This window comes from Pseudomonas sp. 05L36 (assembly GCF_056398125.1).
Map to the genome: position 1 here is coordinate 1 of NZ_JBFTOU010000023.1, position 56,202 is coordinate 56,202.

The 56,202-nt window shown below is 61.6% G+C and carries 55 protein-coding genes and 3 pseudogenes (1 of these 58 only partly in view); 25 read left to right on the plus strand and 33 right to left on the minus strand.

Features of this window, described 5'->3' with window-relative positions; genetic code table 11:
- Positions 1-613 (minus strand): annotated as a pseudogene (locus AC1DKH_RS22185) (copper oxidase); the annotation flags it as partial.
- A gap of 454 nt (positions 614-1,067) precedes the next feature.
- On the opposite strand from AC1DKH_RS22185, the gene AC1DKH_RS22190 reads away from it, so the two are divergent.
- Entirely contained in the window at positions 1,068-1,790 is a 723-nt protein-coding gene (locus AC1DKH_RS22190) for a GNAT family N-acetyltransferase (protein WP_477799319.1), read from the plus strand.
- Positions 1,791-2,019: 229 nt separating this feature from the next.
- Here AC1DKH_RS22190 and AC1DKH_RS22195 read toward each other — a convergent pair whose 3' ends face one another.
- Together AC1DKH_RS22195 and AC1DKH_RS22200 are read right to left on the minus strand one after the other, a co-directional pair.
- Entirely contained in the window at positions 2,020-3,150 is a 1,131-nt protein-coding gene (locus AC1DKH_RS22195; protein ID WP_477799320.1) for a DmpA family aminopeptidase, read from the minus strand.
- A gap of 181 nt (positions 3,151-3,331) precedes the next feature.
- Complete coding sequence (locus AC1DKH_RS22200; protein WP_477799321.1) at positions 3,332-4,435, minus strand: extracellular solute-binding protein; 1,104 nt, start codon at positions 4,433-4,435, stop codon at positions 3,332-3,334.
- A 110-nt stretch (positions 4,436-4,545) separates the two neighbouring features.
- Here AC1DKH_RS22200 and AC1DKH_RS22205 point away from each other — a divergent pair, with 110 nt between their 5' ends.
- Positions 4,546-5,319: a helix-turn-helix transcriptional regulator gene (locus tag AC1DKH_RS22205; protein WP_477799322.1), complete on the plus strand. Its 774-nt coding sequence runs from the start codon at positions 4,546-4,548 to the stop codon at positions 5,317-5,319.
- Between the two features lie 84 nt (positions 5,320-5,403).
- On the opposite strand, the gene AC1DKH_RS22210 is transcribed toward AC1DKH_RS22205, so the two are convergent.
- Complete coding sequence (locus tag AC1DKH_RS22210; protein WP_477799323.1) at positions 5,404-6,345, minus strand: class I SAM-dependent methyltransferase; 942 nt, start codon at positions 6,343-6,345, stop codon at positions 5,404-5,406.
- Between the two features lie 258 nt (positions 6,346-6,603).
- On the opposite strand from AC1DKH_RS22210, the gene AC1DKH_RS22215 reads away from it, so the two are divergent.
- The 5 genes from AC1DKH_RS22215 to AC1DKH_RS22235 all read left to right on the plus strand — a co-directional run bounded on the left by AC1DKH_RS22215 (position 6,604) and on the right by AC1DKH_RS22235 (position 9,741).
- Entirely contained in the window at positions 6,604-7,221 is a 618-nt protein-coding gene (locus AC1DKH_RS22215) for a cytochrome b/b6 domain-containing protein (protein WP_477799324.1), read from the plus strand.
- Positions 7,218-8,003, plus strand: coding sequence for a molybdopterin-dependent oxidoreductase (locus tag AC1DKH_RS22220; RefSeq protein ID WP_477764933.1), 786 nt, complete (start codon positions 7,218-7,220; stop codon positions 8,001-8,003). The genes AC1DKH_RS22215 and AC1DKH_RS22220 overlap by 4 nt, the downstream gene beginning before the upstream one ends.
- 52 nt (positions 8,004-8,055) lie before the next feature.
- Positions 8,056-8,325, plus strand: a complete 270-nt coding sequence (locus tag AC1DKH_RS22225) for a pentapeptide MXKDX repeat protein (protein ID WP_477753145.1) — start codon at positions 8,056-8,058, stop codon at positions 8,323-8,325.
- A gap of 282 nt (positions 8,326-8,607) precedes the next feature.
- Positions 8,608-9,015 carry a response regulator gene (locus AC1DKH_RS22230; RefSeq protein WP_477753144.1) on the plus strand — a complete coding sequence of 136 codons (408 nt, stop codon included), beginning with the start codon at positions 8,608-8,610 and terminating at the stop codon, positions 9,013-9,015.
- Between the two features lie 60 nt (positions 9,016-9,075).
- Complete coding sequence (locus tag AC1DKH_RS22235; protein ID WP_477799325.1) at positions 9,076-9,741, plus strand: HAD-IA family hydrolase; 666 nt, start codon at positions 9,076-9,078, stop codon at positions 9,739-9,741.
- 34 nt (positions 9,742-9,775) lie between these two features.
- Here AC1DKH_RS22235 and AC1DKH_RS22240 read toward each other — a convergent pair whose 3' ends face one another.
- Positions 9,776-10,435 carry a methyltransferase family protein gene (locus AC1DKH_RS22240; protein WP_477799326.1) on the minus strand — a complete coding sequence of 220 codons (660 nt, stop codon included), beginning with the start codon at positions 10,433-10,435 and terminating at the stop codon, positions 9,776-9,778.
- Positions 10,436-10,653: 218 nt separating this feature from the next.
- Between AC1DKH_RS22240 and AC1DKH_RS22245 the strand changes: the two genes are divergently transcribed.
- Positions 10,654-11,586 (plus strand): pyridoxal-phosphate dependent enzyme, encoded by a 933-nt coding sequence (locus AC1DKH_RS22245; RefSeq protein ID WP_477753141.1) that lies wholly within the window; start codon positions 10,654-10,656, stop codon positions 11,584-11,586.
- Positions 11,587-11,639: 53 nt separating this feature from the next.
- On the opposite strand, the gene AC1DKH_RS22250 is transcribed toward AC1DKH_RS22245, so the two are convergent.
- The gene (locus AC1DKH_RS22250) at positions 11,640-11,960 is read right to left on the minus strand and encodes a DUF2388 domain-containing protein (RefSeq protein WP_477753140.1); all 321 of its coding nucleotides are present in this window, start codon (positions 11,958-11,960) and stop codon (positions 11,640-11,642) included.
- A gap of 118 nt (positions 11,961-12,078) precedes the next feature.
- Here AC1DKH_RS22250 and AC1DKH_RS22255 point away from each other — a divergent pair, with 118 nt between their 5' ends.
- Complete coding sequence (locus tag AC1DKH_RS22255; RefSeq protein ID WP_477799327.1) at positions 12,079-13,188, plus strand: NAD(P)/FAD-dependent oxidoreductase; 1,110 nt, start codon at positions 12,079-12,081, stop codon at positions 13,186-13,188.
- A 72-nt stretch (positions 13,189-13,260) separates the two neighbouring features.
- Positions 13,261-13,857: a DinB family protein gene (locus AC1DKH_RS22260; protein ID WP_477753138.1), complete on the plus strand. Its 597-nt coding sequence runs from the start codon at positions 13,261-13,263 to the stop codon at positions 13,855-13,857.
- Here AC1DKH_RS22260 and AC1DKH_RS22265 read toward each other — a convergent pair.
- From AC1DKH_RS22265 to AC1DKH_RS22280, 4 genes are all read right to left on the minus strand, one after another.
- Positions 13,778-14,698, minus strand: a complete 921-nt coding sequence (locus tag AC1DKH_RS22265; RefSeq protein ID WP_477799328.1) for a LysR substrate-binding domain-containing protein — start codon at positions 14,696-14,698, stop codon at positions 13,778-13,780. The two genes, AC1DKH_RS22260 and AC1DKH_RS22265, sit on opposite strands and share 80 nt — an antisense overlap.
- Before the next feature lie 187 nt (positions 14,699-14,885).
- Complete coding sequence (locus AC1DKH_RS22270) at positions 14,886-16,280, minus strand: sensor histidine kinase (protein WP_477799329.1); 1,395 nt, start codon at positions 16,278-16,280, stop codon at positions 14,886-14,888.
- Positions 16,258-16,941, minus strand: a complete 684-nt coding sequence (locus AC1DKH_RS22275) for a response regulator transcription factor (RefSeq protein ID WP_477753135.1) — start codon at positions 16,939-16,941, stop codon at positions 16,258-16,260. The genes AC1DKH_RS22270 and AC1DKH_RS22275 overlap by 23 nt, the downstream gene beginning before the upstream one ends.
- Positions 16,942-17,088: 147 nt before the next feature.
- On the minus strand, positions 17,089-17,694 hold the full coding sequence (locus AC1DKH_RS22280) for a glutathione S-transferase (RefSeq protein WP_477799330.1): 606 nt from the start codon (positions 17,692-17,694) through the stop codon (positions 17,089-17,091).
- 370 nt (positions 17,695-18,064) lie between these two features.
- Here AC1DKH_RS22280 and AC1DKH_RS22285 point away from each other — a divergent pair, with 370 nt between their 5' ends.
- The 3 genes from AC1DKH_RS22285 to AC1DKH_RS22295 all read left to right on the plus strand — a co-directional run bounded on the left by AC1DKH_RS22285 (position 18,065) and on the right by AC1DKH_RS22295 (position 20,648).
- Positions 18,065-18,469 carry a TraR/DksA family transcriptional regulator gene (locus AC1DKH_RS22285; protein ID WP_007935965.1) on the plus strand — a complete coding sequence of 135 codons (405 nt, stop codon included), beginning with the start codon at positions 18,065-18,067 and terminating at the stop codon, positions 18,467-18,469.
- 622 nt (positions 18,470-19,091) lie between these two features.
- On the plus strand, positions 19,092-20,315 hold the full coding sequence (locus AC1DKH_RS22290) for a methyl-accepting chemotaxis protein (RefSeq protein WP_477799396.1): 1,224 nt from the start codon (positions 19,092-19,094) through the stop codon (positions 20,313-20,315).
- 129 nt (positions 20,316-20,444) lie between these two features.
- Positions 20,445-20,648: a hypothetical protein gene (locus tag AC1DKH_RS22295; RefSeq protein WP_477753132.1), complete on the plus strand. Its 204-nt coding sequence runs from the start codon at positions 20,445-20,447 to the stop codon at positions 20,646-20,648.
- Between the two features lie 88 nt (positions 20,649-20,736).
- Here AC1DKH_RS22295 and AC1DKH_RS22300 read toward each other — a convergent pair whose 3' ends face one another.
- Both AC1DKH_RS22300 and AC1DKH_RS22305 read right to left on the minus strand, forming a co-directional pair.
- A complete protein-coding gene (locus tag AC1DKH_RS22300; protein ID WP_477753131.1) occupies positions 20,737-20,967 on the minus strand; it encodes a hypothetical protein in 231 nt (76 codons plus the stop codon).
- A 160-nt stretch (positions 20,968-21,127) separates the two neighbouring features.
- Positions 21,128-21,376: a hypothetical protein gene (locus AC1DKH_RS22305; protein WP_477753130.1), complete on the minus strand. Its 249-nt coding sequence runs from the start codon at positions 21,374-21,376 to the stop codon at positions 21,128-21,130.
- Positions 21,377-21,789: 413 nt separating this feature from the next.
- On the opposite strand from AC1DKH_RS22305, the gene AC1DKH_RS22310 reads away from it, so the two are divergent.
- The 4 genes from AC1DKH_RS22310 (at position 21,790) to AC1DKH_RS22325 (ending at position 24,150) form a co-directional block, all read left to right on the plus strand.
- Positions 21,790-22,260 (plus strand): hypothetical protein, encoded by a 471-nt coding sequence (locus tag AC1DKH_RS22310; RefSeq protein WP_007986246.1) that lies wholly within the window; start codon positions 21,790-21,792, stop codon positions 22,258-22,260.
- Positions 22,260-22,463 (plus strand): hypothetical protein, encoded by a 204-nt coding sequence (locus AC1DKH_RS22315; protein WP_477753129.1) that lies wholly within the window; start codon positions 22,260-22,262, stop codon positions 22,461-22,463. The genes AC1DKH_RS22310 and AC1DKH_RS22315 overlap by 1 nt, the downstream gene beginning before the upstream one ends.
- 118 nt (positions 22,464-22,581) lie before the next feature.
- Positions 22,582-23,595, plus strand: coding sequence for an ABC transporter substrate-binding protein (locus AC1DKH_RS22320; RefSeq protein WP_477760729.1), 1,014 nt, complete (start codon positions 22,582-22,584; stop codon positions 23,593-23,595).
- 117 nt (positions 23,596-23,712) lie between these two features.
- Complete coding sequence (locus AC1DKH_RS22325) at positions 23,713-24,150, plus strand: DUF3995 domain-containing protein (protein ID WP_477799331.1); 438 nt, start codon at positions 23,713-23,715, stop codon at positions 24,148-24,150.
- Between the two features lie 157 nt (positions 24,151-24,307).
- Here the strand turns inward: AC1DKH_RS22325 and AC1DKH_RS22330 are convergent, their stop codons facing one another.
- From AC1DKH_RS22330 to AC1DKH_RS22360, 7 genes are all read right to left on the minus strand, one after another.
- Entirely contained in the window at positions 24,308-24,670 is a 363-nt protein-coding gene (locus AC1DKH_RS22330; RefSeq protein ID WP_007973772.1) for a Na+/H+ antiporter subunit G, read from the minus strand.
- Positions 24,667-24,945, minus strand: a complete 279-nt coding sequence (locus tag AC1DKH_RS22335; RefSeq protein ID WP_414925130.1) for a K+/H+ antiporter subunit F — start codon at positions 24,943-24,945, stop codon at positions 24,667-24,669. The genes AC1DKH_RS22330 and AC1DKH_RS22335 overlap by 4 nt, the downstream gene beginning before the upstream one ends.
- Complete coding sequence (locus tag AC1DKH_RS22340; RefSeq protein ID WP_477753127.1) at positions 24,942-25,430, minus strand: Na+/H+ antiporter subunit E; 489 nt, start codon at positions 25,428-25,430, stop codon at positions 24,942-24,944. Before AC1DKH_RS22340 ends, AC1DKH_RS22335 begins: the two co-directional genes overlap by 4 nt.
- The gene (locus tag AC1DKH_RS22345) at positions 25,427-27,112 is read right to left on the minus strand and encodes a monovalent cation/H+ antiporter subunit D (RefSeq protein WP_477799332.1); all 1,686 of its coding nucleotides are present in this window, start codon (positions 27,110-27,112) and stop codon (positions 25,427-25,429) included. Before AC1DKH_RS22345 ends, AC1DKH_RS22340 begins: the two co-directional genes overlap by 4 nt.
- Positions 27,109-27,453: a Na+/H+ antiporter subunit C gene (locus tag AC1DKH_RS22350; protein WP_007973781.1), complete on the minus strand. Its 345-nt coding sequence runs from the start codon at positions 27,451-27,453 to the stop codon at positions 27,109-27,111. Before AC1DKH_RS22350 ends, AC1DKH_RS22345 begins: the two co-directional genes overlap by 4 nt.
- A complete protein-coding gene (locus AC1DKH_RS22355; RefSeq protein WP_477799333.1) occupies positions 27,453-30,371 on the minus strand; it encodes a monovalent cation/H+ antiporter subunit A in 2,919 nt (972 codons plus the stop codon). Before AC1DKH_RS22355 ends, AC1DKH_RS22350 begins: the two co-directional genes overlap by 1 nt.
- Positions 30,372-30,573: 202 nt before the next feature.
- Positions 30,574-31,596, minus strand: coding sequence for a DMT family transporter (locus AC1DKH_RS22360; protein ID WP_477756460.1), 1,023 nt, complete (start codon positions 31,594-31,596; stop codon positions 30,574-30,576).
- Here AC1DKH_RS22360 and AC1DKH_RS22365 point away from each other — a divergent pair.
- Positions 31,591-32,154: a helix-turn-helix domain-containing protein gene (locus AC1DKH_RS22365; protein ID WP_477756461.1), complete on the plus strand. Its 564-nt coding sequence runs from the start codon at positions 31,591-31,593 to the stop codon at positions 32,152-32,154. The two genes, AC1DKH_RS22360 and AC1DKH_RS22365, sit on opposite strands and share 6 nt — an antisense overlap.
- A gap of 14 nt (positions 32,155-32,168) precedes the next feature.
- Positions 32,169-33,620 (plus strand): FAD/NAD(P)-binding protein, encoded by a 1,452-nt coding sequence (locus AC1DKH_RS22370; protein WP_477799334.1) that lies wholly within the window; start codon positions 32,169-32,171, stop codon positions 33,618-33,620.
- Between the two features lie 619 nt (positions 33,621-34,239).
- Here AC1DKH_RS22370 and AC1DKH_RS22375 read toward each other — a convergent pair.
- Positions 34,240-35,193, minus strand: a complete 954-nt coding sequence (locus AC1DKH_RS22375) for an Ig-like domain-containing protein (protein ID WP_477799335.1) — start codon at positions 35,191-35,193, stop codon at positions 34,240-34,242.
- A 1-nt stretch (position 35,194) separates the two neighbouring features.
- Positions 35,195-35,752, minus strand: a pseudogene (locus AC1DKH_RS22380) (hypothetical protein); the annotation flags it as partial.
- 279 nt (positions 35,753-36,031) lie between these two features.
- Here AC1DKH_RS22380 and AC1DKH_RS22385 point away from each other — a divergent pair.
- The 5 genes and pseudogenes from AC1DKH_RS22385 to AC1DKH_RS22405 all read left to right on the plus strand — a co-directional run bounded on the left by AC1DKH_RS22385 (position 36,032) and on the right by AC1DKH_RS22405 (position 42,073).
- Entirely contained in the window at positions 36,032-37,477 is a 1,446-nt protein-coding gene (locus AC1DKH_RS22385; protein WP_477756087.1) for a sensor histidine kinase, read from the plus strand.
- Positions 37,478-37,719: 242 nt separating this feature from the next.
- A pseudogene (locus AC1DKH_RS22390) lies at positions 37,720-37,917 on the plus strand (hypothetical protein); the annotation flags it as partial.
- A gap of 45 nt (positions 37,918-37,962) precedes the next feature.
- Entirely contained in the window at positions 37,963-39,075 is a 1,113-nt protein-coding gene (locus AC1DKH_RS22395) for an SCO family protein (RefSeq protein ID WP_477756086.1), read from the plus strand.
- 102 nt (positions 39,076-39,177) lie between these two features.
- Positions 39,178-40,671, plus strand: a complete 1,494-nt coding sequence (locus AC1DKH_RS22400) for a sensor histidine kinase (RefSeq protein WP_477756933.1) — start codon at positions 39,178-39,180, stop codon at positions 40,669-40,671.
- On the plus strand, positions 40,640-42,073 hold the full coding sequence (locus tag AC1DKH_RS22405) for a sigma-54-dependent transcriptional regulator (RefSeq protein ID WP_477764909.1): 1,434 nt from the start codon (positions 40,640-40,642) through the stop codon (positions 42,071-42,073). The genes AC1DKH_RS22400 and AC1DKH_RS22405 overlap by 32 nt, the downstream gene beginning before the upstream one ends.
- Positions 42,074-42,082: 9 nt before the next feature.
- On the opposite strand, the gene AC1DKH_RS22410 is transcribed toward AC1DKH_RS22405, so the two are convergent.
- Complete coding sequence (locus AC1DKH_RS22410) at positions 42,083-42,463, minus strand: hypothetical protein (RefSeq protein WP_477756687.1); 381 nt, start codon at positions 42,461-42,463, stop codon at positions 42,083-42,085.
- A 172-nt stretch (positions 42,464-42,635) separates the two neighbouring features.
- Here AC1DKH_RS22410 and AC1DKH_RS22415 point away from each other — a divergent pair, with 172 nt between their 5' ends.
- Positions 42,636-43,442 carry a class I SAM-dependent methyltransferase gene (locus AC1DKH_RS22415; RefSeq protein WP_477756686.1) on the plus strand — a complete coding sequence of 269 codons (807 nt, stop codon included), beginning with the start codon at positions 42,636-42,638 and terminating at the stop codon, positions 43,440-43,442.
- 875 nt (positions 43,443-44,317) lie between these two features.
- Here AC1DKH_RS22415 and AC1DKH_RS22420 read toward each other — a convergent pair.
- The 11 genes from AC1DKH_RS22420 to AC1DKH_RS22470 all read right to left on the minus strand — a co-directional run.
- Positions 44,318-45,112 (minus strand): carbohydrate deacetylase, encoded by a 795-nt coding sequence (locus AC1DKH_RS22420; protein WP_477754186.1) that lies wholly within the window; start codon positions 45,110-45,112, stop codon positions 44,318-44,320.
- On the minus strand, positions 45,084-46,295 hold the full coding sequence (locus AC1DKH_RS22425) for a GNAT family N-acetyltransferase (protein WP_477799336.1): 1,212 nt from the start codon (positions 46,293-46,295) through the stop codon (positions 45,084-45,086). The genes AC1DKH_RS22420 and AC1DKH_RS22425 overlap by 29 nt, the downstream gene beginning before the upstream one ends.
- A 4-nt stretch (positions 46,296-46,299) precedes the next feature.
- Positions 46,300-46,986: an N-acetyltransferase gene (locus AC1DKH_RS22430; RefSeq protein ID WP_477799337.1), complete on the minus strand. Its 687-nt coding sequence runs from the start codon at positions 46,984-46,986 to the stop codon at positions 46,300-46,302.
- An 84-nt stretch (positions 46,987-47,070) separates the two neighbouring features.
- A complete protein-coding gene (locus tag AC1DKH_RS22435) occupies positions 47,071-48,990 on the minus strand; it encodes a hypothetical protein (RefSeq protein ID WP_477799338.1) in 1,920 nt (639 codons plus the stop codon).
- Positions 48,987-50,291 (minus strand): lipopolysaccharide biosynthesis protein, encoded by a 1,305-nt coding sequence (locus AC1DKH_RS22440; RefSeq protein WP_477764900.1) that lies wholly within the window; start codon positions 50,289-50,291, stop codon positions 48,987-48,989. The genes AC1DKH_RS22435 and AC1DKH_RS22440 overlap by 4 nt, the downstream gene beginning before the upstream one ends.
- Positions 50,288-51,286 carry a polysaccharide deacetylase family protein gene (locus AC1DKH_RS22445; protein WP_477799339.1) on the minus strand — a complete coding sequence of 333 codons (999 nt, stop codon included), beginning with the start codon at positions 51,284-51,286 and terminating at the stop codon, positions 50,288-50,290. Before AC1DKH_RS22445 ends, AC1DKH_RS22440 begins: the two co-directional genes overlap by 4 nt.
- 12 nt (positions 51,287-51,298) lie before the next feature.
- On the minus strand, positions 51,299-52,435 hold the full coding sequence (locus tag AC1DKH_RS22450; RefSeq protein ID WP_477799340.1) for a glycosyltransferase: 1,137 nt from the start codon (positions 52,433-52,435) through the stop codon (positions 51,299-51,301).
- Complete coding sequence (locus AC1DKH_RS22455) at positions 52,428-53,396, minus strand: glycosyltransferase (protein WP_477799341.1); 969 nt, start codon at positions 53,394-53,396, stop codon at positions 52,428-52,430. Before AC1DKH_RS22455 ends, AC1DKH_RS22450 begins: the two co-directional genes overlap by 8 nt.
- Entirely contained in the window at positions 53,393-54,760 is a 1,368-nt protein-coding gene (locus AC1DKH_RS22460) for an O-antigen ligase family protein (RefSeq protein ID WP_477799342.1), read from the minus strand. Before AC1DKH_RS22460 ends, AC1DKH_RS22455 begins: the two co-directional genes overlap by 4 nt.
- Positions 54,757-55,851 (minus strand): glycosyltransferase family 4 protein, encoded by a 1,095-nt coding sequence (locus tag AC1DKH_RS22465; RefSeq protein WP_477799343.1) that lies wholly within the window; start codon positions 55,849-55,851, stop codon positions 54,757-54,759. Before AC1DKH_RS22465 ends, AC1DKH_RS22460 begins: the two co-directional genes overlap by 4 nt.
- A protein-coding gene (locus tag AC1DKH_RS22470) for a GumC family protein (RefSeq protein ID WP_477799344.1) crosses the window boundary here: on the minus strand, positions 55,848-56,202 show its 3' portion. The gene runs 1,238 nt beyond the window's last position; only the last 355 of its 1,593 coding nucleotides appear in the window; the start codon falls outside the window, past its right edge; the stop codon is at positions 55,848-55,850. Before AC1DKH_RS22470 ends, AC1DKH_RS22465 begins: the two co-directional genes overlap by 4 nt.

Sequence of the window (56,202 nt, forward strand, 5' to 3'; positions counted from 1 at the left end):
TGAGGAAGGCTTCGATCTGCGCTTTCCACGGGTTGCGGTCCAGCGAGTTGGAATACTGCGACGGATACGGGTACAGCCCCGGCTGGCGCATGAAGGCTTCCAGCGCCGCGGCCGAAGGGCCACTGCGGGCGATGCTGTTCGGGTCCTGCACGGGAGCCGGGCCGACGGTCGGAGGCGGGAAGGTCAGGGGCGGTGCCGGCAGTGTCGGGTCGAGTTTCTCCGTGCCGAATTCTTCGAACAGCAGCAGCTGCTGAGAGTACGGCGCGGCCCCGAACAATGGGCTGGGCTTGCCATTGGTGGGGATCTTGAAGGATGTTTGCTGGGCCGGCTGCAGCACGTTGTCGGTCGTTGGCGTGGTGCGGGTGCCGTACATGCCATTGGGTAGGGCGATGGCGCCCTGATTGGTGGGCGGCATGGTCAGTATCGAATCCAGCGCGGCCTTGGGATCGGCCGGCGGGTTGGTATACGCCGATGGATCCGTTGGAGGTGGATAGCTGACATCGTCAAGCGGTACGGCGTTTGCGTTGCCGAGGCTGATGTTGATCAGCATCACAGCGGCGATGCTCGGTTTCCTGAAAAGGCCGAGCGACTTGAGGTTAGGCGTGTTTTTCATTTTGTTGCCCTCGGGGCGCGCCGGTGTGGCTGACGTTGGCAAAACGCTCGATGCAAGAGGTGCGCCAAGCGCGGGGAGATCCGGGGGAGACAAATAGCTGATTGATATCAAACGCTTGATGAATCGGACTTTGGTCGTAGTGGCGCAGTGGGTGGGAATCCTCAAAGTTGGGGGGCTCACCCACCCATTCCCCCCCACTCACACCACAGGCCGGTGTGATGGTGGACGCTTTCGCGAACAGGCTCGTTCCCACAGAAAAACCAGTTGTGGGCAAAACCGCTGTCCCTCTGTGGGGACGAGCCGGCTCGCGAAGTGCACAGTTCATCGAGCACAAAGTGTGCCTGACTCACTGCTGTCAGCCTCGAAAACGCAACGCCTCCCGTAGTAACGCAAACGCTGGCGAGGTCAGGCGCGCTATGATAGGCGGCCCTTGCCCCCGGAGCCCGTCACCGCAATGCCCCTGATCAGCCACTTCAAGACCCCGTGCCCCGAGCACATCAATAGCCAGATCCTGCAGATGGTGGTCGACAACCTGACCGACATCAGCATGGTCGCGATCCCGCCCAGCAACCTGCTGTACAACCTTTATCAATACGCGATCGGCTATGAGGTGCACCTGTATCTGGAGGCGCTGAACGGTGAAAAAGGCATTGCCGTGGAGCTGATTGTCGCCACTGATGAAGACGACCCGCAAAAGGTGATTGGCTTTGTGCTGTACCTGCCGGTGCAGGACGACCCCGAGGCGTGTGGCGTGGCGTACATGGCGGTGCAGGCCGAGTATCGGCGCCAGGGCGTGGCCCGGCGGATGCTGCGGGAAATGGTCGGCCGCTATCCCCATGCCGAACTGACCTGCGCGGTGGCCAAGGTGCCGTATTTCGAGGCGATGGGCTTTGAGGTGCTGGGCGTGCGTGCGACCCAGGTGTTGATGAACACCCGCGACCACGCCACCGATGGCTTGATGGCCTTGCTGGATGTGGCGTCGATCTACAGCTCGCTGGAAGTGCGGCAGATTCATACCTACCTGCTGCAAAAGCACGGCAAGCGGGCCATGACCGACGCGGAAAAACAGCGCGACCGGCATCTGGACCAGTTGACGCGCAAGGCCAATGAATTTGTGCGGGGGCGCTTGGGTGACAATGCCGTACTGGCCGCCGGCCCTCGGTTGCGCCTGGTCTGACCGCATTCTGTTTAACACCACAAATCCCCTGCAGGAGGAATGTGTGGTTTTCAGAGGTAAAAAAAGAGCCTCAAAGCTCTTGATGGGGAGGAAGTGGAGCCGTGAGGCTCAAGATGCGCGTAAAACAAGCGGTGAGCTTGGTAGTGGTTCAGTTCACTCACCACCTACGCAGCGGCTTGAGCAAGCAAGCGGCTGCGTAAGTTCATCCTAGAAAGACCGAGTGTTTCACTCAAGTACCGCTAGTCGCATCCCCCGGCCAGCCGGCGCGACGCAACGCCTTGAGCAACGTTTCGGCATCCAGCCCCGGTACCGCATGCCCGTTGCCTTCGGCGGTGTCGGCGGCGAGCAAGGCATTGATGATGGCTTCTTCCACGGCTTCGGTGGCCGCCAGGAACAGCTCGCTGATGTGATCGTTGTTGACCATGCTCAGGTTGTCGGTGGTCGGTGCTTTCTTGCTCTCATAGGCGGCCGGCGGCACGTGTTCATTGCCGGTGGCGAAGGCGATGAAGATGTCGCCGCTGTGGTCTTCATTGCCGCCGCCGGTGCGGGCCAGGCCGAGGCTGGCGCGCTGGGCCAGGCGGGTGCACTGGTGCGGCAGCAACGGCGCATCGGTGGCCAGGCAGACCACGATCGAGCCCATCCCCGGGTGGGGCAACGAGGCCTTGAGGAACGGCGAATCGACCTGTTCCATGTAGCGCCCGACCGGATACCCATCAACGCGCAGTTCATTGCGAATGCCATGGTTGGCCTGGACAATCGCGCCGACCGTCCAGCCACCCTGGGCGCTGTTCAAGCGTCGCGACGCGGTGCCGATGCCGCCCTTGAATTCGTGGCAGGTCATGCCGCTGCCACCGCCGACATTACCTTCGGTCACCGGCCCGCCCGCCGCCGAACACACGGCCTGGGCCACGTGTTCCGGCTTCACGTGAAAGCCGTTGATGTCGTTGAGCAGGCCGTCGAAGGTTTCCAGTACCACCGGCATGTTCCAGTAGAGGCGCCCGTCATCCGGTTGCTGCTCACGGTCGAGCACGATCAGCGCATCGCGCACCACGCCCAGGCTGTGGGTGTTGGTGAAGGCGATGGGACTGGTCAGCAAGCCGGCCTCGCGAATCCACTCCAGCCCCGTGGCATCGCCGTTGCCGTTGAGCACATGCACACCGGCAAAGCACGGTTGCTGACTGGTGGAGCCGGCACGCGGTTCGATGACGGTGACACCGGTGAGGATGTCGCGGCCGGTGGCGGTGCGTCCTCGTACATTGCTGTGGCCGACGCGCACACCGGGGACGTCGGTGATGGCGTTGAGCGGGCCGGGCTGCAGTTGGCCGATAGGAATGTTCAAGTCGCGGGCGCGTGGTTTCATGGTTTTCTCATCTTCAATTCGTGGCAGAAAAATGCGGTCAACACCTGTAGGAGCTGCCGAAGGCTGCGATCTTTTGATCTTTTGATCTTTTGATCTTTTGTTTTTGTCGATCCGCAATTTTTCAAGATCAAAAAATCGTCCGAACGCGGCCCGAGCCTTCGGCAGCTCCTACAGGGGGGGGTTATTGGCCGTTTTTGACCTTGCTCCAGATCCGCGTGCGCACCCGTTCGGTAGCCTGCGGCAGGGGCTGGAGGGTGAACAGGGTGGCCATGGCTTCGGCTGGCGGATAGACGGCCGGGTTGCTACGGGTGGCTTCGGCCACCAACGTGGTCGCGCTACGGTTGCCGTTGGGGTAGTTGAGGTGGTCGCTGACCGGGGCGATGACTTCAGGGCGCATCAGGTAGTCGATGAAGGCCATCCCTTGTTCCGGGTGCGGGGCGTCCTTGAGCAGTACCAGCGTGTCGAACCACACCGGCGCGCCTTCCTTGGGCAGGCTGTAGGCGATCTTCACGCCGTTGCCGGCCTGCTCGGCGGTGTTCTTGGCTTCGAGCATCGCACCGGACCAGCCGACCGCCACGCAGATGTTGCCGTTGGACAGGTCGCTGATGAACTTCGACGAATTGAAATAGGCGATGTGCGGGCGCAATTTCAGCAGCAGCGTTTCGGCCTTCTTGTAGTCCTCGGGGTTGGTGCTGTTGGGCGGCAGGCCAAGGTAGTGCAGGGCCACCGGCAGCATCTCCGACGGCGAGTCGAGCATGGCCACGCCGCATTCGCCGAGTTTGGCCAGGTTCTCTTCCTTGAATACCAGGTCCCAGGAATCCACCGGCACCTTGTCGCCCAGCGCGGCGCGTACTTTGTCGATGTTGTAGCCGATGCCGTTGGTGCCCCACAGGTAAGGCACGGCGTACTGGTTGCCTGGATCGTTGTTGGCCAGTTTCGCCAGCAGATCGGTGTCCATGTTCTTGAAGTCCGGCATCTGCGCACGGGGCAGGGGGGCGAGGGCGCCGGCCTTGATCAGCGTGGGCAAACTGAAGTTGCTGGCCACCACCACGTCGTAGCCGCTGCGGCTGGTGAGCAACTTGCCCTCGAGCACTTCGGCACTGTCGAAGGTGTCGTAGACCGGTGCAATCCCGGTGTCACGCTTGAAGTCCTGCAGGGTGGTGGGGCCGATGTAGTCGTACCAGTTGTACACGTGCACGGTCGGAGCTTCGACAGCAAAGGCCGACAGCGACACCGTCAGGCAGGCGCCAAACCCCAGATTGAAATACAAGCGGTGACGACTCATGATGCGGCACTCCTGGCCTGTTGCGGCCGGTGGTAATCAGGAGTTTGCAGCGTATCGACCGGGGTGGCCTTCACCCATTCCCATCATGGGTTACTCGAAAGGGGTAGTGCGTGGACGCGTTGTTGAAAGAGTTGCCGGTGCACCAGGGGCTGGCGCGGGTTTTCACGGCGGTTGGGCGGGACGGCTTCTGGCGTGCGCTGGTCGATACCTTGCGCTTGCTGGTGCCGCTGGACAACGCGCTGGTAGCGCTGATGCGCCCGGGCCACGTGCCGCGCCTGCTGATTGACTTCGATGCCCAGGGCAGCCCCGACGAGCATGAAGAACTGGCGGACTACAGCGCTGGCATGTACCTGCTCGATCCGTTCTATCAAGCGGCCTGCGCGGGCATCGCCGACGGCTTGCACAGCCTCGACTCGGTGGCCCCCGACCAGTTCCAGCACAGCGAGTACTACCTGAGTTACTTCAGCACCGTGGTCGGTGGGGACGAGTTGCAGTTCATGGTCAACGTCGACGGCGCTGTGCTCGGCTTGTCCCTCGGGCGTTCGACGCGCTTCAGCCTCGAGGAGCAGGGCCGCCTGATTTGCGTGCGTGACTGGGTGCTGGCGGCGATGCGCCGACACCTGGATTTGCTGCCGCCGCAAGGGCCGGTCGCCGAACCACCGGCCGGTGATCTGGCGACCTTGCTCGATCGCTTCGACGCACGCCTGACAGTGCGTGAGATCGAAACCGCACGCCTGATTCTCCAGGGCTTTTCCAGCAAGGCCATCGCCCAGCAAATGGGCATCTCCCCGGAGACGGTGAAAGTGCACCGGCGCAACCTCTATCACAAGCTCAACGTGAACGGGCATGGCGAGTTGTTTGCGCTGGTGTTGCGGCCGCGTTGAGATCCAAGTCTAAAGATCGCAGGCTTCGCCAGCTCCTACAGGGGTATGCACAGGTCCGTAGGAGCTGCCGCAGGCTGCGATCTTTCAGCTCCGCAGCTTGAACACCAACGCCTTCAACCCACATTCAACATCCGCATCCGGAAACTCCGGCGGATTCTCCAGACGCTGCTCGAACCGCAGGCCCGGTGCCTCACGAGTCACGCCATCGATCAGGAAGTCCGCACCAAACGCCGGGTCGTTCATGCAGGCCAACACCGTACCTTCAGGGCTGAGCAATTCCGGCAACCGGCGCAGCACGCGCTGGTAATCCTTGGTCAGCAAAAAGCTGCCTTTCTGGAACGACGGCGGGTCGATGATCACCAGGTCGTACGGCCCCTTGCCAATCACCTTGCCCCAGGATTTGAACAGGTCGTGACCGAGGAAGCTGACCTTGCTCATGTCGTGGCCGTTGAGCCGGTGGTTGTCGCGGCCACGGTTCAAGGCGGGGCTCGACATGTCGAGGTTGACCACGTGGCTCGCGCCGCCTTCGATGGCCGCCACCGAGAAACCGCAGGTGTAGGCGAACAGGTTCAGCACCCGTTTGCCCTCGGCATTGGCGCGGACCCAATCGCGGCCGTAGCGCATGTCGAGGAACAGCCCGGTGTTCTGTTTGCGGCCCAGGTCGACCCGGTACTTCAGCCTGCCCTCAGTGATCGTCAGTTCGTCGATCTCTTCCCCGAGCAGCCACTCGGTGGTGCTTTGCAGCAGGTAGCGATGTTGCAACAGCAGCGTGTGGGCACCGGATTTTGCCCACTGTTCAGACTGGGTGATCGTCATCAGCACCTGCTTCAAGTCTTCCAGTTGCGCCGCTTCCGGCTCCTTGAACAGCGCCACCAGCACCACGCCCTGCAACCAGTCCACAGTCACTTGCTCCAGCCCCGGCCAGCAGCGGCCACGGCCGTGGAACAGGCGGCGGGTTTCGGCGGGGACGGCCGCGAGGGCGGTCAGCAGGTGCTGGTTGAGGGTGGCGAGGGCTTCAGCGTTCATTGGTCTGGGTCGGCAAATTTCGGGGGCGGCATTTAACCATAATTGCGCAACCGGCGGAGCACACAAAACCCTGTAGGAGCGAGCTTGCTCGCGATGGTGTGTCAGTCGACACAGCGGCGCCTGATACACCTTCGCGAGCAAGCTCGCTCCTACAAGTATCCGGTGGCAGTTATCACGTTTAATTTAACTTTACGTGAGGATTTGGCGATCTTCCGGCTCCCATAATCGGCTCCAACGAACAACAACCGGGAGCCGGACATGTCGCAGAGCACTGCTTCACCCAAGTCCAGTCATCCACGCTGGCTACGCCTGACCCATTGGCTCAACGCCCTGGCGGTGCTGGTGATGGTGACCAGCGGCTGGCGCATCTACAACGCCTCGCCGATCTATGAATTCAGTTTTCCCAAGTCGATCACCCTCGGCGGCTGGCTCGGTGGCGCGCTGCAATGGCATTTCGCGGCGATGTGGTTCCTGGCGATCAACGGTTTGATCTACCTGGCCTTCAACCTGTTCAGCGGGCGCCTGAAGCGACGTTTCTTCCCGATGTCGCCCAAAGGTGTGCTGCATGACCTGTGGGCCGCCTTGCGCGGAAAACTCGGGCATGCCGACCTCAGTCATTACAACCAGGTGCAACGGGTCGCTTACCTGTTCGTGATGGTCGACATCACGCTGCTGGTGCTCTCCGGGCTGGTGTTGTGGAAGTCGGTGCAGTTCCCGCTGTTGCGTGAATTGCTGTTCGGTTATGAAGGCGCGCGCCGTGTGCACTTTTTCGCCATGGCGCTGTTAGTGGCCTTCGTGGCAGTGCATCTGCTGATGGTCGCGCTGGTTCCGAAAACGCTGTTGGCCATGATCGTCGGCCGCAAGGAGCAGGTATGAAAAAGCGCATTCAGGTCCCCGGGCTGGACGAGGCTTCGATCCTCACCGACGCCCGCAAGATCCTCGCCCCGCAGATCGAAGATCGCTCGCGCCGTTCGTTCCTGCTGCGTGGCCTGACCCTCGGCGGCGTGGCCATGCTGTCCGGCTGCAACATCACCGACAACGAAAGCGTCGAAACCGCGCTGTCGTCCATGTCGCGCTTCAATGACCGGGTGCAAGGCTGGCTGTTCAACCCCAACGCCATGGCGCCGACCTATCCAGAGTCGATGATCACCCGGCCGTTTCCCTTCAATGCCTTTTACGGCATCGACGAGGCGCCGACGGTGGAGGAGGAGGGCTATCGCCTGGAAGTCACCGGCCTGGTCGCCGACAAACGCAGCTGGCGCCTCGAAGAGCTGCGCGCCATGGCCCAGACCGAGCAGATCACCCGGCACATTTGCGTCGAAGGCTGGAGCGCCATCGGGCGTTGGGGCGGCGTGCGCTTCAGTGACTTCCTCAAGCGCATCGGCGCCGACACCGATGCCAAATACGTCGGTTTCAAATGCGCCGACGACTACTACACCAGCATCGACATGGCCACCGCGCTGCATGCGCAGACTCAGTTGACGCTGACTTACGACGGCGCCGTGCTGCCCCGCGAGTACGGCTTCCCGATGAAGCTGCGCATGCCCACCAAGCTTGGCTACAAGAACCCCAAACACATCCAGGCGATTTTCGTCACTAACACCTATCCGGGTGGCTACTGGGAAGACCAGGGTTACAACTGGTTCGGTGGCAGCTGACGGGGGCCGGCCATTTCACACGTCCACAACCCACGTTCCAAGGAGCTTCATCATGAAAAAGTTGACCACCGTTGTTCTGTCCATGTGCCTGGCCGTTGGCGCTGCCTCTGTGTTCGCAGCTGACACGATGAGCAACGACAGCATGAGCAAGGATTCGATGTCCAAGGACGCCATGTCCAAGGATGCGATGAAAAAAGACGCGATGAAGAAAACCGATTCGATGTCCAAGGACGCAATGTCCAAAGACAGCATGAAGAAAGACGAGATGAAAAAAGACGCGATGTCCAAGGATGCGATGAAGAAAAGCGAAATGTCGCAGTAAGTCCAGCCACCGCAGACCCTGTGGGAGCGAGCTTGCTCGCGATGAGGGCATGACAGTCGACATCGATGTTGACTGATCCGCCGCCATCGCGAGCAAGCTCGCTCCCACAGGTTTTTCCGCAGGGCCTCGGGGTAGCGTGCTGCACAAGATTGATCAGCCCACTTGATACCAGCCACTTGGCTGTATCAAAAATGAATTTTCCGCCGAGTCCGCTGCTCATACCCTATAGGTAGCGGATTTGAGCCCGCGATTTCATTGAGGCAATCAGGGAGCGGCACGGTCATGAGTCGAGTACCGACGGCGGGTGGAGATCTTCCTGGCGGGTTGATTCTGGTGGTTGAGGACGATCCGCTGATCCTGGAGTTTCTCTGTGAGATTCTTCAGGAGGAAGGTTTTGTCGTCGAGCCGCAAACCAGTGCGGACGCGGCAGTGATGTATCTGGAGCAGCATGCGCCGCAGGTGGGCATGCTGCTGACGGACATCACCATGCCCGGCACGCTCAATGGCGCGGACCTGGCTAACCAGTTCGGCGATCGCTGGCCGGACAAGCCGATCATGATCATGTCCGGTTTCGAAACCCCGGCCAGCTCCGGGGTGCGACATGCCGTTTCGTTCATCAAGAAACCCTGGGCCATCGGTTCGTTGCTCGATTGTGTCGACGGCGCTTTCAAGTCAAAGAGACTCAACTGACTCACTCGCAGGTGTTACATTCCCGGGCAAATCCGTCCGGCACCTGCGAGGTTCTTTTCCTTGTCTGATCACACTGTTTTCAACTCGACTTACCGTGCCTTTCTGTTCGACATGGATGGCACCGTGCTGACGTCCATTGCCGCCGCCGAGCGAGTCTGGACAACCTGGGCGGTGCGCCATGGCGTCGATGTCGACACCTTCCTGCCCTCCATTCACGGCGCCCGCGCCGTCGACACCATCAGGCGCCTGGGCTTGCCCGGGGTGGATGCCGAGGCCGAAGCCGCGTGGATTACCGAAGCGGAAATCGACGATGTCGACGGGGTATTCGAAGTGGCTGGCGCGTCGGGCTTTCTCAAATCACTGCCGACTCATCAGTGGGCCATCGTCACTTCCGCCCCACGGGAATTGGCGTTGCGGCGAATGGCGGCGGCGGGGATTCCTGAACCCGCCGTCATGATCACTGCCGAGGATGTGACTGCCGGCAAACCGGACCCCGCGGGTTACCGCCTCGCGGCCCGGCGCCTGGGTGTCGAGCCTGCACAATGTCTGATTTTCGAAGACGCTACGGTGGGCATTCTGGCGGCCGAGGCGGCGGGGGCGGATTTGATGATCGTGACGGCGACTCATGAACAGCCGATCAAGACGTTGCATGCGACGTTGGCGGGTTATGAATCGGTCCGGGTTCAGGTGGATGCCGATGGTTCGGTTCGATTGAAGTCTGTGTAAACAACAGCAATCCCACAGGGGAACAGTGTTCCAGTCAGTAAAACCCGGGGATCAGCCGCCAGGAGCGGGCGCAATAGGCCTCGTATTCGCTGCCGAACTGTGCCCGGAGCAAGGCTTCTTCCGAGTGAATGCGCGCGATCAGCGGGATCAGCGTCAGCGCCACCAATATCAGCCCGACACCAGAACGAAAGGCCAATGCCCAACCCATGCCGATGACCATCATCCCCAGGTAACTGGGGTTGCGCAGGTTGCGGTAAATCCCATCGGTGACCAGCCGATGCCCCGGCTGAATGGCCACCAGCCCGCTGAAGCGCTTGCCCAGCACAAACACCGGCCATAACCGCAGCGCGCCGCCGCCGACGAATAAGAGTGTGCCGAGCCAGCGCACGCCTTCACCGCCAAAAGTCCAGAAATCGATGCGGTCGGTATAAGCCGGCAGAAAGCCGCTCAGTAAGCCGATCACGCCGAAGGCCGGAATGACCCAGCGGTTGGCCCGGTCTTCGCGTTCCCCCGAGCTCAGGTTGACCTCGGTGAACAGAGAAGCGACAGCCATGATCAGAGTGGCCAGGGCAACGACGACCAGTGAACCGTGGCTGAAATAGGCTGCGAAACCACCCAGTCCCCAGATCGCCAGGGCGAGGTAGGCGAGGGTGCTGACGACGGCGAAAAACGCCAGTTTGGCCGAGATTTTCATGGTGCCTCCGCGAACAGGCTTACGTAGGAGCTGCCGTAGGCTGCGATCTTTTGATCGCTCTTTGGCCTCAGAGTTTCCATGGGTAAAAGATCGCAACCGGCGCCGGACCGCTGAGACGGTCGCCCCGAGGCCGGGTGAACTAAGCTTGGGAGAGAGGACCGTTCACCACCGGCTGGCCGAAGTGCTCCGCGAGCCGGTGGCGTGTAACAGGAGCCCATATGCTTCACATCAGAACGCCTTTGATCCTGCACCCTGGCCTGTCGACCCCGTCCCGCCGTATCTGGCTGAAACTGGAAAACCTGCAACCCAGCGGCTCGTTCAAAATACGCGGCATTGGCTTGCTGTGCAGCCGGGCGGCGCAGCAGGGCAAGCGCAAGGTGGTCTGTCCCTCCGGCGGTAACGCGGGACTGGCCACGGCCATGGCCGCTGCATGCCTGGGGCTCAAGGCATGCATCGTGGTGCCGCACACCACCCCGCAAAGCACCAGGGCGCGGATCAGCATGACCGGCGCCGAGGTGATCGTCCACGGCAAGGTCTGGGACGAAGCCAATCAACGGGCACGGGAACTCGCCCAGGACCCACGCAGTGAATTCGTGCCGGCCTTCGACCACCCGGTGTTGTGGGAAGGGCACAGCACTATGGTCGATGAAATCCTTGACGACTGCCCGCCAGTGGATGTGCTGGTGGCATCGGTGGGCGGCGGTGGCTTGCTGGCGGGCCTGCTCACTGGTCTGATTCGTCATCGGCACACCGATTGCCGCATCGTTGCCTGCGAAACCGAAGGCGCGGCATCGTTCGCCGCGGCGGTGGCGGCCGGGTACCCGGTCAAATTGCCGAAAATCGACACTGTCGCCACCTCCCTGGGCGCCGCGCAAGTGGCCGCCTGGCCGGTCAAACACATCGGCGATTTTCCCCATGAATGCGTGGTGCTCAGTGATGATGAGGCGATCATGGGCGTAGTGCGTTACGCCAATGATTTGCGTCAGCTGGTCGAGCCGGCGTGCGGGGTTTCATTGGCGATTGCCTACCTCGATCACCCGGCGATTGCCGACGCCCATGACGTGGTGATCGTGGTGTGCGGCGGGGTGAGTATCAACGCACAACTCGTGGCCGGGTGGGCAAGCTTGTCCACTGGCACGCACGCGAGGTAGGGCTGGAAACGCTATCCCGGCGTCACAAGCCCCACCGCTGGCGATGACGATCTTCAGTGATCGGCGGCAACGCCTTCCTGGACGAGAATGGCGCGGGCTAGGTCTTCGTCGCTTGCGTTGTTGAGGGCGGGATTGTCCTGACGGATCTTTTTCAACACCGCCTCCAGATAGGCACCACGAATCGCACCGCCACTGGCGACGAAGCTGGAAGCGTCATCCCGGGCGGGAATCATGAGTTTGTGGTCTTTGAACGTTGAGTACAGCGAAGCGGAAACCCCGGCGGAAGTGGCGACGTCACCCGCATCCACTTTGGCCAGAGCCGAGCCGAAGGGTAAACAAAGTACCAGGGAAGAAATGATAAACATCCGGCGCATGACGGTGTCCTCCGACAGCATGAAGCATAAGGGAATTACCACATAGTTTAGGATGCGTGGCGGTCGCCGAGAGTTCCCTGGCATTAGCGAGGAACGGGCTGAGAGGGAGGCAAGGTCGTTGAACGTCGATATTCAAAGCGTGGTGATCGGGGCAGGCGTGGTCGGGCTGGCGGTGGCCAGGGCGCTGGCCATGAGCGGGCGGGAAGTGCTGGTGGTGGAGGCCGGCGGGGGGATCGGCACGGGCATCAGTTCGCGTAACTCAGAAGTGATTCACGCCGGCATCTATTATCCGGACGGCAGCCTCAAGGCGCGGTTGTGCGTGGAGGGCAAGCAGCGTCTCTACGCCTATTGCGATGAGCACGGTGTCGATTGCCGGCGCGTGGGCAAGCTGATCGTGGCCACCGATGAACAGCAGTACGCGGCTTTGCAGCGTCTGTTGCAGCAGGGGCGTCTCAATGGTGTCGATGACCTGCAATGGCTGGATGGGGCACAGGCCCGGGCGTTTGAGCCGGCGTTGTCCTGTGTCGCGGCGCTGTGGTCGCCGTCTACTGGCATCGTCGACTCCCACGCCCTGATGCTGGCGCTTCAGGGCGATGCCGAGCGGTTCGCAGCGACGCTGGCCTTGCGCACACCGCTGCTGTCGGCCCGTTGCACGGAGCAGGGCTTCGAGTTGCGCATGGGCGGCATTCAACCCATGACCCTGTACTGCCGCGAATTGATCAATTGCGCGGGGCTGTCCGCTCCCGGGGTGGCGCGCGCTATTGTCGGTCTGCCTGGGCAATTCATTCCCCGGGCGCATTTGTGCAAGGGCAGTTATTTCAGTTTCAGCGGCCGGGCGCCGTTTCGCCACCTGGTGTATCCGGCCCCGGAGAACGCGGGACTGGGTGTGCACATGACGCTCGACCTGGGTGGGCAGGCGCGCTTCGGGCCGGATATCGAATGGGTCGAGCACATCGATTACCGCGTCGAACTCCGCCGGGCCGAAGGGTTCTATCAGGCGATCCGCCGTTATTGGCCGGGTTTGCCGGACAACAGCCTGCAACCGGCCTACAGCGGCATTCGCCCGAAAATCAGCGGGCCGACTGAACCGGCTGCCGACTTTCTCATCAGCGGTCGGGCCGAGCATGGGGTGGAGGGGCTGGTCAATCTGTTCGGTATCGAATCACCGGGGCTGACCAGTTGCCTGGCGCTCGCCGAACACGTAGTAAAACGCCTGGACGACCGATGATCAGGGCTGGCACTGCCTTGCGGGCATTGGGTCTATGCTAGGGAGTGCGCTTACTGCCATCGGAGAACTCTGATGATCACCGTACGCACTGCCTGTCTGCTGGCCGATTACAAACGCTGGGCCAATCAGCGCCTCTTTGACAGCCTCGCAGCGCTCCCTCCGGGCGAAGTCAAAAAAGAACGGGTGTCGGTGTTCAAAAACATGATCGGCACCCTCAATCACGTGTACGTGGTGGATTGCATCTGGCAGGCGCACCTCGAAGGCCGGGGGCATGGCTTCAAGACTTCACACGACCTGCTGCATGCCGATCTGTCCGAACTGCGCCTGGCGCAAAAAGACATCGATCGCTGGTACTGCGACTGGAGCGCCCGGCAAACCGATGCCTCCCTGGACAAGCCCCTGGAATTCACCTTTGTCTCGGGCGAAAGCGGCACCATGAGCGCCGGCGCGATGCTGATGCACGTGGTCAACCACGCCAGCTATCACCGTGGCTGGGTGGTGCAGATGTACTTCGAGATTCCGGCCATGCCACCGGTGACCGACATGCCGGTGTATTTGCGCGAGTCCGAGCCGATAGTCCTGCAGTCGATCAATGCCCCGATAGTGGCGCCGCCATGTGCTGTGCAATTTTCGAGCGCAACCAGCGTTCTGCCGGATCGTTATCGTTGACCCCGTTCCAGACCATCGACAGTTCGGACAGCTTGATATCAAACGGCGCGTCGTCTGCCCGGAGCTGGCTGCTGCCTTCGATCAAGGCACTGGCCGCGTAATCCGGCACGGTGGCGAGCATGTCAGTACCCGCCAGCAAGGCCCGCAACCCCGCGAACTGTGGCACCGCCAGCACCACCCGGCGCGAACGGCCAATCCGTGCCAGGTCGTTGTCGATGGCACCGCTCAAGTCCCCGGAGAACGACACCAGCGCGTGAGGGCGTTCGCAGAACTCGTCCAGGGTCAACGGGCCGGGGCGGTCATCGCCGCGCAGGATCTTCACACTCAAGTCGCGCAATTTCTTGCGCTTGGCATTGGCCGGCAATTCCGTGGTGTAGCTGATGCCGACGGTAATCTCGCCGCTGGCCAGCATTGGCGACATCAGCAGGAAATTCACCCGGCGCACCACCACCACAACGTTCTGCGCTTCCTCACGAATCTGCTTGAGCAGCGGCGGAAACAACCCGAACTCGGCGTCGTCGGACAGACCGATGCGAAACACCTCGCGACTGGTGGACGGCTCGAAATCCTTGGCCCGGCTGACCGCTCCGGAAATGGTGTCCATCGCCGGTTGCAACTCCTTGAGAATCTGCAAGGCCCGCGGGGTCGGCTCCAGGGTTCGTCCGTTGCGCACCAGCAACGGGTCGTCGAACAGATCGCGCAACTTTGCCAGCGACGCGCTGACAGCGGGCTGGCCGAGGAACAGTTTTTCCCCGGCCCGGGTCAGGTTCTTTTCGAACATCAGGGTTTCGAAAATCACCAGCAGGTTCATGTCCACGCGGCGCAGGTCGTTGCGGTTCATGCCGGGGTTCTCGGTGGTTTTTTGAGTCTTCTCAGTAAAGCACCAAACGTCCAGGAAAGACGCGCAACCTGTGGGAGTGAGCCTGCTCGCGATAGCGGTGGGGCAGTCACATGGATGTTGGATGTGCTGCCGCCATCGCGAGCAGGTTCGCTCCTACAGGTCCTGTGTCAGCTCAGGCAGATTTGTATCAGGCCGGGGGAATCAGACTCTGCCGACAATCGAGCACCAGCCGCGCACCACCCAGTTCGCTGCTGCCGACCTCCAGCGTAAACCCGTGCAGGCTGACAATCGCCGCGACGATGGACAGCCCCAGCCCGAAGCCGCTTTTCTGATTGCCCGCCTCGGCACGGTAGAAACGCTGGAACACCGCTTCACGTTCCGCCTCGGGAATGCCCGGGCCGGAATCGAGCACTTCGATTCGCGTGTGCCCGCCATCATTGACCCCCCGCAAGATCACCGCGCCACCGGGCGGGGTGAATTTGATCGAGTTGCTGAGCAGGTTCGCCACCGCTTCGAACAGCAGTGCCCGGTCGCCATGGAGGGGTGGCAATGACGCGGGCAGGTGCAGCTGGAATATCAGGCCGTCGTCTTCCGCCAGGGGCAGATAGAACTCATGCAGCTCTTGCAACAACGCCACCGGGTCCACTTGCACGAAACCGGAGCGGCGCTGGCGGTCTTCCAGTTCGGAAATTCGCAGCAATCCACGGAAACGAGCCATCAGTGTGTCGGCCTCGGCCAGCACCAGGTCCAGTTGCATGGCCTGCGGCGAGCCTTCGCCGGCTTGCTGCTGCATGCGGTAAAGCTGCGCGCGCAGGCGGGTCAGGGGCGTGCGCAGGTCATGGGCGATGTTGTCGCACACGCCCTTGACCTCGTTCATCAGGCGTTCGATGCGTTCGAGCATGGCGTTGACGATGGCGGCGAGCATGTCCAGTTCGTCTCGCCGATTGGACAGTGGCAAGCGCCGGCTCAGGTCGCCAGCGACGATGGCTTCGGCACTGGCCTGAATCCCGCGAATGCGCCGCAACGGCCGGCGCCGCAGCAAAGACCAGCCGACGATACCCGGCACGATGGTCAGGGTCACACCCCAGAACAAGGCGTGAAGGATGATCCGGGTCACGGCGAACAGCGAGCCGTTGTCGCGAACCAGAATCAGCCACCAACCATCGCGGGTCTGGGTCGCCACGGCGTCGCAGCTGTCGTTGGGCAGGGTCGGGTCGTCGGACTCGGCGCAGTCGCTGAGCGTGTGGATCTTGCCATCGAGCGGCAAGCCATCCGGAATGTAGCGCAGGGCGCCGCTGAGGTAACGGTGTCGGGCATCGAACAGGCCGTAGGCGTCGATGCCGCGGATGTCGAAGGTCATGCTGACGGCGAGGGCGTCCACCAGCTGCTCGCCCGAGAAGCGCGAAAACAGGTGCTGGCGTTGCATCAGCGAATGCTTGGCCAGGTTGTCCAGGTAAGCGGAAACCTCGTAGTACATGACCCCCATGAGAATCCCGCTCCAGATCACGAACAGCGAACTGTAGAGCGCCAGCAAACGGCTGCTGGAAGAGCGCCAGCCTTTAGACGGGTTCGGCAATGACATAACCCGAGCCTCGCACGGTCCGAATCAGTGGGACATTGCCAGGCGGGTCGATCTTCTTGCGCAGACGGCCGATGTGGACGTCGATCAGGTTGGTGCCGGGGTCGAAGTGGTAACCCCAGACCTCTTCGAAAATCATCATCCGCGAGAGGATTTGCCCGGTATTGCGCATCAGGAATTCCAGCAGTTTGTACTCGGTGGGCAACAGCGTCAGCAGTTGACCGTCGCGGCTGGCTTCGTGGCTGATCAGGTTCAGTTCCAGATCCGCCACCCGCAGGGTAGTGGCCTGGGCGGTGACGGTGTTCTGCCGGCGCAGCAGGACTTCGACCCGGGCGGCCATTTCATCGGTGGCGAAGGGTTTGGTCAGGTAGTCGTCGCCGCCGGCACGCAAGCCGCGCACACGTTCATCGACGTCGGACAGTGCGCTGATCATCAGGATCGGCGTGACCACGCCCATGGTCCGCAGCGTGGTGACAATCGCCAGGCCATCGAGCTCGGGCAACATGCGATCGAGGGTGATCAGGTCATAGTTGCCGCTGACCGCACGTTCGAGCCCTTCGCGACCATTGTCGACCCAGTCGACGTCGAGGCCGTGGCTACTCAGTTCGGCGACAATTTCCCGGGCGGTCACGGCGTCGTCTTCGATGGTCAAGATGCGGGTCATAGGGCTGGCCTGATTAAATGTTCACAACGTTGTGCGGCATTTTGCCAAGAAATGGTCGCAGGCTTTCTAAATAAAAGTTCATGGACGCGACACTGGTGACTGCCCTGGTTTCGTCGGAACGCCGCCCGGAGCCGGGAAATGAATCGGTCAGTCAATCGGCGTACTGACAAACACCTCAAGCCCTTCGGCATACGCCGTGAACGCGGCGATCCGCGGAAACTGCGTCGCATTCACCTGATCCGGCACTACCAGATTGGTGAAGCTCCAGGCCACCGCCAGCGTAATGCCATCCTGCTCAATCAAACCGTCAGTCTTCAGCGGCTGCTTTTCCAGCTCCCGCTCCAGTGCCGAATAGGCTGCCGTCAGTTGTCCTCCGACCCGCTCAACCCAGGGTTCGAATTGAATTTCCACCGGCCGCAAGTTGCGCTCGTAGTAAAGCTGCACGGACTTTTCGCTGGCGGCCAGCGCCAGGCCAATCAGGCGCAACGCGCGCAGGCGCTGACTCGGTTCGACGGGCATCAGGCTGTTATCGGTCAGGGTTTCCAGGTAGTCGATGATCAGCGTCGAATCCATCAACACTTCACCGTCATCCAGCACCAGCGTGGGCGCCTTGACCACCGGGTTAATCTGCTGGAATTGTTCGAAGTGGCGGAACACCGAGACCGATTGATGTTCCAGGGTGATCCCCAGGCATTTGGCAGAAATGGCGGCGCGCCTGACATAGGGTGAATCCAGCATACCGATCAGCTTCATGGTCCTTTCCTTTATATGGCCATTTCGGGAGGGACAACCTTAGCTGAGGTTCGCAGCCCTGCAAATGACTGTGAATAATGCCCGGTGCAAGCCGTTTGTCTTCTATATACCTACGCTCGATTGAATTTCTTGCTATAAACGCACTCCGATTACCACCTCAAAGCCTGCGGTAGAGCATTTTCAGGGCTTTGTCGGACAAATTCGCTGTCTTTTCAGTTGCTGAGGCCTCAAGTCGGCCGTAGACTGCCGCCCCTCGTAAATTGAGTGCCGGGTGGCGCTTGGAACAAACGGCGCCTTTCCGATGGCCTGCCCAGGTCTGCCGGAACGCTCCCTTATTCGCCTTAATGCACGTTTTTTTATAGAGATATCAATGACAAAGGACAAGTTGCTGGCCATGCCGGCGGATGACTACATGAATGCCGAGCAACATGCTTTTTTCTCCGAGCTGTTGCAGAACATGAAAGTTGAAACCCATGAGCGCATCGAACAGAACCGCATCGCCATCGAAAGCCTGGACACCCCGGCCGATCCGGCAGACGCGGCTTCGGTCGAAGAAGAGCGCACCTGGCTGGTGAACGCTATCGATCGCGACCAGCGCATGCTGCCTCAGTTGGAACAAGCCCTTGAGCGCATCAAGGAAGACAGCTTTGGCTGGTGCGACGACAGCGGCGAGCCGATTGGCCTCAAGCGCCTGCTGATCAGCCCGACCACCAAGTACTGCATCGAAGCTCAAGAGCGTCACGAGCAAATCGACAAGCACCAGCGTCAGGCCTGATTCTGCAAGGCAGCCCCTTTGATCCGGGCTGCCCTGAAAAGATCGCAGCCTGCGGCAGCCCCAGCGCAATTGACGCAGGGCGCTGTTGCAGGCTGCGATCTTTGTTTTCTGCCGTCTTCGATTTCCCGGTTTTTTTTCTATTGATTTGCTGCAACGCTCACGACTAAAGGCTCATGGATAATGGCTTTATGGTGGCGTTTAATGCGAAGACAACAATTAGAAGCTTTCCGGGGTAACGATGATGACGAGAGACGGGTCTCTGGTTGCGGCAGTGCCTGCACCAGTGCTATTGCCGAAAAACCGCTGGCTGACACCGACACTGCAAAGCATCGCCCTGATGCTGTTGTTATGTGGCATGACGCAGGGTTACTGGTCGCTCTACCTTGGCCTGCCCCTGGCCATATTGATTATCTGGCTGCCTCGCCTGCGTTCGCGCGCGACCCCGCAGGCGGCTTCCCCCGACAACCCCGATGCCATCGGCGAGTTGACTCGCGATCTTTCCTACACCACCAGCCATAACGCGCTGTCAGCCGCCGGTGTGGCGTTCTCGGTTCGGCAACTGGCGGACAAACTGCAATCGCAGCTCACGGCGGCGGCACAGATTGTCAGCAACGCCGAGGTCATGATCACCACCGAACAGGCCGCCTCGACGCTCAGTCGCCAGGCGCTCAGTGCCGCCAGCGAGGCTCATCAAAGCGCAGCGGTCGGGCGTACGGAACTGATCGAGTCCATTGCGCACATGCATCAGCTCAGCCAGCGCGCCAGCAACAGCCGTGAACTGATCGAAGCCTTGAGCCTGCGCAGCAATGATATCCAGCGCGTGACTCTGGTGATTCAGTCCATCGCCAGCCAGACCAATCTGTTGGCGTTGAACGCCGCTATTGAAGCGGCGCGGGCAGGGGAGCACGGTCGCGGGTTTGCAGTGGTGGCCGACGAAGTGCGTGGGCTCGCCGCACGCACGGCGACGGCCACGGGCGAAGTGGGCGAAATGGTGGCCGACATCCAGCAACGCACCGCGCAGGTGGTGGAGCAGATCCGCCAACTGTCCAGCGACCTCGACACCGGCGTCGAGCAGGTCGAACAGACGGGGCAGCACCTGGAGAACATTGCCCGTCTGGCGGCCAGTGTCGAGTCCCAGGTCGGGGAAATCGCCCAGGGGGCAGACACCAACCGTGAACAACTCGATAGCCTGTTTCACGCCATCGAACAGATGCGCAGCGACCTGGCCGTCAGCGACCAGCAGACTCAACGTCTGGCCCATGCGGCGGTGCAAATGGAAGGGCAAGCCGAAACCATCAGCGAGCGTCTTGCCGAGGTGGGGCTGGATGACTATCACCAGCGGATCTATGACCTGGCCCGGGAAGGCGCGAGCCAGATTGCAGCGCGTTTCGAGGCGGACATCGATGCCGGTCGAATCAGTCTCGACGATCTGTTCGACCGAAATTACCAGACCCTCCCCAATACCAGCCCGGCCAAGTACCAGACGCGTTTCGACCGCTACACCGATCAGGTTTTGCCAACGATCCAGGAACCGTTGTTACCGCGTCACGAAGGATTGGTGTTCGCCATCGCCTGCACCCAGCAGGGTTATGTGCCGACCCATAACAAGGCGTTCAGCCAGCCACTGACGGGCGATGCACAGATCGATGCCTTGCAGAACCGGACCAAGCGCAAGTTCGCTGACCGCACAGGGATCCGCTGCGGCAGCCATCAGAAGGCCGTGCTGCTGCAAACCTATACGCGCGACACTGGAGAGTTGATGCACGATCTCTCGGTGCCGATCATGCTCAAGGGCCGGCATTGGGGCGGTTTGCGCCTGGGCTACAAACCGCAAAAGCCGCGCTAGAAAGCCCGGGCTGCCGGATGATTGTTACGAATCCTGCAATGAACCTGTGCAGGGAGTTGCTGTTTCCTCGTCGAAAAACTAAATAACATACCTACTAATTAGGTTGCTAATTAATTTCGAGAGGTCAGCATGCAAGGCAAAGTTGATGTCGCGGTCATGATCGGCAGCGGTGTGCCCGCCAATTTGCGATCCATGGGGCGCAGGGTCTGTTGGGTGGTGTTGTTCAATGGCGAGCGCCGGGGCACGGCGTTCTCCAGTCGCGATGAAGCGGAGGAGTGCAAGGCTGCCTGGTTGGCGCAATTGAACGCCGAAGAACCTGGCAGCCTGCATTGAGGTGGTCAGTGCGTCTGGTGCATACGCAGGTTCAGGTCGTCGACCACCCGCGCCCAATCTACGTCTTCGCGCACCGCCAACCCGACAATCAGGCTTTCAGCGCGCCCGCATCGACCGCCGCCTTCAGTTCCCTGGCCGATTCCTGGGCCGCAATGGCGGCGACATCCGGGGTTTTGAACCAGCGATCCTTTTCGACCTGGTAATACGTCACGGTCTTGAGCGGTGGCTTGGCGCGCATGACAATCACGGCCTGGAATTCACCCTCGACTTCTCTGGCTTCACCCCGGATAAAAAACTCGCCGATATCAAATTCCGTCACGTTGCCGACTTCCCCTGGAAATACGTTGTTGTTGTCAACGCGACCCGATTTTCTGCGGATCCGTTTTATTTGGCGGGCAGTATGGCAGTAGTTGCCCGTCGACGGCTCAGATAAGTCGGCGGGCAGACGAAACGTCGATGGCGATGAGTGCGGCGGGCAGTCAACAATGTGATTCCAGAAACCGGGCGAGGGCACAGGCTTCGTTATGATCGGCTCGGAAACCTCTTACGCAGCCTGTCGAAATATCCTTGATATGAAAGAAGGCAATGCCCGCCATCACCACCTGAAATCGCGGGCGGGCCGGGACATCGTGATGCGGTTCGTGGTGGCGGAACCGTATCGGATGCGCGGTTGGCGCTGTTTCCGAGTCAGGCACCAACGGATAAGCAAAGTGAGTCAGCGTGCACATGTGAAGTCCTTTTCATGGTTTTATCGACGTATGCACGTCGTTTTGGCTAGTCTCCAAGAGCATCGCTGCTCTAGAATCACCCTCACTGGCGGGTGATCGATGTTTATCTAAAGCAATTTTTTGCGGACGATATGTAGGAAAAGATTTTTTCTTGATGAGATTTTTCCCCGAAGTTGATAGTCCATAATTTTCTGGCAGCAGGAAGGGCGTTTTCCTTCAGCCTGTGACGAACGCCAGTCAGGACGACGCGAGTGACGTTCCAGTAGTCTTCTCAAGCTTCGTGATGAATGAGTGCACTGCTCATTCAGGACTTCAATCCGGGTTCTTTGGCGACACCTTCGGCATTGCCGCTTTTTTGGCTGTGCGTTTATTTTTCGCGCACGGCACCATTTTTCAGATGTGGGGATGTTTCCTTGGCAGTAAGTAATCTCGATATGCATGCTTTGTTCGTACTGGGTGATTTGCGCGCAAAGCTGGTCAAGCAGTTTCAGTCACGTTTCGTTTACATCACCGAACAGAACGCCGAAGGCATCTACATTGCCGAAATCGACACCGAATCAGCCCTGGTGGTGGACGACAAACCCGGACTCAAGCTCAAGGTCGGTGATCATTTCAGCGCGTCCGTGCTGCCCAGTCGCGAAGGCGGCAAGCTGGACATCAAGTTCCGCGACATCAAACTGACGGTTTACGGAATTGGCGATTACGCCTTCGTGACCACGGCCGACGGTCAGGGGATAGTGTTCAAGGAAGGTCACAGCGTGGTGATGGTGTTTGCCGCCCATCAACAGCTGCAGGAAGGCCTGACCAAGACCCTCAAAGCCGTGACCGCCAAAGCGGCCAAGTGGCGCAAGGGCGAGCTGGTGACCTTCAAGGCCAGCGAGTGATGACCCTGACCCGCGCCGATTTCCACGAACAGAACCTGGCCAGCGCTCAAGACGAAGCGCGGCGGCTGTTCGGGCAGAAGGTCATTCTGCAAGGAGCCTGGCTGAATTGGGTGGCGTCACAGCTTTACCAACTGCAACCGGCGGCATACGCCAGCATGGTCAGACGCGAGCTGATGCGTTTGCAGGAAACCTGCGAAAACTGATCCACGCACCTCGAAAGCAGGAACCTCTACTACAGTCATTGGACTGAGTATTCAGAGGCTTGGCGGTCTACTGCCAGGCCATCCTGCTATTGCTGTGAACAGCACGAGGTGCAAAAGCATGAACGGATTTCGACGGTTGCTGGCTGCTGTCCTGGCCACTTTCGGTTTGCTGGCGATTCCCGCCCCGGTGTTTGCCGCCCAGGCGCCGATCCACTTCGCCGACCTGAACTGGGAAAGCGGCAGCCTGATTACCGATGTCCTGCGCATCATTGTCGAGAAGGGCTACGGGCTGCCGACCGACACCTTGCCGGGCACCACCATCACCCTGGAAACCGCGCTGGCCAACAATGACATCCAGGTCATTGGCGAAGAGTGGGCCGGTCGCAGCCCGGTCTGGGTCAAGGCGGAAGCCGAAGGCAAAGTCGTCAGCCTCGGCGACACGGTCAAGGGCGCTACAGAAGGCTGGTGGGTGCCGGAATATGTGATCAAGGGCGACCCGGCCAAGGGCATCAAGCCGCTGGCACCGGACCTGCGCAGCGTCAGCGACCTGCCGAAATACAAAAACGTGTTCAAGGACCCGGAAGCCCCGACCAAGGGACGTTTCCTCAACAGCCCCATCGGCTGGACCTCGGAAGTGGTCAACAAGCAGAAGCTCAAGGCCTATGGGCTGGACGACAGCTACGTGAACTTCCGCAGTGGTTCGGGCGCGGCACTGGATGCAGAGATCAGTTCGTCCATTCGTCGTGGCAAGCCGGTACTGTTTTACTACTGGTCGCCCACGCCGTTGCTCGGCCGCTTCAAGCTGATACAACTGGAAGAGCCACCGTTTGACGCCGAAGCCTGGAAGACCCTGACCGACGCCGATAACCCCAACCCACAGCCGACCCGTTCCCTGGCCTCCAAGCTGTCGATCGGTGTGTCCACACCCTTCCAGAAGCAGTATCCGCAGATTGTCGAGTTCTTCGCCAAGGTCGACTTCCCGATCGCCCCCCTGAACAAAGCGCTGGCCGAGATGAGCGAGAAACATACACCGCCGCGTCAGGCGGCGCAGGCGTTCATGAAGGCTCATCCGGACGTCTGGCGGGCCTGGCTGCCCAAGGACGTGGCGGATAAAGTCTCCGCCGCCCTGTAGGAGCTGCCGCAGGCTGCGATCTTTTGATCTTGTCTTAAAAAAACAAAATCAAAAGATCGCAGCCTGCGGCAGCTCCTACAATGTTCAGTTCATATTCCTTTCAAGGATCTCTGAACCATGACCTTGCTGTTGGCTCAGTGGCTGGTGACGATCTTCGCAGTGATCAGTCTGGTGCATGTGTATTGGGCGTTGGGTGGTGAATGGGCGGCGGTGGCGGCGGTCCCGCAAGTGCCGCAGGAGGGCAGCGCGCAACTGCGACCGGCGTTCAAGCCACGAGGCTGGATCACGCTGGTGGTGGCTGCGGTGTTGTTGTTGATTGCCGTGCTGGTGTGCTTGCGGGTGGGTTGGTGGCTGCCACCGTTGCATCACTGGTCGTTGCAGTGGGTGATCAGCGCCATAGCGATTTTGCTGTTTGCCCGGGCCATTGGCGATTCGGAGCTGGTGGGTTTTTTCAAAGAGGTCAAAGGCTCGAAATTTGCCCGGCTGGACACCTGGGTTTACTCGCCGTTGTGTGTGGTGCTGGGGGCGGGGTTGTTGACGGTGGCCTGGATCTGATTGATCGACATTTTTGTAGTGACAATACTGGCCTCATCGCGAGCAAGCTCGCTCCCACAGTGACGGGTGTCGTACACACCTTTTGAGTCCGACACCAAACCTTGTGGGAGCGAGCTTGCTCGCGATGAGGTCGGTCCAGCCAATACAAATCTTTGGTCTAACTACCGCTCTCGGTCCGCCGACTGCTCACTTCGGCCGGCACATCATCCCCGGCCATGCGTTTGCGAAACAGCGCCGCCCGGGCCAGCAGCAAGGTGGTCACCGGTACGGTAATCGCCAGCAGGATCGGAATCAGCCAGGCGTGCAATACCGGTGCGGACTTGAGCGCCGAAAAGTAGATGATCGATGCCAGCGCCACGCACCAGGCCCCAAGCGTCGAGGCCAGGGCTGGTGGGTGCATGCGCTGGAAGTAGTCCTTCATGCGCAGCAGACCCGTGGCGCCGATCAACGCAAACAGGCTGCCGAGCACCAGCAGGATCGCCACCGGGATTTCCACCCACAATGACAATGGCGTATTCATTCGATCACCTCACCACGCAGCAGGAATTTCGCCAGGGCGAACGAGCCGACGAAACCGAACAGTGCGATCAGCAGCGCCGCCTCGAAGTACGTGTCACTGGCATAGCGAATACCCAGCGCCAGCATCATCAGCATCGCGACGATATACAGATAGTCCAGCGCCAGGACCCGGTCCTGGGCCGACGGTCCCTTGAACAGGCGGACCAGGGTCAGGATCATCGCCAAAGAAAAGAAGAACAGGCTCAGCAGGATCGCGCTCGACAGCAACGGGCTCATTCGAAGATCTCCATCAAAGGACGTTCGTAGGTCGCCTTGAAGTGCTGGATGAACAGCGCCTCATCGTCCAGGTCGAAGACGTGCAACAGCAGAATGCTGCGGTCCAGCGCCAGCTCCGACCAGACTGTACCGGGCACCACCGTGGTGATCATCGACAGCGCGGCCAGGCCGTTGGCGTCACGCAAGTCCAGCGGCACCTTGATGAATCGCGAGCGGGGCGGGCGGCGACCGGCATTGAGCACGCTCCAGGCCACGGCGAGGTTGGACATCAGCACATCGCGCCCGACCAGCAGGACCAGGCGCAGGATCACTCCAGGTCGACGAATGCGCACCGGCAGCGGACGCAGCCTGCGCATCATCAATGGCGCACAGAACCCCAGCACCGCACCCAGCAGCAGGTTGCCGGGGCTGGTCGACAGGTTCAGCAACAGCCACAGCAGCCACAAGGCCAGCGACAGCAACGGTGCCGGAAACAGGCGCTTCATGGCTGCACCTCCTGCGGGGTTGCATGGGCCGGCGGGTTCGGTACAACGCGCGTGTCGAGCACCGCCATCACGTACTGCTGCGGGTTGTACAAGGCATCGGCGGCGGCCTGGGTGTAGCGCAGCAGCGGATCGGCCTTGAAGGTCAGCGCAATGCTCAAGCCCAGCAGGGCGAAGACCGGCACGCATTCCAGGCGTCGCAGCAGGGGCGAAGGACGTTCGGCTGGCGTCCAGAAGCGCTGGATACCCAAGCGCGAGAACGCGATCAGCGACGCCAACCCGGACACAATCAACAACACCAACAGGCCCCACGCGGCGTTGGAAACCGGTGTGTTGCCGCTGTTGCCCAGGCCCAGCGGATTGAGCAGGGCACCGATCAACCCGAGTTTGCCGATAAAGCCGGAGAGCGGCGGCATGCCGATGATCAGCAAGGCGCAGGCGATGAAGCTCAGGCCAAGAAACGCCATGGTCCAGGGAATCACCTGGCCGACCACGGCTTTTTGTTCGTCGTCGAGGTTGATGCCTTTGGGCGGATGCAGGGATTCCAGTGGCCGCGGCAGCAGTTCGGTTTCGTCTTCGAGCAGGATTTCGTTGGCCGAGCGCGAGCGTTCGATCAGTTCGGCCAGCAGGAACAATGCGCTCAATGCCAGGGTCGAGCTGAACAGGTAGAACAGCGCCGCGCCGACCAGGTTCGGCTGGGCGAAACCGATGGTCGACAACAGAATGCCCGCCGACACCAGAATGCTCAGGCTGGCCATGCGCTCCAGGCGTTGCGCGGCGAGGATCGCCATGGCGGCGCAGACGATGGTCGCCATGCCACCGTAAATCAGCCACTGCCCGCCATAGAACGCCGATGCCCCGGCCTGGGCGGAGAACAGCAGCGTCCACAGGCGCAGCAAGGTGTAGACGCCGACCTTGGTCATGATCGCGAACATCGCCGCCACCGGCGCACTGGCCGAGGAATAGGCCGGCACCAGCCAGAAGTTCAACGGCCACATGCCGGCCTTGGCCAGAAACGCGACGGCCAGAATCCCCGCGCCGGCGTGCAGCAAGCCCCGATCAGCTTCGGACACCAGCGGGATTTTTACCGCCAGGTCGGCCATGTTCAGTGTGCCGGTGACCCCATAGATCAGCGCCGCGCCAATCAGGAACAGCGACGAGGCCAGCAGGTTGATCGAGATGTAATGCAGCCCCGACGACACCCGCGCCCGGCCCGAGCCGTGGAGCATCAACCCATAGGACGCGGCCAGCAACACCTCGAAGAACACGAACAGGTTGAACAGGTCAGCGGTGAGGAACGCGCCGTAAAGGCCCATCAACTGGATCTGGAACAGCGCGTGAAAACTCGAACCTGCGCTGTCCCAGCGTGCCATGGCGAACAGCAGGGCACTGACGCCGATGATGCCGGTCAGCACCAGCATCAGCGCCGACAGGCGATCGACCACCAGTACCAGGCCGAACGGCACTTGCCAGTTGCCCGGCAGGTACACACCGATGGAGCCGGGCACGCCGGTGGTTTGTGTCCATTGCAACAACGCCACGGCAATGCCCAGGCCGAGCAGGCTGGAGAACAGATTGATCTTCGCCTTGAGCGGCCGGTGCTTCTCGCCGAGCATCAGCATGATCGCGGCAGTCAGCAGCGGCAGCAGGATGGGCGCGACGATCAGGTGAGTCATCGCCATCATTCCCTGGGCTCCCGGCCATCCACATGGTCAGTGCCGGTCAGGCCCCGGGAGGCCAGCAGCACTACCAGGAACAGCGCAGTCATGGCGAAGCTGATGACGATCGCCGTCAGCACCAGTGCTTGCGGCAACGGGTCGGTGTAGTGCAGCAAGTCCTGCGGTACGCCGTCCTTGATGATCGGCTCCTTGCCGATGAACAGGCTGCCCATGCTGAAGATGAACAGATTGACGCCGTAGGACAGCAGGCACAGGCCCATGACCACCTGGAACGTCCGTGGGCGCAGGATCAGCCAGACGCCGGACGCGGCCAGTACGCCGATGGCGATTGCGATGACTTCTTCCATCAGACGACCTCCTTCATGGCAACGGATTTAGGCTGGGCAGCGGTTTTGTGACCCCGCACCGATTGGTGGGCGAGGGCTGTGAGGATCAACAGGGTCGAACCGACCACCACGCCGTATACGCCGATGTCGAAGAACAACGCGCTGGCCAGGTGAATGTCACCCAGCAGAGGCAACGAGAAATGCCAGGTGTGGGTGGTCAGGAACGGATAGCCGACCAGCATCGCACCCAGCCCGGTGGCCGTGGCAAACAGCAGTCCGGTGCCCATCCAGCGCAGTGGCCGCAGGCTCATTTGCGCCTCGACCCACTGCGTGCCGGCGACCATGTATTGCAGGATGAACGCCACCGACATCACCAGCCCTGCAACAAAGCCGCCGCCCGGTTGATTGTGCCCGCGCATGAACAGGTAGAACGACACCACCAGCGCCACCGGCAACAGCAGGCGCACCAGCACCGCCGGCACCATCATGAAGCCGAGTGCGGTGTCGCTGGCGTGACGCGGGTTGACCAGGTCGGTGACCACGTCCGGTGCGAGCAAGCGTTGCTGGGCCGGCAGTTGCAGGCTTTCTTTCGGTGGGCGGAAGCGGCGCAGCAGGGCGAACACGGTCAGGGCCACCGCCACCAGCACGGTGATTTCACCGAGGGTGTCGAAACCACGGAAGTCCACCAGCATCACGTTGACCACGTTGCTGCCGCCGCCTTCGGGCAAGGCGCGGCTGAGGTAGAACGAGGAAATATCGTTGGGGGTCTGGCGCGTCAGCATGGCGTAGGCCAGCAACGCCATGCCGACACCGACCGCGGTCGACAGCAGCAAGTCGCGGATCCGCCGTACCCGCGCCCGGCGCAGACTGCCGGGCAACGGCGAGACTTCCTCGATCCGTCGTGGCAACCAGCGCAGGCCCAGCAGGATCAGCACCGTGGTCACCACTTCGACCGCCAGTTGGGTCAGGGCCAGGTCCGGCGCCGAAAACCAGACGAAAGTGACGCAGGTCATCAGGCCGCAGACGCTGACCATGGTCAGGGCCGCGAGCCGGTGATACTTGGCTTGATAGGCCGCGCCCAGGGCGCAGGCGATGGCCAGCAACCACAAGGTGACGAAGACGATCGACCCGGGGATTTTCGGCCGGTCGCCCCAGTGCAGGCTGCTGTGCAGCATGGGGATCAACCCGGCCAGCACGGCGGCGAACACCACCAGGAACAACTGCATTTGCAGGCGCCGGGTGCCAATCCGCGGCTCCAGGCGCCGGGCCAGGCGCATGATCGCGACCAGCGCGTATTCGAACAGGTGCTTGCCGTCCAGGCGACCAATGACCGGCGGACGGTTGAAGCGTCCGCGCTTGAATTGATTGCGCAGCAGCAGATAGAGCACGGTGCCGCAGGACAATGCGATCAGGCTCATGATCATCGGCGCGTTCAGGCCATGCCAGATCGCCAGGCTGTACTCGGGCAGCGTGCCGCCGACCACCGGTTGCGCCGCCGCCGCGAGTAGCGGGCCGACTATCTGGGCCGGGAAGATGCCCACCAGCAGGCAGGCGAACACCAGCAGCTCGACCGGCGCGCGCATCCAGCGCGGCGGCTCGTGGGGGGTGTGCGGCAAATCGGTCGCGGGCGGGCCGAAGAACACATCCACGGTGAAACGCAGGGAGTAGGCCACGCTGAAAGTGCCGGCAATGGTTGCCACGATCGGCAGGCTCAGTTCGACCCAGCGCGTGGCATTGATGAACACGGTTTCGGCGAAGAACATTTCCTTGGACAGGAAACCGTTGAGCAGCGGCACACCCGCCATCGAGGCGCTGGCGACCATGGCCAGGGTCGCGGTGAACGGCATCAGCTTGTACAGGCCGCTGAGCTTGCGGATGTCACGGGTGCCGCTTTCGTGGTCGATGATGCCGGCGGCCATGAACAACGAGGCCTTGAAGGTCGCGTGGTTGAGGATGTGGAACACCGCGGCGACGGCGGCCAGCGGGCTGTTCAAGCCGAGCAGCAGGGTAATCAGGCCCAGGTGGCTGATGGTCGAGTAGGCCAGCAAGCCCTTGAGGTCGTTCTGGAACATCGCGCAGTACGCCCCGAGCAACAGGGTGCAGGCGCCAGCGCCGCTGACGATGTAGAACCATTCCTCACTGCCGGAAAGCGACGGCCATAGCCGCGCAAGCAGGAAGACCCCGGCCTTGACCATGGTCGCCGAGTGCAGGTACGCCGACACGGGTGTCGGCGCGGCCATGGCGTGGGGCAGCCAGAAGTGGAAGGGGAATTGCGCGCTTTTGCTCAAGGCACCGATCAGGATCAGGGGCAATAGAATCGGGTAGAGGGCATGGGCGCGAATCAGGTCGCCGGCGACCAGGACCTTGTCCAGGTCATAGCTGCCGACCACATGGCCGAGCAGCATGGCCCCCGCCAGCAGGCACAAACCGCCCGCACCGGTCACCATCAGCGCCATGTAGGCGCCGCGCCGGGCATCGGCGCGATGGTGCCAGTAGCCAATCAACAGGAACGAGAAGAGGCTGGTCAGCTCCCAGAAAAACACGATCTGGATCAGGTTGCCGGAGATCACCAGCCCGAGCATGGCGCCCATGAAGGCCAGGAAAAACGCGAAGAAACGCGGCACCGGATCGTTCGGCGACATGTAGTAGCGGGCGTACAGCGAAACCAGGGTGCCGATGCCCAGCACCAGCATGGAGAACAGCCAGGCGAAACCGTCCATGCGCAGGACGAAGTTCAGGCCCAGGCTGGGCAGCCATGAAAACTCTTCGCGAATGACGCCGCCATGGGCGATCTGCGGGTACAGGAATGCGACCTGAAGGGTGCCGATCAGGGCGATCAGGCCGGCTAGCAGAGATTCGGCGTTACGGGCATTGTGCGGCAACACGGCCGCCAAACAGCTGCCTATGAAAGGCAGAAGCAGTAGAACTATCAGGGACATAGGCTTCTAATCTGCGGAAGTTTGTGAAGCATCATACGTGCCAGCTCCCGGATCACCAAACGCCAAGCTGTCGCAGAATCCTACACGGTAGACGGAAAAGCCCTGATTCACATTGTTTCAGATAGAGGTTGGGGAGCCAGTTCTGGCCCCTTCGCGAGCTTGCTCGCGATGGCGGCCTATCTGGCAATGCAGAGATTGCGGTTTATCGCTGTGTTTCCTGCTCCAGCTCCTGCTCAGCCGCCGCCTTACCCTTGGTCTTCAACTCACTGACTATCACCGCCGCTACAATCAACCCGGCCCCGACCAGGGCAATCGCCGGCAAACGTTCCCCGGCGATGCGCCCGACAATCCCGGCCCATACCGGCTCACCGGCATAGATCAGCGTGGCGCGGGTCGGTGACACGCTTTTCTGTGCCCAGTTCATCGCCACCTGAATCGCCGCGCTTGCCGCCCCAAGGCCCAGCGCGCTACACAGCAGCAACCACGAGAAATCCGGAATCGCCTCGTTGGTCGGCACCACCATCAGGAACGACAGCACCGAAGTCACCGCCAGTTGCACCGCCGTCACCCGGCGCACATCGACCTGGCCGGCATAGGTGCTGATCAGGATGATCTCGGCCGCAATGGCCACGGCGCTGATCAAGGTGGCGATTTCACCGGAGCTGAAGTTGAACGCCGCACCGGACGGCCCGGACAACAGCATCAACCCGCTAAAGGCCAGCATGATGCCGATGCTGGGCATCAACCCCGGGCGCCGCCCCAGCACCAGCCATTGCAGCAACGGCACGAAAGGCACGTACAGCGCGGTAATGAATGCCGATTGGCTGCTGGGAATGCTCTGCAACCCGACCGTCTGCAAGCCGTAGCCGAGCATGATCGCCACGCCGATAAACGACCCCGCCTTGAGTTCGAACAAAGTCATGTCGCGCAGATGACGCCAGGAGAACAGGGCGACGATGCTCGCGGCGGCGGCAAAACGCAGGCCGACGAAAAACATCGGGCCGCTGACGGTCATCGCGTGCTGTACCAACAGGAAGGTACCGCCCCAGACCATCGTGATCAGCACCAGCACGCATTCAGCCTTGCTGAACCGTGTGAAACGGGAGGAAGCCTTTGGGGAGTTCACCAACGTCATGACCTTGCACGCTACTGGAGGGGGACGCACAATGCGTCGAATGTTGCGCAGTATACTGCCCAACCCCACCCAGTGAGCAATATAGTGCACAAAGATTCTACCCAACGGGCTTCGGTCCTCCAGCACGTCAGTCAAAACGTCCGTCGTTTGCGTCATGCCGCCGACCTGAGCCAGAGCGCGCTGGCGGAAAAGTCCGGTGTCAGCCGTCGAATGCTGGTGGCGATCGAGGCGGGGGAAAAGAACGTCAGCCTGACCACCCTCGACCGGGTGGCCGAAGCCCTCGACGTTGCCTTCAGTGATTTGATCCAGGCGCCCGACGCCCGCGACCCCAGTCGTATCAATGAGCTGGCCTGGACCGGTACGATCCCCGGCAGCAAAGCGGTGTTGCTCTCCAAGGCCCAGGCCAGCCGCGAAGTCGAGCAGTGGGAGTGGTGCCTGCAACCGGGCGAGGTGTATCCGTCGGAGCCGGACGCCGATGGCTGGAGCGAGCAGATTTATGTCTTCGAAGGTTGCCTGACCGTTATGCTCGGCGACCAGCCACAGCCTATCGCCGCGGGTGAATTCTTCATGTTCGCCAGCAACCAGCCGCACTGTTATCGCAACGACGGGGCGGTGGCGGCGCGGTTTGTGCGTAACGTGGTGATCTGAACAGGGAGAGCACGATGGACCAGACCTTGACCAATGACGCCGACATCCTGATTGTCGGCGGCGGCCTCAGTGGCGCGATGCTGGCGGCGCAGTTGATGCGCTTGCCGGGCCAGCGCCGGGTGCTGGTGATCGAGCCCCGGGCCGAGTTGGGGCGGGGCGAAGCCTACAGTGCGGTGGAACTGGGCCATACGCTCAACGGCAATGCGGCGCGGATGAGTGTCGATCCGGACAACGCCGACGACCTGACCCAATGGCTGACCGGGTACATCGCGGCGGGCGGCTGGCCGGAATCGGATCAGCAGCATGTGCCGATCAGCGAACTGTTTCCACCACGGGGCGTATTCGGCCTGTACGCCCGACAGCGCCTGGCCGAAGCACAGGCGGTGGGTGCACTGAACGGTTCGACGGTCGAGCATGTGCAGGCCGAGGCGGTCGATTTGCAAACCGATGCCGACACCGTGCGGTTGACCTTGAGCGATGGCCGATGCGTGCAGGGCGCGTTTGCGGTGCTGGCCACCGGAATGTTTCCCGCCGCGCGCACGCCACAAACCGAATCCAGCGGCTTGAATGCGGCCGCCCTCGATCCGTGGGACGTGGCGGCCATGCAGCGGCTCGATCCGCAATCGACGGTCATGATCATCGGCTCGGGCCTGACCATGGTCGACGCCGTGGTGTCCCTGGAACAGGCCGGGCATCGCGGGCCGATCGAAGTGTTTTCCCGCCACGGGCTGCTGCCCCATGTGCGTCGCCAGCCACCGGCCTGGGTGGATTTTCTCGCTGAGGACCTGAGTATCCGCACACCTCGCCAGCTGATGCGCGAACTGCGTCGACACTGCCGGGACGCTATCGCCCAGGGTATCGACTGGCAGGCACCGCTGGACACGGTGCGGGCACATATCGGCCGCTTGTGGCATCAGGCGACGGACGTGCAGCGTCGGCAGTTCGTGCGGCATGTGCGGCCGTGGTGGGAAAGCCATCACCACCGCTCGCCACCCTTGAGCGCCGAATTGGTGGAGCGCCTATATAAAGAAGGGCGGTTACGTATTCACGCGGCTTCGTTCAATGGGCTTGAGCCTTCGCGCAATGGCGAGGTGAGTATCCGCCTTCGACGGCGCGGCGAGGCGCAGACCAGTGTGGTCAGCGGTGCCGCCCTGATCAACTCCAGCGGTATCGAATACGATTGGCGCCGGGTCGCGCGACCACTACCCCGGCAACTGCTCGCCCGCGGTCTGGTGCAGCCGGGGCCGCTGGCCCTGGGCATTGCGGCAGAGGTCGATGGGGCGGTCCTGAACGCCGAGGGGCAGCCCGCCCGCCGTCTGTTTGCCATGGGCCCGCCGTTGCGCGGCATGTGGTGGGAAAGTACCGCCGTTACCGACGTGGCGAGCCAGGCCAAGGCGTTGGCCGAGCGGCTGACGGGACTCGTCGATCAGGTTGTGGGTCTGAGTACATATCCGTTGCTGCGGTAACGGCGGCTGGCGGTTTCGCCCTTACGGCGAGTCCCTTTGGCAAACGCCGGAGTGCCGGCCCAGCCCAAAGGAACCAAAGGTCTCGCCCCTTACGTACGGCCCCTCGCCAAGGCTCGGGGTTCCTTCGCTCCGGCATTCATCCGGGGGCATCGCCTCCGGTCGGCTTCGCTTCGACCTCCTCTCGATGTGTTCGGCTGCGCCGAACGGCGCTGCGCGCCTACCCCCGGATGAACGCCTCCACTCAGCCTTCCGAGGGGGCGGGTGGATCAAGATCAARAGCTGCAGGCGAGCTAACGCTCGGCCTGWTGAGTGGTGAAGAGCGTGGGTGTACGCCGCYYTGCCTTTGCTKTTCTGTAGGCGCGACGGTGCGGCGWTCCGACTTGCCCGCGAAGGCGGCCTGCCAGCCGACCAATTTCTTTCGAATGTACCCAGCTCAACTGTAGGAGCTGCCGAAGGCTGCGATCTTTTGATCTTGTTTGTAAGTAATAAAGCCAAAAGATCGCAGCCTCGTTGCACTCGACAGCTCCTACAGGGAACGCGGCCCCCCCAACCTGAGGCCGCGGTTTTCCATAGGGTTGAAGCCGGCCCCATCAACCAATGTGGCTAATGGGGCGCGGGCTCAGTTGGCGATCACCGGCACTGTCCGCACGGAGCCTTGGGACGAGGTGATGGTGGCGGTCGGGTTCGCCGACGGAACGACCGTGGTGGTGTTGTTCACCGTCAACCGCCAGCGACCGTTCCCCTGTACGGTGGTGGTGCCCAGGGTGACCAGTCCGGTCGGAGTGGTCACCTTGATGGTGATGGTGTTGCCGGTGGTCACCGATGAAGTGCCGGCAAAGTCCCAGGTGAAGCGGTTATTGGAGCGGGCACTCACCGTTGCGGTGGTCACTGCGAAGGTTTCAACAGCAGGCCGTGGCGAGACCTGCACGGTGACCGTGGCCGGCGACGTCGACAGGGCGCCGAAGCTGTCCCGGGCGATGTAGGTGAAGGTCGTGGTGAAGGCCGTGGTGACGGTGGCCGGCGGAGTGTAGGTGAGCACCGTGCCGTTACTGCTGACAGTGCCGCGACCCGCCGCGGGTTGAGTGAAGCTGGCGACCGCTAGCGGCACGTTGCCCTCCGGGTCGGTGTCGTTGGCCAGCACGTTGATGGGGATCGCCACACCCGGTGTCGTGACGGCATCGGCGACTGCCACCGGAGGCCGGTTAGGCGCCACGGTGAGGGTCACGGTTGCCGCTGTCGTCGAGGCCAGGCCTTTGGCGTCCTGGGCCTTGTAGGTGAAGGTCGTGGTCAACGGCGCGTTGACGACAGCGGGAGGGGTGTAGACCACCGCCGTAGTGCCGCTCAAGGCCACGGTGCCCTGGCCGGCGGCCGGTTGGGTCAGCGCGGTAATGCTCAGCGGCGTATTGCCGTCCGGGTCCCTGTCGTTAACCAGCAGATTGAGGGTGATCGGCAGGCCGAAGCTGGTGCTGGCAGTATCGGCGACAGAGATCGGAGCCTGGTTCGCGCCGGTGTCCGGTGCAGTGCCGACGACTACGACCGGCTCGGTGTCACTGCCGCCGGCGGCGGATTTCACCGTAACCGATGTCCCGGGTCATGTTGATCGCCCGCCGGCCGGGGGTGTCGACGTTGAACACTTCGACGCCGTAGGGGTGGGTGATGACATAGGTGCCGGCGGTGGGCACGTCGATGCGAATACGGATACGGGCGAAGCTGATCTGGTCGCCCTCCAGTGGATCGCCGCCACTGAAGGCGGCTTCGAGCGCCGAGACATAGGTCAGGTCGATGCCTCGGGCGGCATCGACGATGGTGGTTTCGCCGGTGGCCCAGAACGCTTCGTCGGGGAAATTGGTCGGGAAGACCAACGGTTGAGTGTCGTCGAAAATACCGGGGTTCGGGATCAACGAGCACATGTAAGTCGGAGCGCCCGGTGCGCTGGCAACCCTGGAACTGACAGCCTTGGATAAACACAGGTCAAGGGTTCGGCCGTGGGTGTCCTGATACCAGGCGGCGAAATTGCCATTGGCTGGCAGGTAGGGTCCGGGGTCTACGGCAAACAGCGCTGCCTGGGCAATACCTTGGGCTAGAGCGGCCACGACCAGGGCGGTCGCGGTTTTGCACAGTAAAGGGTGTATGAGTATTCCCTCTATCGAAGTACCTGCCCCTTGGGGATGGGTCAGTTGGCAGGGAGTTTGGCAACTTCCATACCAATCAGCGAAAACGCCCGGGAGAGCCCCGGAGTAAAGGCGTTGGCGCAGTCGCGGCGCAGACCGGGAGGTTGGGAGACGGGCAGCTGTCCCCAACATTGGGGGTGGATAGGACGGCGGGGAGGGTGGGGAATCGCAGTCCCCAGGTTCGGGCAAACGGCTATGAGTGGGCTATAAACCTATAGGGGGTTTCCGGGAACCGTGTCCATGAACTCAATCACCAAAGTGCTTGTGACCGAAAGCGAAGCCCGCTTGAACACGCGCAAGCGGCCGTTCGATCTGCTGCGCTGGTTTTCGCTGATCAGCATGGCGGTGATCGGCACGGTGGCGGTGGCGCTGGGGGCGGTGTCCTCGCAGTTCGTGATTACCGAAAGCGTGCAGCGCGATGCACTGTTGACCTCGCAATTCATTCAGGCGGTTGCCTCGGTCGAGGTGCGCAATGTGTCGATTCCCAACATCCGGACCATGGGCGAGTTGCTCGACCCACGAAAAGACAAGGACTTTCCTGACGTCGACACGCTGTCCCGCGCCAGTGCCCGTGGTGATTTCCTCGACCATATCGAAAACTTGCCGGACGTGATCCTGGCCAACATCTATGCACCCGATCGCAGGGTGATCTGGTCGACCAACCCGGCCTTGATGGGCACCACGATCCATGGCGATGAAGACCTCGACCGGGCGTTCAGCTCCAGGCTTCCCGTGTCGACCAGTTACCACGATGTGGACAAATCCCGCATGGAACAGAAGTTCGTGGAGCCCCCCAAGTACATCTTCATCGAAAATTACATTCCCCTGTTCGACGCCGATGGCAGCACCGTCACGGCGATGGTCGAGATTTACAAGGAACCGCAGGACCTGATCAACCGCATGGAGCGCGGCCTGGTGCTGATCTGGCTGGCGACCGCCCTGGGCGGCGGTCTGATTTACCTGGGTCTGTACTGGATCGTGCGGCGGGCGGCGATCCTGCTGGCGGCGCAGCAGAAGCAATTGATCACCAACGAGACCTTTGTGGCGCTGGGGGAGGTGTCCTCGGCGGTCGCCCACAGTCTGCGCAATCCGTTGGCGAACATCCGTTCAAGCGCCGAGCTGGCGATAGAGTTCGACAGCGGTCCGGCACACGGGAACATCAACGACATCATTGGTCAGGTCGATCGCATGTCGAAATGGGTACGGGAGTTGCTCCAGTCCCTGCGACCGCTCAATGACGAAGCTGAACCGGTGAATCTGGTGGCGGCACTGCATGACAGCCTGATGGCTTACGAGCATCAGATCAGCAAGGCCAAGGTCAACGTGGTGTTCGAACCGGATCAGACGCCCATGGTCCTGAGCCAGCAGGTGCAACTGACCCAGATCCTCAACAGCCTGCTGTCCAATGCGGTGGAAGCCATGGACAGCGGCGGTACGCTGACCATCCAGATCGAGCCGCGCGATGCCCAGCGCGTCAGCGTGAAGGTGAGCGATACCGGCAAAGGCATGAGCGAGGAGCAGCGCACATTGGCCTTCCGGCCGTTCTTTACCACCAAGCAGAGCGGGCTGGGCGTCGGGCTGGTGCTGGTCAAGCGGATCATGGAACGTTTTGGCGGTGCGGTGACCCTGGATAGTCGTGAAGGCGAGGGCACCACTGTCCGTCTGTTGTTTAATCTGGTCCCCTGAAAAAACGGGGATGAACTATCCCCCAATATTGGGTTTCAATCCCCGGTCATTTCCACGGTCATCGCACATTGATATTGGTAAGCCATTGTTTTGTAAAGTGTTAATGCTTTTGTACAAGAAAATTACATAATTGGCGAGGTCCTTGCAGAACCCCCATCACCCCCATCACGACATCGAGGCGGCTGGTGATGGAAAAAAAAGGGCAGTACAACTTCAAACGTTCAGGACTGTTAACGCCCTTGAGCGTCCTGCCGCCCGCCGTGCAGCCCCGTTTTAATTACCCCAACAATAACAAGTCCAGCCCGTTGTTCGGTGCGCAGCCATCCACGCAACAACTGCTGTTGTTCGAAGCATTCGGTCCGGCAAAACCTGACCCCGCCACGCCGGCGGCGTCCTTGCCGTTTCCACCGGCGGCCACTGGTCCGTTGCCACAACAGGACGGGTCCTGAAGTGGTTGTCAAACCCTGAACAGGGAGGGCGTCGAGATGAACATGAGGCTGCATTCACCACGCTCACGAGCCTTGGGCATGCACCTGGTGCTGATGATGGTGACCGGTTTGCTGGCCAGCCAGCTGCTGGTCGCCAGCCAGCCGACGTCGACGCCCGCACCTGCTCCTGCATCCACTGCCGAACCCGCTGTCGTTGAAGCCGCCACCCCGTGGGGAGGCGACTATTTCCCCAACACCCTGCTGACCGACCAGGACGGTCAGCAGCTGCGTTTTTTCGATGACATGATCAAAGGCAAGGTGGTGGTGATCAACTTCATCTTCACCTCGTGCAGCGACTCCTGCCCCCTGGAAACCGCGCGCCTGCGCCAGGTGCAGAAACTGCTGGGGGATCGGGTCGGCAAGGACGTCTTCTTCTATTCCATCAGCATCGACCCCTTGAGTGATACCCCCAAGGTGCTCAAGGCCTATGCGCAACGCTTCCAGGTCGGGCCCGGGTGGAAATTCCTCACCGGGGAATTCGCCGACGTCACCGAGCTGCGCAAGAAGCTGGGGCTGTTCATCGAAGGCATCGATAACGGGCGCAACAAGGACCACAACCTCAGCCTGATCGTCGGCAACCAGGCAACGGGCCGCTGGATGAAAGCCTCGCCGTTCGAAAACCCGTGGATTCTGGCCGACCAACTGGCCAATACCTTGCAGAACTGGAAACAGCCCAGTGTGGAAGAAAGCTATGCCGATGCACCGCAAATCCGTCCGCCGAGCAATGGTGAAGAGCTATTCCGCACCCGTTGCGCATCTTGCCACAGCCTCGGTCCGCTGGACGGGCAGGGCATCGGCCTGCACAGCATCGGCCCGGACCTGATCGGCGTGACCCATCAGCGCGATCCGGCCTGGCTCAACCGCTGGATCCGCGAACCGGATCGCATGCTCGCGGAAAAGGACCCGATTGCGATGGAACTGTTCGATCGCTACAACAGGATCCCGATGCCCAACTTGCGGCTGGATGAGCGTTCCGTCCAGTCCATCATCGATTTCCTGCAGGAAGAAACCAACCGTCAGCATCCGCCGGTAGTGCCATTGGCCAGTGGTAACGAGGAGCCTGAACATCATCATTCGGTCGCGCAACCCGACATGACCCAGGTGCAATAGCGTCGAAATAGTTACGTGGGCCAGTCAATTGCTATCAATGTTACCTACACTGACTTGATACCCGACTGGAAAGGCTCGATCTCAAAGACTCAGGACAAAGCCATGCAGATACTGGAACAACAAAAAGTAGCTGCGCCGCAGGCTCCGGCAGTACCGCGCAAGGGTTGGCGGCCGCAGTTCAACTTGCTGCGCTGGTTCTCCCTGGCAAGCTTTTTCATCATCGCCGTGGTGGCGCTGGGGCTGGGTTACATCTCCACGCGCTTTGTGGTCGATGAAAGCATCGAGCGCGATTCGATGCTGACTGCGCAGTTCATTCAAACCATTGGCGAGGCCGAAATCCGTCATGCCAGGATTTCGCCGGGCAGAACCATGGGCGAAATGCTCGACCCACGCATGGACCATGCCGATTCCGACATCAACCCCGAAGCCCGGGCCGCCGCGCGCGTTGAGTTTCTCGACCATGTGGAGCATCTGCCGGACATCCTGCTGGCGACGGTGTACGCCCAGGACCGCACCGTGGTCTGGTCGACAAACTCCGAGTTGATTGGCATACGCATCGAAGACGACGAGGAGCTGGATGAATCTTTCGAAATGAAATCTCCGGTGTCCACCCGCTACCACGAGATCGATGAGGAGCGCCCCGAGCAACGCCTGCTGCGCGAACCGGAATACCTGTTCGTCGAGAACTACATTCCGATGTTCAATGCCGACAGAAGCAAAGTGATTGCCATGGTGGAGATCTACAAGGAACCGGTGGACCTGGTGGAACGCATCCAGCGTGGCTTCAAGGCGATCTGGCTGGCCACCCTGATCGGCGGGGCGGTCATTTACCTGGGGCTGTTCTGGATCGTCCGGCGCGCGGCGATACAGCTGCAGAGCCAGCAGAAGCAGCTGATCGCCAACGAAACCTTTGTCGCCTTGGGGGAAATGTCCTCGGCGGTCGCCCACAGCCTGCGCAATCCACTGGCGAACATCCGTTCCAGCGCCGAACTGGCCCAAGGCATCGCCAGCCAGACCGCACAGAAAAACATTGGCGACATCATCAGTCAGGTCGACCGCATGTCGCGCTGGGTCCGTGAATTGCTGGTGTCGTTACGACCGATGAATGACGACTGTGAAACGGTCGACCTGGTGCTGGCCCTCGATGACACCTTGAGTGCCTTTGAGTCCCTGATCAAACGTTCGAATGTCGAAGTGCGCTTCTCTCCTGTCAGCGTGCCACCGGTCGTCAGCCAACAGGTGCTGCTCACGCAAATACTCAATAGCCTGTTTGCCAACGCACTGGAAGCCATGCCCAAGGGTGGCGTGCTGACGATCGAGATCGATTCCTCTGTGCCCGGCGACTTGAGCATGACCCTGACCGACACCGGCAAGGGCATGTCCAAACAACAGCAACAACTGGTCTTCAAGCCGTTTTTCACCACCAAGCAAGGTGGGTTGGGTGTGGGCCTGGCCCTGGTCAAGAGAATAATGGAGCGGTTTGACGGCTCGGTCGAACTGACCAGCCGGGAGCAGGAAGGAACCCGTGTTTGTCTCAATTTCAAAGTGGCAACGGGAGGGGCATATGGAGCACAGCATTCTGTTGGTCGAGGATGACGAAATCCTCGCCGAGAATATTCAGACTTACCTGGAGCGCAAGGGCTTCGAGGTGACCGTTTGCTACTCGGCTGAAGACGCACTGGAGCAATTGGGTGCTTTCGCTCCTGACGTGGTACTGACCGACAACTCGTTGCCGGGCATGAGTGGTCACGACCTGATCCAGAAGCTGCGCGTCAGCGCGCCGGATCTGAAAGTGATCATGATGACCGGCTACGGCAACGTCGAAGACGCCGTGGTGGCGATGAAAGAGGGCGCCTTTCACTACGTCACCAAACCGGTGGCCCTGCCGGAGCTCAAGCTGCTGCTGGACAAGGCCCTGGCTACCGACCGCATGGAGCGCACGCTGTCGTTTTACCAGGAGCGCGAAGCCCAGAAGTCGGGGTTGCAGGCGCTGATTGGCGAGTCGGCACCGATGGCATACCTCAAGGGCATCATCAGCCAGTTGCTCGACGCCGAACGGCGGATGGCCAACAGTGATCTGCCGCCGGTCCTGGTGGAAGGCGAGACCGGCACCGGCAAGGAACTGGTGGCCCGGGCCCTGCACTTCGACGGCCCGCGCAGCAAAGGCCCGTTCATTGAATTCAACTGCGCCTCGATTCCGTCCAATCTGGTGGAATCGGAACTGTTCGGCCACGAGAAGGGCGCCTTCACCGACGCCAAGGAGCGTCGCATGGGGCTGGTGGAAGCGGCCGATGGCGGCACGCTGTTCCTCGATGAAATCGGTGAAATGGACCTGCTGTTGCAAGCCAAGCTGCTGAAGTTGCTGGAAGACCGGACCATTCGCCGGGTCGGTTCGGTGAAGGAGCGCAAGGTCGATCTGCGGGTGATCAGCGCCACCAACTGCAATCTCGAACAAATGGTCCAGCAAGGCAAATTCCGCCGCGACCTGTTTTTCCGCCTGCGCATCATTTCGATCAAGGTGCCGCGCCTGTATGCCCGGGGTGCCGATATCCTGCTGCTGGCCCGGCACTTCCTGGGGCTGCATGGCAAACGCTACGGCAAGCCGAACCTGCATTTCAGTAATCAGGCCGAAGATTTGCTGCTCAGCTACAGCTGGCCGGGCAACGTGCGGGAATTGCGCAACATGCTGGAGCAAACCGTGTTGCTGGCGCAAAGCGACACCATCGCCGTCCATCAGTTGAACGTCTGCCTGAGCCTGGTGGATGAGCCACCTATGTTTCATCACGAGCCGCAACATTTCAGCGAACCGCGTCCCTCCTACAACGGCAACGAATCCATGAACCTGCCGGAAGTGGAGCGCGACATGGTGCGCAAGATGCTCGACAAGACCGACTGGAACGTCACCAAATCGGCACGCCTGCTGGGTCTTAGCCGGGACATGTTGCGCTACCGGATCGAAAAACTCGGCCTCGCCCGCCCGGACAAACGCCAGTGGTAGGGGGTGTTCTCACTGCAACACCGGGCCTTGCCTCATGCAGGACAGCACGCAACCGGAGTCCTGGACTTCCTGGTTCACGTAGACGCCATGTTCCGGATCGTAGCTGCGGACAAACACGCGAACCGTGGCGTCGGCCACAGTCGGCAGGCGCGAGTCGGAGAACACGTGCTCACTTGAAACCGGAATGAACTCCCCGGGTGCGGTCGGGAGGTACGAACCTGGTGGCACGATGCTCATGGACAGTGGTACGGGGTGCGCGAAGGGTTGGTCGGCGCCGTAATAGTTGAATTCACTGCTGTAGTTGGTGGTGTTTGGCATGTCGTCGGCGTGGGCGACGGCGGTCGCGCTCAGGCAGACGGCGAGCAAAAGCGTCAGATTGGTTTTGTTCATGGCAACACCTGCTAAATCGGTTTAACCACATTTCTCCCAAGGTCATTAACTATAGCTGCCGCCGTGGGCAGCCGTTGGTGCTGTGTGGATTACAAGTTCGCAACACCTGCCAGGAGGAGGTTGATCTAGACTCCGGCCGGTCAAATCGACGACCCGAACCCTGGAGCGTGCAATGGAACTGCCGACAAAAGAACAAGCCATCGCCAGTAACCGCGAGGCCTGGAATGACTCCGCCCGTCACCACAAAGCTTCCTGCGAATGGCAAGCCTTGTTGAAGGACGTGGCGCACGCGGATTTCTCCTGCCTGGATGACACCTTGACCGCCTTGCTGACCCAGACAGGTGTCGACGGCAAGGAGGTGGTGCAACTGGGCTGCAACAACGGCCGCGAAAGTCTGTCGCTGTTTGCCCTGGGCGCGCGTAGCGTGGTGGGCGTCGACCAGTCTGAAGCATTTCTCGAACAGGCACGGGAACTGGCGTCCCGCTCGCCCCATGCGCCGCAATTCATCGAAGCGGACATTCACCATTTGCCTGCGCAACTGCAGGAGCGCTTTGACCTGGCGCTGATCACCATCGGCGTCCTGAACTGGATGCCGGACATCGGCGAATTCTTCCGCCATGTGGCGTGCACGCTGAAGCCGGGTGGGGCGCTGGTGGTGTACGAAACCCACCCGTTCCTGGAAATGTTCGACCCCGAGGCTGCCGATCCTTTTCGCGTGTCCAGCTCATACTTCCGTCGCGAACCGTTCGTGCAGCACGAACCGATCGTCTACGAAGGCAAGGTCGAACAGCCGTCGGCGGCGTCCTACTGGTTTGTCCACACCCTGGGCGACCTCTTCAGCGCCGCCATTGCGGCAGGGCTGCAGATCCGTCACTTCAAGGAGTACCCGCACTCCAATCGCGAAGAACTCTATGACCGCTATCAGCAGCAGGTGGCGCAGTTGCCGTTGTGTTTTACGTGGGTGGTGGTGAAGAGCTGACAGCCGGCCTTTGCTTTGTTGACTGAGTACATATCCGTTTCTGCGGTAACGGCGACTTATGGTTTCGCCCTTACGGCGAGTCCCTTTTGTCACCGAACGCCCCAAAAGGAACCAAAAGGTCTCGCCCCGAACGTACGGCCCCTCGCTAAGGCTCGGCGTTCCTTCGCTGCGGTATTCATCCGGGGGCATTGCCCTCCGGTCTGCTTCGCGACGACCTACATGCAATGAGTTCGACTGCGTCGAACGGCGCTGAGCGCCAATCCCCGGATGAACACCACCGCTCAGCCTGCCGAGGGGGCGGGTGGATCAAGATCAAGAGCTGCAGGCGAGCTAACGCTCGGCCTGTTGAGTGGTAAAGAGCAGTTGGTGTAGGCCGACCCATTGTGGGAGCGAGCTTGCTCGCGAAGGCGGCCTTATGGCCGACCAATCTCTTTCGGCTAAACGCATTCCCCCTGTAGGAGCTGCCGAAGGCTGCGATCTTTTGATCTTGCTTGTAAAAAATAAGGCCAAAAGATCGCAGCCTCGTTGCACTCGACAGCTCCTACAGGGAAACACGCACGCATCAGAACCAGGCCGGCCGGTAGGCCGCCTCGGATGCTGTTGCGGTGTACGCCCCCTCGTGAGGCCGAGAGGAGGTTCTGCGCAGTGGGCAACCCGGCATGGATGCCGGGTTAGCCGCCCCGGCCATGGATGGCCGATGGCACCGAACGTCAGGGGCAAGAGCGTTTGGTTACTTTGCGCTTTTCAAAGTGACCCGCCGTAAGGGCGGAACCATCAGTGGCCGTGACCGCAGAAACGGATATGTACACCTACAAAATACTCATCGCCCAACACATAGCCATCGCGAGCAAGCCCGCTCCCACAGGGATTGCGGATTACTCCAGAACGGCCCGCGCACGGTGAGGCACAGCATCGCCCGCAGCGGTATAGGCCACCCTTGGCACACCCGGCAAACGCTGTTCCAGCAACGCACTCAAAGACTCTCCCGGTTCCAGGTAGGCATCGCCGAAGTCGGCGCCGAGCTGGTTCGGGTGGGCGACGATTTCCAGCAGTCCGTCGGGTGGCGGCTCAGCGTTGCGCAGATCCACCGGGGTGCACACGTAGTCGGCGGTGGCGCCGGCCAGGTTGCTCAGGCGACGGTTGAGCAGGTCCTTGAACACGCGCTTGGGCAAGCTGAGGTTTTGCCCCAGGTTGCGCGCCAGACGCACCGGCACCCCCTGGCGGGCGGCGAAGCGCGCGACGATCTCGCCGATCGGCCAGATGTTGTGCACGTGCTGATGAGAGTCCAGGTGGCTGGGGCGCAGGCCGTTGTCCAGGCAGCGCTGCCACTGGGCTTCGAGTTCTTCCAGTACGGCGTGGCGATCCCGGCGCCCGAGCCAGAGGCGGGTGCGGGACAGGTTGAGGTCGAACACGCCGGCACTGTCGCAAAACGTCGGGCGTTGCACAATGCTCTGGCTCAATGGACGGCCGTAGGTCAGGTTGAAGTGCAGGCCGATGCGGCCTTCGAGCAATGGATGCCGGGCCATGGCACAGGCCGCTTCGAACGCCGGCATGTTGGCCATGGCGGTGGCGGAGCTGATGAGCCCGGCCTGGAACGCGCCCAGGATCACTGCGTTTTCGCAGGCACTGAGGCCGAAATCGTCAGCGTTGACTATCACTTGCCGGGGCATGTTTACCCTCCTTGAGGTTTTCCGTAGGCGCAGGCCTTTTGACAACAGGTGTTGCGCCGGGCGCCGGGGTGGCGACTGCGGCCGCCGCGCGCCGGGCGCGCCATTGCTGCAATCGGGGTTTGAAGCGTTGCCAGACCCGCAAGGCCAGTCCCAGCACCAGACCGCCTGGACGCCAGGAGTAAAAACTCCAGCGCCAGTGTTCCAGTTGCCCGGTCATGCGTTCGTGCAGTTGATGGCTGGAGTTTTCCAGGCTGACCCGTGACGCATCGATCCACTGCCAGTGGTCTTCCAGGCCCCAGCGAATCCACTCTTCTAGCAGCACCCGGCCGCTGCCCAGGTCGGCATATTGCGGCAGGAACGCCAGGTTGTAGTCGTACAGTCGACCCTGTTCCAGCAAGCCGAGTCGATAGCTGATGCAGCGCCCCTCCAGCTCCAGCACTACCACGCGCACCAGGCCTCGGGCCGCCAGGGTGGTGAAGGCGCGGTCCATCCACTGGCGATGGCGCGCATCGGAAAAGATCCCGACCCCTTCATCGCCTTTCCAGCTCACCGCTTCGACTTCACTGATTTCCTGCAACAGCGGCCCCATGGTCAGGGCGTCGGGGGTAATCCGCCGCACCTGGGCACCGCACGCGGCGATGCGTTTGCGCGCGCGGCGCAGTTTGTAGCGCGGGTCGCCGGAGACTTCCTGATGGTCGGCCTCGCTGATCAGGTGCACCGGCACCCGACAGCTGAGGCGTTGTTCGGCGGTCGAACTCAACGTTTGCCACGGCGCCAGGGTCTGCGCCGTGGCACCGGCCAGTTCGTTGAGTTGCAGCACGGCATGGGGCAGGCGTTGACGGATCTGCGTCAGCGCCTTGCGTAAATTGTCGTCGTCCAGCCTCGTCAGCAGCGCAAGGCGGTCGGTGAGGGGGTAGCCCAAATGATGCAGGACCCGAAACGGCAAACACGCAAAGCGCTCCACGGACGCCACCAGCGGCAGGCACAGCGCCAGTTCTTCACCCTGCCAGCCAAGCAACACGTGCAACTGTTCGCCGGATTTGAGTGCCAGTTCCGAAGCGTATAGCCAGGCCAGGGTGTTGAACGGCGTGTGGTCCGTTACGCGCAGGCGCAACGCTTCGTAAGCCGCTATCGGAAAGTCGTCGGTGCACAGCGAAGTGCGCCATTCGAATCGTGCAGACATAAGATCAGCTCGCCTCGGCTGGAACAGGAGAGGGTGCCGGTTTGCGCAAGGCATCCAGACGTGAACCGCTGTAGCGGGTTTCGCGGAAGAAGCGCCAGCCGAACAGGTGGTAGATGTTCATGATCCGTCCTTGCTCGCGATACCCCATGCGCATGTGCAGCTTGAGCGCGGGAATGTTATGGGACTCGCAGATATCCACCACTTTGTTGCAGCCCTGATCAGCCATGGCTTTCCACAGGTTCAGCTGGAAATCGATCGACAGCGTGGTGCCCCGGTACGCAGGAATCTGCTCGAGAGCGAACTCGAAGAACTCACCTGGCTTCACCGGGAACATGCAGCCGTAGTAATGACGGTCGAAATAATCGCGTGTGCTGCCCCAGATAAAGGCCACGGCATCGCCGTTTTCATCCAGGTACATATGCCCGGTGTACCCTTCGCACGCCAACTCGGCCATGGTGCCCACGCGATCGCCGAAGTGTTTGGCGAACGCCACGGCGTTTTGTGGGGTGATGGTTTCCAGTCGCAGCGGTGTATAGGGCCGAAGCTTGTGTGGCGGTACCGGGCTCACCAGATCGCGCTCCATCCACAACAGTTTTTCGTGGAAAAATACGTAGTGTTTCCACAACTTGCCGACGGTGGCGCGCAGGCCTTTTTGCTTGATGTGATCACTGAGTTTTTTCAGAGCATTCATGTTTTTGACTCCTGACGGTGTTGACCGTGAGTGGAGTGACTCAATGCGCGACGCATCGTCCACGCGGTAAAAAATCAATGACGTTCATGAGGTGCTCCAGCTGAGGGCAAACAGGGTTTCTCCTGGTAAATCGAAGGTGATGCGACCCTCCAGGCAGTTGAAAGATGCGTCGCGACTGCGGTTGTCGGCGCCGAAATAGCGCAATGATCCCTGGGACAATGGACATTGCGCGCCGGCCAGGCTCACGCGCTGCAAGCGTGAGCCTTTGTTGACGCCCAGCAGGCTGCGTTGGTGCCCGGCAGACATGGCCAGCACGTCAACCTCGAAGGCGTCGTTCTCCAGGCGCATGACATCGCGTAGCCAATGCTTGCGGATGAATTGCTGCGCCAGGCCTACGGGCTTGAGCTCGAATTCATCCTTGCCGAGCACGCGGAACATGCCCTTGGGATACTCAGGTTCGTCGTCGGCCTGGAACCAGCCGAGCATGTCGAGCAAGCCGTCCTGGGAAGCATTGATGATGACCGAGGCCCACCATAACGAGGCGTAGTGGGTTTCCTGATCGTAAGGGCTGAGGCTGGCCCCGCTGGACATGTTGGTCTGGTCCAGCAACAAGGCTTTGCGCGGTCGTCCCTGGGCGTCGAGCCCCACCAGCTCTGCCGCTTTGCGTACGCTATCGCGGTAGACACGGGTCGCCAGCAGGTCGCGGACCATCCATTCGTGCCATGCCAGCGCATCGATCTTGTCGCCGGACTCGGCCAGCAAGCGTCGGGCCCAGTCGATGCCGCGCTTGTCGGCGGCATTGTCGACGAGCGGGCCATTGACGAACCGGGAGCTGGCCGGCATGGCGATGCGGACGCCGGCTTTGGCGTTGTCCGGGTTGCTGCGCACTTGCCAGGCCATGCTGTTGAAGATGCGCTGGTAGCTGGCGTAGTCCGGGTAGTTGAGGTTCGGTTCGTCGGCAAAGCCGATGTAGTGCGTGCCCTTGCCGCCAAGTGCGCGTGTGGCGGCGAGCCAGGCATTGAGGCCGGCGTTGCTGGTGGCGTCGGCGGGCAGGTCGGCCTTGCGCTGACGGCCGGCCAGCAGGGTGATGTCCTGAGTGATGCCGAAGCGATCCTGATACAGCCGGCGGAACACGTCTTCGTAATGCGGCCGCGTCGCCATGATGTCGACCAGGCTGTAATAGGATCCGGCCTGTGGTTGCAGGGCATCGAGCACGGCGAAACTGGAGTCCGGCGGTCGCGCATAGGGCAGGGCGATGCCCAGGTTCGGGGTCTTGCCGAGCACGTCGTTGTGCAACGTCAGCCGGGTCTGGCCTTCGTCTTCGCGCAAGGGTTTGAGCTGTTGCGGGTTCTGCGCGAACAGGTTGGCCGTGCCGTCGAGCCAGAATGCGACCTTGCCGCTACCGCGCAGTTGCAGGCGCCAGACTTGATCGGTGGTTGCAACGGGCAACTCGACTTTGTCGAACTGCCAATAGGCGGGGTAAGGCTCGAGAGACAGTGAAAGCTGTTGGCCGTCACTCACGCGCTGCGCTTGCAACGCGCCGACGCCACCGTGGAATTTACCGGCCAGCACCGCGTGTTCACCGGCCGCGACCTTGAAATACAACTCGTCACCGTCCCGGGGCTCGGCGCTGAAATGCACCTTGGCCGGGGCGAACAGTGCGACGGTGTGGTCGTCGTGCTCAACCGTATAACGGCGGAAGCTGTAGCCAGGAATTTCCAGTCGATAACTGGCGGCGCCCGGCGCCAGCTCCCAGCGTTGGCTACCGCGGGGCTCATTGGCGGCAATCAGTCGTTCGCTCTGGAGTTTGCCCTGGCCGTCGAGCAAGTAGAGGTGTTCTTCGTTGGCTTCAGCCTGCCACACCGGGGCCCAGAGCACGGTCAGGGTGTCGGGGCGGTCCGTTTGCAGGTACAGGCTGCCGTCGCGGATATCGACCCAACGCATAGGCGCAGCTTCGGCGCTCAGCCCGAGGCCAAGACTCACCAGCAATAACAGGTGTTTCATGCCGACTTCCGTTGCAGCATCAGCAGCATCGGCGCGATGTCGCCGGGCAGGACGATGAGCGTTTGCCAGACCGGCACGTGGCTCAACCGGCAATACACCACCAACAGCGCCAGGGTCACGGCCAGGTACGCGATAGAGGACGCCGCTGCTGCGCCGACGATGCCGTAGGTGGGGATCAGCAGCACATTGAGCGCCAGGTTGAGCAGGGCGCTGAGGCCCATCAACAACGAAATCGTGCCGGGCCGGTTTTTGCCCAGAAGGTCCAGGCGCAGAATGCTCATGTAGCACAGCCCGAACAGGCCTGGCAGCAGCGCCAGCAACGCCGGATAGGCAGGCTGATAGGCCTCGCCAAACAGCGTCACGATCAACCATTCACCGACCACTGCCATGCTCAGGCAAGCGCCGAGCATCACCGTGGCGGTCAAGCGCAAGGCCAGTGGCGTGACTTTTTCGATGCCTTCTTCCTGTTGCAGCAGGCGCTTCATCAGCGGCGTGGTCACTGCTTCCGGAACGATCAGCAGCAACTCGGCGGCCGCGCTGGCCATGGCGTAGTGACCCAGCGCCGTGGTGCCGAGCAGGGCGCCGATGAACAGGTAGTCGGAGCGCAGAATCACTTGCTGGAACAGCAGGTCCGGATGACTGCGAGCGCTGTAGCGCAGCAGTTCGTTCTGGCTGGCGCGGTCCCATTGCAGGCTCAGCGGATGCTCGCGCTTGAGCCAGACCCAACCGGCCAGCACCACCAGGCTGATCCCCGTCAGCCAACTGATCAGCGCCGCTTCCAGGGCCGCGCTTTTCCACATCCAGAACAGGGCAAGGAACACCAGCAGCGGCGCCAGCGACTCGATCAGGCGCAAGGCATTGAAGGCGACCACGCCGCCCGAGGCGTTGTGCAAAGTCAGCAAGCCGCTTTTGAGCACGGTCAGCGGCACCGCCAGCAGCAACAGCCAGGCGAGCAGGCCCAATTGCAGGGTGATGTCCAGTTCTCTGCCGAACTCGCGGGTCAGCGCCACCACCAGCAAGGTCAGCAACGCCGCCAGCAGACAACCGAACAGCAGCACCTGGCTGAGCAGCAAGCCCATCGGTCGTTGCTTGGCCGCCTGGTAGCCCACCGCTGAATTCAAGCCGCCGCTGGTGGCAGCGCTGATCAGGTCGGGCAACGTGTTGAGCAAGGCAAACAAGCCCCGTTCGCTGGGGCCGAGAATCCGCGCCAGCAACACGTTACGCAGCAAGCGCAGGGCAATCATCGCCAGTTTGGTGCCCATGCTCAGGGCCAGGTGCCTGAGGTAGTTGTTGCGGCTCATGGGCGTGCCCCTCGGTAGATGCGCCAGGACAGCAACCCGGGATTGCGCGCGGTACGCTGGCTGACGCCGAAGCGTGGCAGGGCCAGTGGGTCTTCGGCCCCTCGATAAATGCCGGTGCCGGTACCCAGGGCAAACGGGAAGTGATGCCTGGCCACCTGTTGGCGCACCCGCGCATCGTTGTCGCCATTGGGGTAGCAGTAAACCGGCAACGGCCGGTTGCAGCCGTTGAGCAGCGCGTCGCGACTGCGGCTCAGTTCTTCATGCAGGCGTTGATCGTCGAGGCCGGTGAGGATGGCGTGGCTGGCCCCGTGGGGGCCGAAGCGCACCAGGCCGGACGCTTCCAGGTGGCGCACTTGCTGCCAGTCCAGCGCCTGGGGCAACGACTCTTGCGGGCAGTCGTCGGTCAGGCGATTGAGGTCCAGCGGTGACAGGGTTTTCAGGCTCTGCAAAAAGTTCAGCAACGCCAGGCTGCGGCGTTGCGGATCCGGGTCATCGCACAGTGTCGGCAACGGGCGCCCCAGGTGCAGCAAGCGTTCGATCAGGTGCCGGCGTGCCGGTTCGCCATGGCTGTTCCACAGGGTTTCGCCGATGCTTTCCCACCAGAACCGCTGGCGGCTGCCGATGAAATCGGTGGACAGAAAGATGCTCGCCGGCACTTGGTGTTTTTGCAGCAACGGGAAGGCATTCACCGCGTTGTCGCGCCAGCCGTCGTCGAAGGTCAGCGCTACTTTCGGCCGCTGCGAGCGCGCAGCCGGTTGCAGAATGTCCATCAACGGCACGCAGTCGAAGTGTTTTTTCAACCACACCAGCAAGTGTTCAAAGGCCTTTGGCCCGACGCACAGTTCATTGCGGTGGGGCAGTTCGGCGGCCTGGTCGCTGGCCAGCACCCGGTGCAGCATCAGGATCACCCCGGCGCCGTGCAGTTGGTTGCGCCCGACCGGGGAGTTCAGGTACAGCCAGCCACTGGTGCGTTTTAACAGTTGCTTGATCGCCATGGCACGCGCCTCTCATCGATTTTGCTCGGGGTTCCATTGGGCGTAACGCTGACCGCGCAGGAACTGCCACAGGCCGATGCTCATCCCGGCAAGGGTCACCAGAAGGAATGCGGCCAGGCGAAAGGGTTTGGGCAAGCGGTGTTGCGAATCCAGCAGGCCGGCAATGGCCATCGTGTAACCGAGCAGTTGTGCGATCAGGCTCAGACGATAAAAGCCGTGATCCTCCCACAGCCAGAAATTGCTCAGCAGCAACGGCAGCAACAGGATCGGCGCCAGCCGCCGGATCAGCTTGTGGCTGATCAAGGCAATCGCATACAGGCCGTGGGTCAGCGGATTCATCAGCTCCCGGCGCTGGGCCAGGCTTTGCAAACCACCCACCGTGACCCGCTGACGACGGCGAAATTGCTTGTCGGCTTCGTCCACGCCCTGGTCGATCACCCGGGCCTGGGGCACGTAGACAATCCGCTTGAACGCGACGGGCGCACAGGTGCTGATAAAGAAATCGTCGTTGACCTCCGCCGGCACGTTCTGGAACAACTCGCGGCGCAGGGCGAGCAATGCACCGTCGGCGGAGACCATGCAGCCGGTGCGATTTTCCACGTAGCGCAGCCAGCCTTCGTAATGCCGATACAGGCTGTCGCCCACGCTCAAGCCCTTGCCTGTCACCGGGATCACCATGTGCCCGGCGCAGCCACCGACCTGCGGGTCGTTGAGCGGCGCGAGCAAATGGCCGAGGGTGTCGGTGGACCATTGGTTGTCGGCGTCGGTGAACACCAGGATCGCGCCGTTGCTGATCGCGACCCCGGCATTGAGCGTCGCCGCCTTGCCCTGGCGGGGCAGATCGAGCACGGTGATGCGCGGGTCATTGACCTTGTGTGCACAGGCCACGGTGTCATCGGTCGAGCCGTCGCTGGCGAGGATGATTTGCAGCGAGCTGGCCTGATAATCCTGGGCCAGCACGGTGCGCAGTTTTTCTTCGATATGCCGCGCTTCGTTGTGCGCGGCAATCACGATGGTCACGTCCATCGGTTGTGCCGGTCCATGGCGCGGTGCCGGGTAAAACGGTGCCAGCAAGGTCAATAACAGGGGATAACCGAGGTAGGCGTAAACCGGTAGCAACAGGCACAACCAGAAAATGAATTCAGCCACGGGCGGGCCTCCTCGCATTCCAATGACAAAGGCTGAGGATCAATGCGGCGCCCGCCAGGTGCAGGCGCACCCAGTGCAGGCCCCAGAGTTGCAGGGTCAGGAGCGGGTCGCGGTGCCTGACACTCTGACGCAGGCTCAGTGCCAGGGCAGGCAGGACGGTCAGCAGCAACATCAGCACCGAATGCTGGGGGAAACCGTCGAACAGGGTGGAAATGGCCAGCAAATCGATGACCCAGGTGGCAATCGACAGTAGCGGAAAACGCAGCAAGCGCAGGCTCGGGCCATGGGTGCGCAGCAGTTGCAGATGACTGCCCTGGCGCCACAATTCCTTGCCCATCCATTCCCGCCAACTGCATTCGTAACCCCAATGCAGCGCCACGCTTTGGTTGACCGAGAGCAGCTTGGCACCGGCGTCGGACATACGCATGGTCAGTTCCTTGTCCTCGCCGGTGGGCAGTTGTTCATTGAAACCACCGACCTTGTCGAACCAGCGACGGAGCATCAGCAGGTTGGGACTGGGCAGCCACTGCGCGACATGCAGCGGCTGCGTGTCGGGGCGCAAGGTGCGGCGCTGCCAGGCGTCGGCGTACCACGGCGCTTCGGCCGGGGTGTGCAGGTCCAGGCCGATGACATCGGCCTGGCCGCCGGACTCGAGGTCGAACAACAGCTTGAGCCAGTTCTCGGGCATCTCGACGTCGGCATCGATAAAGGCCAGCCATTCACCGCTGGCAATCGCCGCTCCGCGATTGCGTAATGCGCCGATGAGCAGGCCGGGCAGGACCAGAACCTGGGCGCCGAACTGCCGGGCAATGTCCGGGCCCTGGTCATCGGAGCCGTTGTCGACCACGATCAACTCGCATTCGACGTTGGCCGCCTCGGCGGCATGTCGTGCCGCTTGCAGGGTCCGGGCGATGTGCCGGGCCTCGTTGTACATCGGGATGATGATGCTGATGCGGCTCATGCCCTGACCTCTTTCAGCTGGGCCTCATTGGCTTTCGTGCGCAGCACGCCGGTCAACGCCAGCATGATCCACAGGTACTTGTGGTTCGGTGCGCTGAGGAACATCAGGAACAATGTCAACGACAGAAAACTCATGCCCAGGTGGGTCATCAGATCGGCCTGATGCCTGTCTCCTCGCAACAGCCAGGTGTGGCGGGCGCGAATCAGGTTGTACAACCCCAGGGCCAGCATGCCGACGAACATCAGGCCGGCGGGAATCCCCAGTTCACTGAAGATTTCCAGGTAGGTGTTGTGCGCGCGGCGGTAAAGGTCGTCGGTCTTGCCGCTGACGGAAAAGACCTTGGCATAACCGGTGGTGGCATAGTGCAGCGGGAACGTGCCGGGGCCGGTACCGAGCAAGGGGTTCTCGGCGATCATGGCGCTGCCGACCACAATGTAGGAGGCGCGACGGCCCAGGGACGCGTCTTGACTCTTGGCCCCGGAGCTGAGGATGCTCAGCGACTGGATGCGCGCCACGTAACTGGCCGGCATCGCATAGAGCCCAAGCGCAATCACAATCGTCAGGCCGAGCATGGCAAAGCCCAGGTGGCGTGGACGAATATGTGGCAACTGCGCGCGATAGTGCCACGTGCCGATCAACAGGCTGAGGAGCAACACCACCAGCCCCGAACGGGATTCAGTCTTGGTCATGCCGGCCAGCAGCACGAGGGCACAGGCCCCCCAGAACAACCGGTGCAACAGGTTCGGGCTGCGGACCACCAGCAACAACGCCATGGGCACGGCGAAGGCGATCATCAGGGCAAATTCATTTGGGTCATTGAGCATGCCGGACGCACGGCCTTCGTCCTGGTATTTGGCAGAGAACATCGCCATGGCGCAGGTCACCGCGACACTGACGGCAACCAGTTTGGCGAACATGTCGAGGTTCAACTCACGCCCGATCAGCAGGGTGATGACAAACAGAATCAGGCCAACGCTCAATTCGCGCAGGTGGCCCAGGGAGAAGCCCATGTTGTCGGTGTTCAACAGGCTCAGCAGGTACAGCACCATGAACCCGACCAGGAAACGCCAGATGTTGCTGCGCAAGCGCTCGGCCGGCAGTTGGTGAATCGCCAGTTGCAGCATCAGGATCAGCGCCAGCGAAGCCCCGAGGAACTTGGAGCCCGACAACGCGCTGTCCTTGAACAGGCCCTCGAAAGGTAGGATGGCGACAATGCCCAGCAGGCCCCAGGTTGGCTTGCGATACAGCACCGCAACACCCACCAGGCCCAGCACCGCTCCCGGCGCCAGATACGGATAAGGGCTGGCCAGCAAACCCAGGCAGACCAGGCCGAGCAAACTGACGATCGAGAGCGGAACAATCACGCGCGTGCCTCCCGTGCAGTCCGGATGTAAAGCTGCGACCAGCGTTCGGCCAGGACCTTGAGGTCGTAGCGATCCCGTTGCGTATGTTTTGCGTTGTCAATCAACTCGCCGGCCAGGGCCGGGTCACCCAGCAGCGCGCCGATCTGGCGGGCGAGGGCGGTGCTGTCGGTGGGCGCGGCCAGCAGGCCGTTGTAGCGGTCCTGCAAGACATCGGGAATCCCGCCGACGCCGAAAGCCACCACCGGCACCCCGGCCTGCATCGCTTCGAGCAGAATCATGGGCGTGCCTTCGGTGCGCGAGCTGATCACTAACGCATCGAGTTGCCGCCACCAGGCGCGCATGTCGGTCTGGTAGCCCGGCAGCGTGATGCGCGCCTGCAATCCGGCTTCGTCTATGCGCGTCTGCAGGCTTTCGCGCTCCGGCCCGTCGCCGAGCATCACCGCGTCCAGTTGCGGGTACTGCTGACACAACGGGATCAGCGCATCGAGAAACAGGTCAGGGCCTTTTTCGCTACTCAGGCGCCCGACGTAGCCGGCCAGCCAGCGTTGACGCTCGCCACTGTGCGGCGGCAAGTCGTGGGCCGCCGGCAGGCCGTTGGGGATCACCTGCAACTTGTCCGTGCGCACATTGGCCTGACGGTGCAGCGCCGCAATGCTTTCGGCGACACACACCACCCGGTCCACCGAGGCCGTGCGGCACAGTTGCAGGCTCAGCCAGGTGTAGAACTTCTGCTTGCGACTGCGCGGGGTGAAGCCGTGCTGGGTGATGACCAGTGGCAGGCGCAACAGCGTGGCGCCGAGCCAGCCGAACAACAGGCCCTTGAAGTTGTGCGTATTGATCAGTGGCCGCTGGTCCCGTCGCTGGCGCAAATGCCCCAGCAATGCGCCCAGGCCTGCACAGCCGAGGCAATCGACACCGGCCTGGCGAAATCGCGCGATCAGTTCTGGCGGCGCATCGAGAAACAGCACCTGGTGCTGCCCCGGCGTCGCCAGGCAATGATCCAGCAGCATCCGCTCGGCGCCATAGAAGCCGCCACTGCTGAGCAAATGAATGATCGGCAGGTCGTCGGCGGTGCCGAGCGGCGCGTTCAATTGCGCACCCAATGCACGAGGGCCGGTACGCTCCAGTTCTTGTGCGGGTTGTTCGGCAGGGTGCTTTGATCATTGATCACCAGCAGCACCGGCAAGCCCAGTTCATGGGTGATTTGCGCAGGGTGCTTGAAGCGGTGGTCGAAGAACTCACGCACATAGACCAGGGCAATCGCCAGCAGCAAACCGGTGAACAGCCCGAACGGAATGATCAGCATCGGCTTGGGGAACGCCGCTTCGGTCGGTTCGAACGGCGGGCTGAGTACCCGTGCGTTGGACAGGTCGTTGTCCAGCGCGCGTGCGGTGCTGCTTTCGGCGAAGCGCTGGGCATAGGTGGCGAACGCCTTGTGCAGC

Coding starts and splice junctions, on each gene's coding strand:
- AC1DKH_RS22190 (WP_477799319.1), top strand. CDS start 1,068: ATGCCCCTGATCAGCCACTTCAAGACCCCGTGCCCCGAGCACATCAAT.
- AC1DKH_RS22195 (WP_477799320.1), bottom strand. CDS start 3,150: ATGAAACCACGCGCCCGCGACTTGAACATTCCTATCGGCCAACTGCAG.
- AC1DKH_RS22200 (WP_477799321.1), bottom strand. CDS start 4,435: ATGAGTCGTCACCGCTTGTATTTCAATCTGGGGTTTGGCGCCTGCCTG.
- AC1DKH_RS22210 (WP_477799323.1), bottom strand. CDS start 6,345: ATGAACGCTGAAGCCCTCGCCACCCTCAACCAGCACCTGCTGACCGCC.
- AC1DKH_RS22215 (WP_477799324.1), top strand. CDS start 6,604: ATGTCGCAGAGCACTGCTTCACCCAAGTCCAGTCATCCACGCTGGCTA.
- AC1DKH_RS22220 (WP_477764933.1), top strand. CDS start 7,218: ATGAAAAAGCGCATTCAGGTCCCCGGGCTGGACGAGGCTTCGATCCTC.
- AC1DKH_RS22225 (WP_477753145.1), top strand. CDS start 8,056: ATGAAAAAGTTGACCACCGTTGTTCTGTCCATGTGCCTGGCCGTTGGC.
- AC1DKH_RS22230 (WP_477753144.1), top strand. CDS start 8,608: ATGAGTCGAGTACCGACGGCGGGTGGAGATCTTCCTGGCGGGTTGATT.
- AC1DKH_RS22240 (WP_477799326.1), bottom strand. CDS start 10,435: ATGAAAATCTCGGCCAAACTGGCGTTTTTCGCCGTCGTCAGCACCCTC.
- AC1DKH_RS22245 (WP_477753141.1), top strand. CDS start 10,654: ATGCTTCACATCAGAACGCCTTTGATCCTGCACCCTGGCCTGTCGACC.
- AC1DKH_RS22250 (WP_477753140.1), bottom strand. CDS start 11,960: ATGCGCCGGATGTTTATCATTTCTTCCCTGGTACTTTGTTTACCCTTC.
- AC1DKH_RS22260 (WP_477753138.1), top strand. CDS start 13,261: ATGATCACCGTACGCACTGCCTGTCTGCTGGCCGATTACAAACGCTGG.
- AC1DKH_RS22265 (WP_477799328.1), bottom strand. CDS start 14,698: ATGAACCGCAACGACCTGCGCCGCGTGGACATGAACCTGCTGGTGATT.
- AC1DKH_RS22270 (WP_477799329.1), bottom strand. CDS start 16,280: ATGTCATTGCCGAACCCGTCTAAAGGCTGGCGCTCTTCCAGCAGCCGT.
- AC1DKH_RS22275 (WP_477753135.1), bottom strand. CDS start 16,941: ATGACCCGCATCTTGACCATCGAAGACGACGCCGTGACCGCCCGGGAA.
- AC1DKH_RS22280 (WP_477799330.1), bottom strand. CDS start 17,694: ATGAAGCTGATCGGTATGCTGGATTCACCCTATGTCAGGCGCGCCGCC.
- AC1DKH_RS22285 (WP_007935965.1), top strand. CDS start 18,065: ATGACAAAGGACAAGTTGCTGGCCATGCCGGCGGATGACTACATGAAT.
- AC1DKH_RS22290 (WP_477799396.1), top strand. CDS start 19,092: ATGATCACCACCGAACAGGCCGCCTCGACGCTCAGTCGCCAGGCGCTC.
- AC1DKH_RS22295 (WP_477753132.1), top strand. CDS start 20,445: ATGCAAGGCAAAGTTGATGTCGCGGTCATGATCGGCAGCGGTGTGCCC.
- AC1DKH_RS22305 (WP_477753130.1), bottom strand. CDS start 21,376: ATGTGCACGCTGACTCACTTTGCTTATCCGTTGGTGCCTGACTCGGAA.
- AC1DKH_RS22315 (WP_477753129.1), top strand. CDS start 22,260: ATGACCCTGACCCGCGCCGATTTCCACGAACAGAACCTGGCCAGCGCT.
- AC1DKH_RS22320 (WP_477760729.1), top strand. CDS start 22,582: ATGAACGGATTTCGACGGTTGCTGGCTGCTGTCCTGGCCACTTTCGGT.
- AC1DKH_RS22325 (WP_477799331.1), top strand. CDS start 23,713: ATGACCTTGCTGTTGGCTCAGTGGCTGGTGACGATCTTCGCAGTGATC.
- AC1DKH_RS22330 (WP_007973772.1), bottom strand. CDS start 24,670: ATGAATACGCCATTGTCATTGTGGGTGGAAATCCCGGTGGCGATCCTG.
- AC1DKH_RS22335 (WP_414925130.1), bottom strand. CDS start 24,945: ATGAGCCCGTTGCTGTCGAGCGCGATCCTGCTGAGCCTGTTCTTCTTT.
- AC1DKH_RS22340 (WP_477753127.1), bottom strand. CDS start 25,430: ATGAAGCGCCTGTTTCCGGCACCGTTGCTGTCGCTGGCCTTGTGGCTG.
- AC1DKH_RS22345 (WP_477799332.1), bottom strand. CDS start 27,112: ATGATGGCGATGACTCACCTGATCGTCGCGCCCATCCTGCTGCCGCTG.
- AC1DKH_RS22350 (WP_007973781.1), bottom strand. CDS start 27,453: ATGGAAGAAGTCATCGCAATCGCCATCGGCGTACTGGCCGCGTCCGGC.
- AC1DKH_RS22355 (WP_477799333.1), bottom strand. CDS start 30,371: ATGTCCCTGATAGTTCTACTGCTTCTGCCTTTCATAGGCAGCTGTTTG.
- AC1DKH_RS22370 (WP_477799334.1), top strand. CDS start 32,169: ATGGACCAGACCTTGACCAATGACGCCGACATCCTGATTGTCGGCGGC.
- AC1DKH_RS22385 (WP_477756087.1), top strand. CDS start 36,032: ATGAACTCAATCACCAAAGTGCTTGTGACCGAAAGCGAAGCCCGCTTG.
- AC1DKH_RS22395 (WP_477756086.1), top strand. CDS start 37,963: ATGAACATGAGGCTGCATTCACCACGCTCACGAGCCTTGGGCATGCAC.
- AC1DKH_RS22400 (WP_477756933.1), top strand. CDS start 39,178: ATGCAGATACTGGAACAACAAAAAGTAGCTGCGCCGCAGGCTCCGGCA.
- AC1DKH_RS22405 (WP_477764909.1), top strand. CDS start 40,640: ATGGAGCACAGCATTCTGTTGGTCGAGGATGACGAAATCCTCGCCGAG.
- AC1DKH_RS22410 (WP_477756687.1), bottom strand. CDS start 42,463: ATGAACAAAACCAATCTGACGCTTTTGCTCGCCGTCTGCCTGAGCGCG.
- AC1DKH_RS22415 (WP_477756686.1), top strand. CDS start 42,636: ATGGAACTGCCGACAAAAGAACAAGCCATCGCCAGTAACCGCGAGGCC.
- AC1DKH_RS22420 (WP_477754186.1), bottom strand. CDS start 45,112: ATGCCCCGGCAAGTGATAGTCAACGCTGACGATTTCGGCCTCAGTGCC.
- AC1DKH_RS22425 (WP_477799336.1), bottom strand. CDS start 46,295: ATGTCTGCACGATTCGAATGGCGCACTTCGCTGTGCACCGACGACTTT.
- AC1DKH_RS22430 (WP_477799337.1), bottom strand. CDS start 46,986: ATGAATGCTCTGAAAAAACTCAGTGATCACATCAAGCAAAAAGGCCTG.
- AC1DKH_RS22435 (WP_477799338.1), bottom strand. CDS start 48,990: ATGAAACACCTGTTATTGCTGGTGAGTCTTGGCCTCGGGCTGAGCGCC.
- AC1DKH_RS22440 (WP_477764900.1), bottom strand. CDS start 50,291: ATGAGCCGCAACAACTACCTCAGGCACCTGGCCCTGAGCATGGGCACC.
- AC1DKH_RS22445 (WP_477799339.1), bottom strand. CDS start 51,286: ATGGCGATCAAGCAACTGTTAAAACGCACCAGTGGCTGGCTGTACCTG.
- AC1DKH_RS22455 (WP_477799341.1), bottom strand. CDS start 53,396: ATGAGCCGCATCAGCATCATCATCCCGATGTACAACGAGGCCCGGCAC.